This window comes from Parendozoicomonas sp. Alg238-R29, from assembly GCF_947331445.1.
In the GTDB taxonomy this organism is placed as follows: domain Bacteria; phylum Pseudomonadota; class Gammaproteobacteria; order Pseudomonadales; family Endozoicomonadaceae; genus Sansalvadorimonas.
Genome location: NZ_CAMZOG010000038.1, coordinates 1 through 41,681 on the forward strand (window position 1 = coordinate 1; position 41,681 = coordinate 41,681).

Genomic DNA, 41,681 nt, shown 5'->3' on the forward strand with positions numbered 1-41,681 from the left:
GTCAATTCACTCCAGAATCAGGGGAGTCTGGAACTGGTTTATGCTTAACCGGACAGTAGTGTAACTGACAGTGACATTTTTGTTGTTCTCTGCATTCTTGTCTGCAAACAATCCCGTCCCATTGATGCCCAATGTTTGCCCGGTGAGCAGGCCATTAAGAGTTCCCGGCGTAACATCTGCATTGAGACTGCGATCATAAATTTTATCCGCCACCGATGTGCCGGAGATCGTCAATGGTTTAGGCGTAATGCTCCAGAGACCGTCTGTACTCCAGGGTAAAACCAGATAATTTTGTGTGGCGTGGTTGAGCGTCAGCCCCGAGGCGTATTGATAAGCGTAACTGCCGACATTGGTCAGGGCGTCGGGAGCATTCAAATAACGGATGGAACCTGAAACGGTAATACCGTTACCGGACAGATCGAAAGCATTACCGTCAGCATCGATCCACAGATATCCCAAAGAGGGCGCTGAACCATAAACACTGGTGCCGCTGTTTGTACGAATATAAAGTGAGATGGGCGGTGGGCCGAACTGCGTCTCACTGGAAAACAGACTTTCCTTAAAGCCTGGTGCACTCTGCCCATCACTGAACACAAAATCATCCCCCAAAAGAGATGTCAGGGAAGTCGAGTCAGAATTGGCAAGATTGACACCGGAGCCGGGTTCTAATTCTGCTGTTGGATTGGCGAATTGAGCGGCGGTCAGTGCCCTGACCTGAGATTGAGTGCCATCCAGAGACGACGTATCACTGCTATAAGTACCTGCTGTGGTTCCACACAGCCCACCACCAATCACACAGAGTTGATCTGAGCCATTCGGGGCAAACTGGTCTTTCCAGAAGGTGTTCCCGAAGGTAACCTGAGAGTCAATAATGGAATCACTGGTGACAGGGGGGGAACCTGCAAGACTGTTATTATATACTCCCCCAAGAATACCCCCGGTTGATACTCCAGAGTCCTGACTGGTGATAGTGCCATAAGCAAAAGCCCTGGACATCTGCAAGTCGGACTTGTTGGTTGAGCTGGTATAACGAAGACCACCTATCAGCCCTCCTGCATAAGCAGGGCCACCGGTTACGGCAGACTCAACATCTCCACCGCTATAAACATTATTCAGAATCGTTGGTGCTGTGCTACTCACCCTGCCGATAAGGCCACCAATATTGGTACCCCCATAGACGTCACCAGAAGCAAAACTGTTTTCAATTGCTACTCTGCCATTTGCCTGGCCAATCAATCCACCAATTCCAGCACTATTGAAAGAACCTATCCTTGGGTTTCTGTCAGCGTTAACATCACCACTGCTAAATGACTGAGAGATTTTTGCAGAACCAGAGTGTCCCGCCAGCCCACCCACATTATGCCCGAAAGAGCGGATATCACCTGAGACATGGGCGTTATGGATCAGTATCTGCCCACCACCATTTCCATAAATGCCACCGGCATAAGCAGGTGAGTTGCTCTGATTCATCGTGCTATTAATAACAAGGGAAGACGACACCGTATCGACCAGATTAAAGTCGCCTGTTTTATGTCCAAATAGCCCTCCTGTCTGAAACCCTGTATTGGTAACTATTCCTGAAAGCAGCAAATTATGAGTGATGGTGTTTTTGGACTGGCCTGCCAACCCACCCACATTAGCCCAACTGTTACCGGTATTCCCATCAACCGTTAAATCATTCAGGTTCAGGTTTCGAATCAATGCGTCATCTACTTTGGAGAAAAGACCGGCAGTCGTACCTGATGCAGTAATGTTAAAACTGTTAATGCTGTGGCCCAGTCCATCAAATATACCAACAAAGCTAATTCCCGTAGTTTGGTTCGTGGCAGTTCCTAAAGTACCGAGTTCAGAACCCAGTGCGTAACTGGCATAGGTATTCAGGCTGGAAAAATCATGAATCACATCAAGCAAAACGCCATTAACAGCAATAGCACCATAACCGGAATCGGCAATATCAATACGGCCGGAAAAACTGCTGTCATCAGCTGCTATGGGCACCCGAAAACGACCATGGGTTTTCAGGTTAGTGACTGTTTCAGATACCGTGTCGTCTGTATTCAGGTACAGACTGTAATCTTTGGTGTACTCATCAGCAGCGACTTTTAGCGTTGCTCCCGTGCCAACATTCACAACGCTCTTAACATTCACATCATGGCTGCCCATCAGGGTCAGTGTATTGTTGGTGAGATTAAGGTCAGTATTGATATCCAGATCACCGATTTCATTTACCAGCGTTCGACCACCGGTTTTGATAATGACATCGCCCGTGGCGAGAGCCGCATTCAGCGTATCGATACCAATAGCCGACTGATCGAAAAATACTGAGACACCGTCCATCATCGCTGCGGTGCCAGCGCCGCCTGCAGTGATACTGACATCAACTATATTTCCCGCATAACTGTCCAGGAACTGCGGTAGCAACGGCATATTGTTCAGTATGGGGAAGGCGTAGTTGGCGTCGTATATCCAATCAGAAGTGCCCAAGGTATTCGCCAGTGGCTGCCCGGCAAATTCTGAAAGACTCTTTCCGGTAAGGCCTGTGGCTGTGCCCTCACCCACTGCTACAGAGTTATCAGAACTGTTATAAAACACCCGATTCAAAACAGGGGAGCCTGATGATAAGTAACCGATGAAGCCACCTGTGCGACTGGAGTTCTGGTAGATCATCTTGCCGTAACTGAAACTATCAGTAATATTTAGATTATTACCATTGCCCACTTCACCGATAAAGCTACCGGCTGACTTATTTACATCCGCCAATAGACCAATGACATGACCACTGGCGTAAGTGTTACTGATATCAACATGAGCCGAACTGTCTATAACGCCAATTAAGCCACCTAACTGCTTATTACCATAAGCATCACCGCTGGCATAACTATGGTCGATTGAAAGCTGGATGTTAGGCCCGACACTGCCAATCAGGCCGCCTATGTTAGAGCTATAGTTTAACGCCACTTCGCCCAGCTGAAGATGACGGTTAATATCAGACGTGCTGTAACTATCGAGAATGGTGTAATAATGACTGGCTGTGCCGCCTATGTAACCAATCAACCCTCCCAGGTTACTGCCTGGAAAGATAGAGGCTACGCCGGATATGGAATCAATATCACCTGACGCATGTGAGTTGATCATTATCAAATTAGAGTTATTCACATAACCCAGCAACCCACCATGATAACTGGTGCCTACTGCACCGATCTGAACATCGGTGAAGACGCTATCCAGTGTAAGTGAACCGCTTGTATAAGCGACCAACCCTCCAGACCGACTCTGCAAATTATATCCAGCTACTAACCCCGTGGTATAAACATTATGAACAATATTATTACCGTTACTTCTGCCAGCCAGTACTCCCTTATAGATGTAGCTTCGATTACCGCCATAATCAAACAGATAATGGGTCAGTCCCAGATTTCTGACCGTGGCGTCCTCCATTGATGAAAAAAGACCATGGTATTTATAATTTGCAGAGCTGGTAACTTCCAATCCATCTATGGTGTGCCCTAACCCATCCAGTACACCCATAAATTTATTAGCAAAGTCACCATCACCAATAACGGAATTAGTAAAGCTGCCCGCATTAGTGATATCGGTTCCCAGCGCATAACGAATGGACGCATCGTTATAGGCAAGGTCACTGCCGCCGTTGGGGCCTTCATCCAGATCAACCACACCGGCTGTGCCGGATAACGAGTTGATCACGGTATAACCTTCACCGTTAATCGTCAGGAATCCCGTGCCGGTGCGGGAGCCAAACTCCACTTTCCCTTTAAAACCGGAATCATTGCTGTGCATACTGACGCGTACCCGACCAATGGTTCGCAATGCATTACGCACCATGGCCGGTGTATGAGAAGTGTCAAAAGGATCGCCATCATCACCACTGTTATTATTCGCCGTCATGGTCAGCGACGAAGTACCACTGGCGGTCATGACCGCATTGATATTAATGTCGCGGTCAGCCGTCAATGTCAGGTTATTCGCAGACCAACTCACTGCGTCGTTTACATGAATATCACCGTTACCCGCAGTAGAACCACTGCTCGACAGTATGGTGATATTTCCCGACGCCAGATTGGTTGAAAGTGTGGCGCCGGTGATATCACCGCCAGAAGCAGCAATGGTGTAATCCTGCGGGTCAATCAACCATTGACCGTTATCTCCGTAAGGTGAGAGGGTACTGACTCGGGTCTGATCACCCATTTTTACCTGATAACCCGAGGTTTCGACCTGACCACCCTGACTACCAGCGCCTTTGCCTTCCGCCTTCAGTGTGCCGTTGACGGTCGTCACGGAATCAGGGTTATGGATATCCGACCAAACGACAAGGGTTCCACCGTCGCCATCTTCCGTTGCACTGGCACTGATAGTTGCGCCTTGTTCTACGGTAGTGTGCACGGATTGACGGATATCAGGATCACGCCCTTGCCAGCCACCACCGATGTAAACGTCACCACCGCCAGTTTTACCGTCTGCCGTGATATATGCAGTTCCCTCAACCAGAACACTGCCGCCAGTAACCTCTATACGTCCACCGTCATTGGTATCAGAGGAGGCATCAAGGCTGCCACTAATCACTGTCTGCCCCTGATCGCCTGAATCCATCTTGAGGGTACGCCCGGCAATACGTCCACTGTTTGACACCAGACGAACCCGGCCATTGTCGACTATTGCCTGACTGGCGATATCTGACTGAGAGCTTGAAACCACCTGTGTGAGAAAGTCAGTGGCGACATCCGCTTTCAGCAGAACCAGCCCATTTCCTCCATCAATAATGCCACTGTTGTGTATTCTGGCATTCCAGTCTGCTGCACTGACATCCACAGAGATAAGGTGATGGCCATCAAAACTCAGTCGGACCGTTTCACCAGTCGCCAGAACAAGACTCTTTTCTGTTTTGATCTGCCCCTTATTAACAATGGAGGCGGCGATAAAAGCCGCTGAATCTGCGGTGATAGACCCCAGCTGCTCAATGCCAGCGCCTGTACTTCCTTGAGTGAACTGGTAATTGCCCTGCAGAAAATCATCATTAGAGAGTTGCAAAGTGGAGGTGACTATTGAACCCACATCAATCCGGGCATCTGCCCCAAACAGGACACCATTAGGATTGATCAGGATAACCTGTCCATTGGCTTGCAGGCCGCCGAGTATTTTTGAAGGATCAGCACCAATCACACGATTAAGCAAAGAGGAGGAAGTGCTGGGTTGATTAACAATCACAGACGCCTGCTCACCAATATTGAAACTTTGCCACTCAACAATCGCCCGGTTGGAACCCTGATTGATGTCCATAGCTCCCGCACCGGAAGTGATACTCACATCCCCCCTGATGACGCTGCTTCCTTCAGGTAGCACGTCTGGCGCCAGTTCGGCACGTAATGCTACCGGGACAACCAACATAGTCGATGCCAGTGCTCGCCGAATAGCCGATACCAGTGGTTTGCTTATAAAAGGCGAAAACAGCGTTGAACGTACATCCATGTCCATTCAATCCCGTTAAAATTTCATTGATAGTTCCAACCAGGCCCGGGTATCACTGCTTCGGCCATCACTGTCGTTACCGTGACTATCTTTACCTGGATTATTGCCCAGCTGATAGGACACCATGGCACCGACCTTGATTTGACTGGTCGGCAACCAATCAACACCGACTCCCAATCCATGGAGGGTATACTCATTCTTAACACTGCTGCCTGTATTCCAACCAGCCCACGGCGTGCTGTTAAGCCTGAGCCAGCCCGCATCCAGAAAGGTGAAGCCGGAAAGCTCGGGATTCAGTGGCCGACGTAGCTCTGTTCTTATCAGCACGGCCGAGTCACCCGAAGCCTCACCCGTGGGATAAGCGCGTATACCACGCACACCACCAAGAGACATTTTTTGAGAAGAGTCGAGATTATCAAAGCTATGTTGTGCCCTGGCCGCCAGGGTCAGCTGAAACAGATCATTCACAGGGCGCTTATAGGTGAACTGACCATTGACACGAAGAAACCGGCCATTGGTTTTCGCCGTTTGTGTATCTTGCGCAAGGCTACCCCGGTTCCCGGACAAATCCACATCCCCCACTGTGGCCGAAGCGCTGTAACTGTATAAACCCCCGGTATCTCCCTCATACCAAAAGCCCTGAGTTCGGGCCGTTATTGCGGTGACAATTTTATTGGCGCTTTCGATCCCCGCAACTCTGTCTTTCAGATGGCTTTGACTCAGAATCAGACTATCTGTGGAGTTCAGCGGCTTGCTGAGCAGGTTCGGCAGGCTCAGCTGAACAGTGCCGCTCAGGGCTTCACCATCACCCGCGGTCTCCACATCAATAAGATGATAATCAAGATAGGAAAGTGAAGCGTTGAATCGTGCGCCCCGATGAGAAACCGGAAGAGAACCCGATAGTGCCAGTGTCTGACTGCCTTCCGTTTTTACTGCGGTGCCAGTGAATTGGTAGCCAAGCCCGAACGGCCCATCCAGCACCATGAATCCCAACAGCCTCTCCTGACCAACAAAGCGGGAGCCATGGTTATCTGCCAGCACAGTACTACTAACCAGATCAGTATCCTCAAGACGAATAACCACATCCGTGCCTTCTACCGTCAGGCTTGGCACCAGCTGGGCAGAAGCGCTGACGCCAGGGGTTCCACTCAGTGAGCGCATGGAATCCTGAAGTTCATGGATATTGAGCAGTCCGCTATCGGGTTGGCCGCTGGTCGCTACATCATAGGCTTTATCCAGGTTGAATCGCACACCTTCCGGTGGGGTTGTTAGATCAATCTTGCCCAGTCGGGATTCAGTGACCACGAGTTGAATCTTACCACTGACGACATCCTGTTCAGGTATCACCGTACGCGCCAGATACCCATTCTCCAGATAAAAGCGATCAATAGTCTGAGCAAGGCGTTCAATATCTGCCAAACAGACTGACGGGCCAAGGGCGATAGACTTCAACGCTTCAAGCTCATGGCGACTGAACAAAGTGACGCCGACGAGATCAACCTGGGATATTTTGAAAAAGGGAGGTCGACACTCAACCTTGGCTGGCGGGTTTGTTGATGCTGCTCCAGATTTTTGGCTTTGCACTGGCGGCGGCTTCGGCAGCTGACTGTCTCGCAGCAGCTCGCCAGCGTCCTGAGCCAGTAAGCCCGGGGCAATAAGAACAGATGTCATACAGTAAGAACAAATCAGAGCAGCGGGTGAGATACGGCCTTTCACACGGCTGGTATAGGGGAACCAGCGTTTCATATCCTTATAAGCCTTGTGGTTATTAAGCTTTCTCCTTTAGGTATATGCTCCGGAACAGGGTTCGGCAATGTAGCGACAGCAGACTATTCAGTTCATTAGCAGCTAAATGGAGAAATGAAGTGGGACGCCAAAAATATGGTGTGATGCACCATAAAAACTAAAGAGACAGCAAGGCTCTGTTCAGCTTTGAAGTTGATAGACCCAGTGACCCGCTAATTTTTCTGTCAGACGGGACTTCGTGAGTTCACACGTACTTAAAGCTTTGCGCAAGCCCAGATAACGATATAAATATTTTGTCGCCACTCCTTTAAATACATTATTGATCCACCCTTTAGTGGGTAATGTTTCAAACGGATTGATACCACATTCGTGAAATGAACTCCCCAATGACCTTGTTGTGGACTTCCTCCGAGCGGGAAAAGCGGATGGTCCTGTGGTTAAGGCGTTTAATGCGAGTGCGAAGTGTCAAGTTGGTTCTCTCAATACTCTGAGTGAGTTTTTTGCTGACAACGTGGCTGTCGCTTGGTAGTTCAGTCCCATAAGGTTTCCAGTCGTCGGTACAAACGAACGTGAACTTGTAAGGTTTAACCAGAGCAATGAGCTTTTTCAGAGTCTTTCTTGTCTGGCGGCCAAATACATGCACAATGACTTTTCGGTATTGCGGCGCCCAAGCGTAAAACAGCCAACGTTGTTTTTTTCTTCCCACATCAGTCAGGTAATTTCAATAAGATTACCTTTCGTTTCCAGCCATTGTTTACGATCTGAGGCTCGCTTCTTAGCTAGCATCATATCCAACACCTGTTGTGTAGCCAGAGCATCATCAACTGTGAGTTGAACCAAACGACGAGTGTCTGTAGACATTGTGGTTTCCCGGAGTTGGAGAGGGTTCATCTCACCCAATCCTTTAAAGCGCTGAACACCAATCTTGCCGCGTTTCTTTTCGGCTTTCAGGCGATCCAGTACACCTTCTTTTTCAGCTTCATCAAGTGCGTAGTAAACCTCTTTACCAATGTCGATACGGTATAGAGGCGGCATAGCTACATACACATGCCCCGCTTCAACCAGCTTACGGAAGTGTTGTACAAACAAGGCGCAGAGCAAGGTGGCGATGTGCAGGCCGTCGGAGTCCGCATCTGCAAGAATGCAGACTTTGCCGTAACGCAGGTCGTCCAGTTTGTCAGAGCCAGGGTCGACACCTAAAGCAACAGAAATATCGTGAATTTCCTGAGAGGCCAGCACTTCAGAAGAGTCTACTTCCCATGTATTAAGAATTTTGCCTCGCAGGGGCATAATGGCCTGGTTTTCACGGTCCCGTGCCTGTTTGGCAGAACCGCCGGCAGAGTCACCTTCCACCAAGAATATTTCTGTATATTTAATATCCTGGCTGGTGCAGTCTGCCAATTTTCCGGGAAGGGCAGGGCCTTGGGTAACCTTCTTGCGAACAATTTTTTTTGCTTTGCGCATACGGCGTTGTGCCGTAGATATGCACAGGTCTGCAAGCACTTCTGCCAGATCGGTATGCTGATTTAGCCAAAGACTGAACGCATCTTTTACCACACCGGAAACAAACGCCGCGCATTCACGGGAAGACAGGCGCTCTTTGGTTTGGCCGGAAAATTGTGGATCGGCGAGTTTGGTTGAGAGTACATAGGCGCAACGTTCCCAAATATCATCCGGCGCCAGCTTTACGCCTCGGGGCAGCAGGTTGCGGAACTCACAGAATTCCCGCATAGCTTCCAGCAGGCCGGAGCGCAAACCATTCACATGAGTACCGCCCTGAGCAGTAGGAATCAGGTTCACGTAAGATTCGGTAATGAGCTCACCGCCTTCCGGGAGCCAGATAACTGCCCAGTCTACGGCTTCCTTTTCGCCTTTCAGGCTGCCAGTGAAAGCTTCCTTCGGTAGCAGTTCATAACCATCTACAGCACCTTGCAGATAGTCTCTCAGGCCATCTTTGTAGTGCCAGACTTCTGTTTCGCCACTGGATACTTCCTGGAAAGTGACTTTAAGGCCGGGGCAGAGTACGGCTTTTGCACGGAGTACGTGCTTTAAACGAAGAATGGAGAACTTTGCTGAGTCGAAGTATTTGGCATTAGGCCAGAAACGCACTGTGGTGCCGGTGTTTCGTTTGCCGCAGGTATCAATCACTTCCAGTTCGGCGGATTTGAAGCCATCGGCAAAACCAATAGCGTACACCTGTCCGGCACGACGGATTTTGATATCCAGTTGGGTGGACAGTGCGTTAACAACAGAAACACCTACACCGTGCAGACCACCAGAGAACTGGTAATTCTTGTTAGAGAATTTACCGCCAGCGTGGAGGCGGGTCAGGATTAGCTCAACACCGGAGACTTTATGCTTGGGATGAATATCCACAGGCATACCACGGCCGTTATCTGTTACCTCAAGAGAGTTGTCCGGATGCAGCAGAACCTTCAGCTCGGTGGCGTGGCCAGCCAGAGCCTCGTCAACACTGTTGTCGATAACTTCCTGGGCAAGATGGTTGGGCCGGGTGGTGTCGGTGTACATACCCGGGCGTTTGCGCACCGGGTCGAGTCCTGACAGGACCTCAATAGCTTCGGCAGTATATTCGTTCTGCATGTTTCCCTTCTGAAGCGGGTGTGAACCGCATCGGCTCTCAGCGGATAGATGAATCGGACAAGTGTAAAACGTCTTGGGGGCTTTGTTCAAAGCTGGATGTGTGAAGGAGAGCGGGATTTTACTTGTGACCTTCTGAAAAAACAGCGCTTTTCCTTCGGTGTAGGGTAAATGAGTTCCCATGAATTGCAGGGTACGTGCCTGTCATCATGGATACATGAACCAGGCAGGTATCAGCGGGAAAAACGCTTTTCATGCCATCAGGGCATGAACACCTTCGCCTAAAAAAGAGCGAAGGTTGGGTCGTTCTAAATGATTGTGCTTTTCTTTATTGAGTCAGAGCTCCGGTTTGAGACTGTCAATCGAGTTCAGCAGAATACTGTAGCGCTATAGCTATTGACTGAATCTAAGCTATTGACTGAATCTAACGGGCAAAATCAAGCTACAACGTCCCCTAGCAAAGGACTGCAGAAACTGAGAATTACCGGAATCGTTCCCTCAAATCCTTCAAAACCATGATCTCCCCCTTCATCAATGCGCTGGGGGCAATCTTGATAGCGTTGCTCGGCTTTGCGGTAATCCAAAGTTTCGTCACCTTTCTGAGCCAGAAGAAAGATATTGTCAGGTCGGTGAAGTGTAGTCACTTCCAGATGTTTAAGTTGATCAATATGTTCTTGTGTTAGCTCATACTCGGTGTTGTTATAGTAATTCTTCTGTGGCCCGAGATAGTCCTCAAACAGCTCGTAAGGACGAACCGCCGGGTTGATCAGTACCAGTTTGACGGGATATTCTGGACGACTTTCCAGCAGACGTTCCATCAGCCAGGTTCCGTAGTAGCCGCCCAGTGAACTGCCGATAATGTAAACAGGTTTCACGCGCAAAGCCTCGGATGCCAAAGATAGAAGCATGCGGGCATTCTCACCGGGCCACTGCCCTAGCTCTGGAACAATGTAATCGCAGGGGATTCTTTTTTGCTTGAGGTAAACCCCAAGTTCAGTGCACTTGCGTGATTGGGGGGAGCTGTTGAAACCGTGGATATACAGTAGCAGTGGTTGGGCAGCCGCCATAACTATCCTTGCATATTCGGAATAATCAGGCTGCCATAGTAGCATTTGTGAATATTGCGGCACATATACGTACGGCAGTATTGTTTCAACCTACCAAACTTACTAACCCCATAAAGGGCAAATAGTCGTCTATCTATAACGAGATTCTTCTGAATCTGAAACTTGGAACCCGACGTACATGGGTTAAAGAAAAATTATTTATTGCTGGTACAAATATATGAAAAAGCAACTAGTCGCAGTGTTCAGTTGGTTAGTTACTCTTTGGACAGCCAAAGTGTTTCTGAGTTCTCTGCCGTATAAATTCACTAATCATCCTGATACTCAACATATTTTTGGAACTATTGGCCAGTGGATGGAAGGCGTTCTTGGCACGTCGGTTGGCCAGTGGTTCAGTGCCCATGGTGCCGTTGCTGTTGGCACAGTTGAGCTGCTGGCTACCCTGCTTCTTCTTTCTCCTGCATTGCTGTTTGTTGTGGGTAAGTTTGCCCAACTCCCTCAGTTTCTGAATCGTGCACTGATTCATGGGTTAGGTGGCCTGGCTGCTGCCGGTGTTATGGCGGGTGCAGTTTTCTTCCACCTTGCTACTCCACTGGGAATTGTTGTACTCCATCAAGGCAAAAGCGATGGTGGTTCTTTGTTCTATGCAGCTTGCTCAATTCTGGTTCTTGGACTGGTAATGGGTGTCGTTAATCTGCTTCAACTGCGTAAAGCCTGATTCTGGCAGGGGAAACTGTTGTTATGTTGATCCGTTCTCTGCAGGTTTTGTTATACATTTTCCACAGCTTTCGCCTGGGTGCGAAACCCTGGAAGTTCTTTCAGCTTAATGCGGAGTACTTTAACGAAGGTAAGGGGATTTTCTCCAAGCTGGATATAGATCAGTTAATCCCGCCACGCTGGAGACTGGCTCAGTATCGTGATACCGGTAGAGAAAGGCCAAAAACATTTCCAGTTTTTGTAAAGCCAGAGTGGGGACAAAACTCTGTTGGCATACGCAAAGCTGGAAGCCAGGTTCAACTTGATCAGATTCGCTCCACCCGGCCGGGCGGTAGTATGCCTTACCTGATTCAGGAAGCCGCCAGTGGTGAACGAGAGTTCGAAGTGTATCTGGTGCCAGATGCTGGTACAGAGACTTATTCCATCCTGTCTGTTATCGAAACACTGAATACCACGGGTGAGAAATTCCCTGTTAATGGTATTCACAACAGTGAAACCTGTTATCGAGATATGACCGGCTCGCTTTCCACAGAACAGTTGGAGAAAATCTGGCAACACCTGAAAAGCGTTGGCCCTTTTCGCATAGCCCGTTTTGGTATTCGAGCGAATGATCTGGAAAATCTGGTAGCCGGAGAGTTCCATATTTTTGAAATTAACCTGTTTATTCCCATGCCTCTGGTGCTACTGGCAGAAAATGTTTCGCTTAAGAGAAAGCTCAAGATTATGAACCGGATGACTATTCAGTTCGCCAGAATGACCAACACTCTGCCGGAGAAAGATAAATACTCATCTGTGTTTTTTCGAAAGATGGTTGCTCATCGGGAAAATCAAACGATGGCAAGCAGGCTGGCAGCGCAGGAGCCAGCCCTTCAGGAAGCCGTTATCCGTAAAAGAGTTGCCCATAAAGGAGTGTCATTATGAAGGCGATGAAAAAAGCTCTCTATGCATGGATCAGCAAAACCTTTATGGATGGCTGTACCAGTTATAACTCACTGGATGTTCGCAAAAGCTGTCGTTCAAAGGAGCAAGCCCGTGACGCCTTTGCTACCCATGATATTCCCCATGCTCGCGGCGATATTTTTATAAATCCTTTCCGGGCTATTCGCTTTGCTAAAGAACATGGATTCCCGCTGGTGGTGAAACCGAATGTCGGTGGTTTTTCACGGGGTAGTTTCTTCCCGATTAAAAACTACAAGGAGCTTTGGAAGGCGATTTTGCTGGCTAAAGTCTGGTGGCCGACCAGCGTTATTGAGCAGTATCTGGAAGGTCGAAACTATCGGGTTCTGGTTGCCAATGGCCGGGTGATTTCTGTCATTCGCCGCTACTCTCCGTTTGTGACAGGTAATGGCCAGAGCACGATCAGTGAACTTATTGATCGTGAAAACAATGTGCGCGAAGAGATGGGGCTATTTCCCTGCATTTACCCTTTAAATAAGTCAGATGAGGTCAAGTCTTTTCTTGGCAAGCATGGTTACACCCTGGATTCTGTGCCACCAGATGGTGTAGAGGTAAAGCTTTTCCATCGCATCGCTCTGGCGCCTGGTGGTGTCATAGAAACCATCAAAAAGAATACGGTGGCAGCCGACAATATCCAGTTGATGGAAAAGGTTCTGGATATTTTCAATGCCAATATTCTTGGTATTGATGTGATTCTGGAAAAAGGGATTGAGCACAGCTACAAAGATCAAAAATGTATTTTACTGGAGGTAAACTCCCGCCCTTATGTGAAGATGCACGACTATCCTCGCTTCGGTGAAAGGGAAGATTTGTCTGGTTATTTTGATGAACTGGATAAGCTGGATATCGCTCAGGCGGATATATTCTGATGATCAGGCTGTCGGGGTATTTCTATCAATTTACAGGAATGCACGCCTTTCTTACCGGGCTAATACCGTTTTATCTGCCAGTGATTCTCTGGCGGGAAACTGGTTCTCTGGCATTGATCTCCGGCTTTATATCTTTGTCGGGTGTTGGCTTTCTTGCCTGCTTGATGCTCTGGGAGAATATCCGCAATAGTCGTTACAGCAAAATGGTGATTGCCGGTTCCTTTATGGCCGAAGCGGTGTTGATCTCTTTGTTGGTCAGCGAAGAGCTGACCATGGGGATTGGCGTGTGGGGCGCATCTGTTCTGGCCTTAATCAATGGAGCTTATGGCTGCTTTTACTGGCTGACCCTGCGAGCCTTATTTATCAAACAACCAAAAGATGGGCGTGAACAGAAAACAGGTAATCGCTTTGGTAACTTTCAGTTAGTTGTAGGTATTTTGCTGAAGATTGGTATTCTGGTTGGAGCCTTTTTGTTGGAAGCAAAACTGGATATCTGGCTGGTACTTTTAACGCTCGCAACGGCTGGTGTTGGAATTACCAATGTTTTCAGTTCCAGAAATCATGATTCAATCGCTTTCTCTCTCAGTGGTTCAGCGGTAAGTTTTAAACAGATCGCCCGCTTTAACCCAGGGAACTTCTCCCGCTCTGTATTCTTTCTTGATGGACTGTTTCTGTTTCTGGAAAGTTATTTCTGGGTTCTTTCTCTCTATGTGCTCAGTAATCAAAGCTTTTCCCGTTTGGGTGTTATTGTTGTTGGTCTTGCTGTGATTCTCTCATTACTGTTTCTCGCGATTAAGCGTCATATAGATGCTGCTGACTCACGTCGTGTATTTATCCTTGCTGTGGGGCTGTACTCGCTGTCTTGGGTCTTAAGAGGTTTTGCCGATGAGGGTATGACTTCGACGACACTTTCAGTGTTTATTATATCAATTGCATTTATGACCAGCTTTTTCAGACTGGCATTCAATAAGTTGTTTTTTGATCGTATTGAGCCGGAGCAGGCTCAGCTGTTTATTCTCGCCAAGAGCTGGTTTACCCAGACTGGTGTAACAGTGTTCTTTGGTGTTCTTGCTCTTGTTTTCTGGGCACAGGGTAGCCATCCCGACGTTATCAAATATGTTTACTGGATCAGTGCCTTGCTGGCAATACCGTATCTTTTTTATATCCGTCAGACATTTTCTTTATTTGGTTTGCGGATTCCTTTTCTTCAATTAAACGCCTTTACAGGTAAACAACAATGAATAAAGTCATAAAAGGAAATATTGAAACCATTGATCAGCTTTCTGATTTTATAGGCGGGTTATCAGAGGCAGAGTACAACTATACTCACGGAACCGTGTTGAGTAGTTCTATTGGCCAGCACTTGCGCCACATTCTTGATCTCTACCATTCCTTGATGACTTCATCCGGTTTTGAACTGGTAGATTATGATATTCGCCGACGTGGTGCTGCTCTTGAAACCGATAAGTCAGCAGGTGTTGCTGAGTTAAAGGCGATACGACAATGGGTTATTGAATTAACCTCCCAGCAATTGGAGGGCTTCTGCACAGTTAAAACGGAAGTTATGTTGTCAGACTCTTCTTCGGTGACCGCTGAATCCACTGTTCAAAGAGAGTTATGTTTTGTGTCCAGCCATCTGACCCACCATTTGGCTCTAATGGCCATTTCTGCAAAACTGGCTGGCTGTGAAGTCAGCGACAATGTTGGTCTGGCTCCTGCTACGGCTAGCTTTGTGCGGAGCCAACAACCTAATGAGGTTGCACTGGCTGGCTAAAAGGGGTGGGGTCTGCGGTGAGTTTTTCGGGATTTATAGCCACATGTTTGATGCCATGCCTGTACCATGTGTGATGCGTGGCAGTGCTGATGAGCTTTGGATGTATAAATACTCTTCCCAAAAAGCAGCGTTCTCTACAGCGAGAGGCGGTTCTATAACCGCCTCACTGGCATCTTACATAGACTCTGTAAAGGTGCGGGTGATGACATCTCGCTGCTGCTCTGGAGTCAGAGAGTTAAAGCGCACAGCATAGCCGGAAACGCGGATGGTCAGAGATGGGTACTTCTCTGGGTGCGCAGCGGCATCTTCCAGCATCTCCCGGGACATTACGTTTACATTCAGGTGCTGGCCGCCTTCGCGCTTGGGTTTGGCCTGCAGGGACACTTCCCGGTATTCAAATTCGCCCAGTTGGTTCAGGCTGATAATCTCGTCCTGAGCAAAGAGCTGGTCTTTCACGCAAATACAGCGCGCCTTGCTTTGTTGTTCGTCCAGCAACCAGAAGGAATGCTCCAGACTAGTGTTGGCGGCGGATGTGATCTGAATACCTTTAACGCTCATGCTAAACCCCTTTTCACCAGAGTGGTGAAAGACTGCTTTCCTTCAACTTGAGTTGAAATTTACTCTTTGGTGTTGAGTGTGGCAATTGATCCAAATCAAAAATGAAGTTGTTCTGGTGAATTGTTGAACAGAAACCCATGGTTTTCTTAAAGAGTGATGTACGACGTTTAGTCGTAAAAGAAGGCCGCAAGGGCAGAGGGAAATTTTCTTTTCTCAATAACGTAGCGGGTAAGGGACGATAGGCGCATTGTTCTTAAAGCTTTATTGGCTGCTCTGAATCCGTCGCCATAAACTGGATCTGAGCACTCCTTGATGACTTTCATGCGGTAACGAGCGTCATCTGTCTTCTGTTGTTTTAACCACAAATATTCAACCAGTACACACATGCCTTCCTCCACTTGCAGTGGCAGCTTTTCACCTTTCGGATTGTTGTAGAAAAACCAGGCATGAGTCAGTTCGTGAATAACTACGGTGCGGAAATGTTCTTCGGGCAAGTTTGTCTGGATCAGTATTTCATTGAACTGCCTCGAAACTATACGTTTGCCCACGTATGTGGTGCTCCATTTTGCCAGACCAAGCAAAGGGTGCTCATCATGGTTATCGTGGCGGCTATTACCATGGAGTTCGTCACGATTCGTTAATCGTGTGGGGGTATCAGCATTGTAAAGGTTCAACCCAAGAGACTTTAAAGCAGCGCGCATCTCCATCATCAGTTTTCTGGCCTTTGATTGGGTTGTCACTCCTGTTTCCGTACACAGGTGGCAAATCATTAATCCATCGGGGAAGCGCATGCCGCCGTTAGTGACCGGGCCACAAACAATGCGCCCACAGCTGGTGCAGGTGGCGTATTTTTTATGGGAAATGCAGTACTTGTTGCCCCAGTAATCCTGAAGATACCCACCAGTAAGAGGTTTGCTGCAAACATCGCAATTTGGGATAAAAGCCTTCTGGTAACAAGGAGTATGCCAGGGCTTTCCGTCTTTCTTGATGTATTGCCCCAGAACTGGCTTTTGACACCCTGCACACAAAAAACATTTATGATGCCAGACCTTGTTAAAGGCTCGCACAAACTTCCCTGAAATCGGCTTCTGGCAATGGTGGCAGTGCACGGAGTCCATATCCTTGTTATTTCTGAATATTTTCAGCTTAGCTGCCAGTTGGATTTGATGTTGAAGACTATAATCTGAGCTGATGTGTCGGATAAGGAGCCAGTTATGGCCAGCAGTATTCACCGGCATGCCGTTATCGCCCATATCCCTGATGAGCGCATAGTGGCAAATATGGATGTCGAATGCGTTATCACACCAGAGACTCCAGAAAAGGCTCTGGATGTGAAAGTCGATATTTCTCAGAGAGGAGGTTTGCGAACGTCACGCCATTTTGTTCTGCCGGCGGGGATCAGTTACAACATGCCCCACTATCTTCGTAATATTTTGAAAGAGGCGCACCTCGAAGCGGATGACCTGACCAGCCCGCTGACAACTGCGACTGGTCGATGTTCACCCATGGTTATGGATTTTGTGGATACCATCATCCAGAAGCTGCACAGTGGTTCAGAGCCTTTGAATCTGGAAAAGTATTTAAGGTCAGACCCTAAGCCGGTCTAAATCTTTGCTCCCCCAGACTGTTCAGCAACTCCTCGGGAGTGTTGCCAATATGCAACAGCTGGCGGTTCTGGGGAGCAAGCAACCCTATTGAACAGGCATGATCGAGGAAATTGATCAGGCTATCGTAGTAGCCATTAACGTTCAGAATGCCCACAGGTTTTGAGTGGAGCCTGAGTTGGGCGTTAGTCAGTGCCTCAAACAGCTCATCGAGAGTGCCGAAACCTCCAGGCAAAGCAATGCAGGCGTCAGCTATATCCATCATTTTGTTCTTGCGGGAAGCCATATCAGCAACAATATGCTGCTCTGTCAGTGACATGTGAGCAATTTCCATATCGACAATAGTATTTGGAATAATGCCAATAACCTTGCCACCGCCTTCCAGTACACGATCGGCCAGAGTTCCCATCAGCCCGGTACTGCTTCCCCCATAAACAAGAGCTTTATTGTGGGCGACCAGTGTGTCTGCCAGTTGTAGGGTACTGTTCAGAATATCGGGGTCATTACCCGGGCGGGCACCGCAGAACACACACACTGATTGCATTGGTTTATTCCTGAAAGATATGTCCTGATATTGGCATTATTCAGGAATCGTCGTCCATAGGAATATCATAGAGTTTGAGTTGCTCTCTGAGATTCTCCCAGTGGCCTTCAGGAACTGTTTCCTGTTTAGGTATAATGGCGGGCAAATCAGGATTAAAGATAAATTCTTTTTTACTATTATCCTTTTTCTTCAGTTTGATACGAACACCCTGCTTTGCCGCAACGGTTATGGCTCTGGCAAAATACTCGCCCATTTCGTTATCCGGAAAAATTTCCTGGAAGCAGAAGTCTGTTTCCAGCTTCTCTATCTTTCTCGGAGTAACAATCGTATGTGTAAGGATTCGACGTCCAGCTGAGTTATCCTGAGGGAAGCGAATCCACGAAGTACATTCGGTAGTGTTGACTGTAAATTCAGACAGCTTCCGCTTAGGAGAAGGGGCAGATGAACCTGAAGCCTGTGGCAGTTCCGGGGCTGGCCTTTGTCTGCGGTGAGCATCCATAGATTGTCTGATTAATTCCTGCATGGATAGCCCCAGCACTGTCTGGGCATCTTTTACCTGAACCGGTCTATCAACGACAGAGGACGTGGATGGAGTTTTTGCTGGAGCAGGCCTGGGTATCGAACGTTTAGCGGGAACCTTGCTGTGCGGGAGAGGCTTTTCTTTCCCCGTGCCGTTTGGTGCTGATGATTTTTCAGTCTGCAAGGGCTCACAAGGTCGCTTGTCGGGTGAGGTAAAAGAAAATCCAATGCTTGGATTGAGAGGTCTGTGTTGAGCCGCCATAACCCTTTCCCATAGTGATCTGCTCAGCTGGGTAGGGTAATGGGAGGTTTTGGAGGAAGGTATAACTCTGCGGACAGTCGTTCTGACTGTCCGCAGGTTCATCTTAATGTTGGTGCTTGGCAGGCTCAGTTGCTGGAGCAGGTTCAGTAACACCAGCCTGACGGGACAGGTGCAGGCTTTTCAGAATATTCAAAGCCTGATTGAGCTGGTAATCACTGACATCCAGAGGTTGATCATCAGCTTTCTTGTCGCTCTTGTTAGCCTTGCTACTTTTGGCTTCAGTTGTGCTGTCCAAGTGGCCCCTGAGATCGGCTTCCCGGTAGCCGTTATTCTCTTTCACTCGGGTAACACTCGCGTTATCGACATTGATATCCGGCATAATGCCTTCTGCCTGAATAGAGCGACCGTTTGGGGTGTAATACAGTGCCGTTGTCAGTTTCAGGCCTCGTTCGCTGTCGGAGGTAAGCGGCAGAACTGTTTGCACAGAGCCTTTGCCAAAGCTCTTGGTTCCCACAATAATGCCGCGACGGTGATCCTGCAGAGCACCGGCAACAATCTCGGAGGCGGACGCTGAGCCACCATTAATCAGTACAACCAGAGGAATGTTGGTGGATGGATCTTTACCGTTGGCGCTGTAGCTCATATTTGAGTTAGGAATACGCCCCTTGGTATAAACGATCAGGCCATCTTTCAGGAACACGTCAGCAACATCTACAGCAGCCTGCAGCACGCCACCCGGGTTGTTGCGCAGATCAAGTACAAGCCCTTTCAGCTTGTTGTCTTTGTCTTCTGTGCGCAGTTTTTCCAGAGATTCATTCACTTCTTTGCCGGTATCTATCTGGAATTGGCTGATACGAACATAACCAAAGCCCGGCTCCACTATTCTCTGGCGAACGCTGTCGACTTTGATAATGTCACGAACAATAGTGATTTCCAGAGGCTGGCTGGCACCTTCGCGGATAATGGTGAGTTTGATCGGTTCGCCGGTTTTACCGCGCATCATCTCAACAGATTTTTTCAGGCCCAGCCCACGAATAGGTGTGTCGTCAAGCTTGATGACCAAGTCTCCGGCTTGAACGCCAGCGCGTTTGGCTGGGGTGTCATCAATTGGGGTGATAACCTTGATCAGGCCATCTTCACTGCCAACTTCGATGCCCAGGCCGCCGAACTCACCAGAGGTGCTTTCTTCGAGATTCTTGAAGTCGTCTGGCTGCAGGTAAGCGGAATGCGGGTCGAGATTATCGAGCATGCCTCGAATGGCATTTTCCAAAAGGGTTTTGTCATCAACAGGCTCCACATAGGAGTTCTTGATGCGCTGTACAACTTCGGTAAAAGCACGCAGCTCATCAAGAGGTAACCGACCTTTTTCCTGTTTGGTTGCAACCTTCTCAGGCTTAGCCGCTGGCTCGGCCTGAGCACTTTTTTCTTCGGCTGAAACCGGTGAAGCCAGTGGTGACAGTGCCAGAAAGGCTGTCAGGGACCAGGAAAAAATAGTGGTACGGGTGGGCATGCATTGCTCCTGCTGAGGCTGATCCCGGAAAATATTTATTAAATGAGTATATCCCGAGCTTCTAACGGGATGCTACCAGCCACGTCATTGGGTTGGATGGCTTGCCTTTATAGCGTACTTCAAAGTACAGGCCGGAATGTGGTTGTCCGCCACTGTTACCAACTCTGGCAATAGCTTCACCGGGTAAAACCCAGTCGCCCACGGTTTTCATCATATCCTGATTGTGAGCATAAAGAGTCATATAGCCATTACCGTGATCCAGAATCAGCAGCTGCCCAAAGCTTTTCATCCAGTCGGCAAATACCACGCGACCATGATGAGGTGCGTTTACAATCGCACCTTCACTGGCTTTAATGTATACGCCATTCCATGTGAGTTTTGTGTCTTGTCGGCGCTCTCCGAACTTGTAGAGAAGTTGGCCTTTTACCGGCCAAGGCATTTTCCCGCGGGACTTATTAAAGGGCCTGTCAACGGCAGTGACATCGGCCATAGAAATAATGGAGGCCAGAAGCTCCTGAAGTATCTTCTGCTCTTTCCTCAGACGGCTGAGCCGGGAGTTGTTTTGTTTCTCGTTGGTTGAAAGTTTTGCAAGAGTCTGTTGACGGTTACTCTGATTCGCCTTCAGGTTTTGTGCCCGGCTGGCAAGTGTTTGTTGATGGCGGGAAATCGATTTATTGGCCTTGAGCAGGTTTGTTTCTGCATGGGCTAATTTGCGATCTGTTTCTTTCAGGGCAGTTAGAGAGTTTGACTGAGCCTGAGCAAAGTGATCGTAATACACCATCATACGATGGGCTTTGGCTGGATCTTCCTGGTTCAGCAGAAGTTTCATCTGGGGGTTTTTTCCTGCTACATACGCAGCTTTGAGAGCTTTGGAAACCTCCAGCTGTCTACTGCTTTGTTCTTTTTTCAGCGTTTGCCGCTGAGCTTTCTGCTTTTTTGCGGCATCTTTCGCCTCCCTTAAATCCCGTTCGGTGTTCTTTAGCTCTTTCTGAACCCGGCTGATTTCCTGTTCGGTGTTTTCCAGACGGGACTCGATAGAGGAACGTTCTTTTTTGATCTTTTCCAGAAGAGTTCTAAGGGTTTTTATATCCTGGTTCACGGTCTCAAGGCGTGCAGAATTGCTGACCTTCTGATCATTGCCTTCTGCCGGAGTCGGCATAGAGAAAGGCATCAACATAATCAATGCAGTAATGGCAATCCGTGCCAGAGCTGCTCTTCTATGGGCGGTTGGAGTGATTTTCATTGAGTTCTGCATCACGTCATATGAATCCATTATGCCCAGAGTATTCCTATCCAGAAACCACGATCTGACAGAGAAGCGTGAAGCCCGTAACACATCTGGCTGCTCATACAGTTTTTCAGGGTGGTTAAAACAGTATGGACGGAATTGGAATGTGTTCAATGCCTAAGACTTGGGAAGTGACTATACGACGAAAGTTGTTTTTAGGGGAGAGCCAGCCGGGTGCAGGGAGCACCGGCTGGCAAGAGCAGACGCTATTTAGTTACTTGACCAAATTGTTTCCGGTCATTTCTTCTGGTTGAGGAAGATCCATCAGTTTCAGAAGCGTTGGCGCAATATCAGACAGAACACCTTTCTTAAGGCTAATCTGCTGTGGGCCGGCATAAATCAGGGGAACATGCTCACAGGTATGAGCAGTGTGTGGTTGACCAGTAGTGTGATCCATCATCTGCTCGGCATTACCATGGTCGGCAGTGATCAGACATTGGCCACCTTGCTTTGCCAGGGCGTCGACAATACGGCCTACGCAGGTGTCTACACATTCGGCAGCTTCAACCGCAGCATCAAATACACCGGTGTGACCAACCATGTCGCCGTTGGCATAGTTGCAGATCACCAGATCGTATTCACCGCTTTCAATGGCGTTAACAAGTTTGTCGGTCACTTCTGGTGCGCTCATTTCTGGTTGCAAATCATAAGTCGCAACCTTTGGGGAGCTCACCAGAATTCGGGTTTCTCCTGCCCAGGGCTCTTCCCGGCCACCGCTGAAGAAGAATGTTACGTGGGCATACTTCTCGGTTTCCGCAATTCGGAGCTGGGTTTTGCCCTGTTGCTCCATATATTCACCAAGAGTGTTGGTGAGCGTGGCTGGTGGGAAGGCGCAGGGCGCAGGAATGCTGTCGGCATAACGAGTCAGCATCACAAAGCCTGCCAGGTTTGGCCGCTGTTTGCGGATGAAACCGTTGAAGTCATCATCTGCAAACACTCTGGACAGCTGACGGGCACGGTCGGCACGGAAGTTCATAAAAATCACCGCGTCGCCATCATTCATGATTGCAGGTTTCGCACCAGCAGGAACGATGGTGGTAGCTTTTACAAACTCATCGTTTTCGTCACGCTCGTAGGCCGCCTGCAAACCAGCAACAGCGGTTTCTGCGGTGAATTCAGACTTCCCTGCGGTCATCAGGTTCCAGGCTTCCTCTACACGCTCCCAGCGCTGGTCACGATCCATGGCGTAATAACGGCCAATCAAGCTGGCAACACGGCCAATCCCCAATTTGATTAGCAGAGCATCAGTTTGTTCCAGAGAATCTTGAGCACTGCGAGGAGGTGTGTCGCGACCATCCAGGAATGCGTGAACATAAACTTCCTTGGCACCGCGGGCTGCTGCCATTTCTACCATTGCATGAATATGTTTTTCATGGGAGTGAACACCACCGGGAGACATCAATCCCATCAGGTGTACGGCTTTGCCTTTGGAAATGGCAGCATCAACAGCTTTTACCAGCTCCGGGTTTGTTTGGAAGTCGCCATCTTTAATGGCTTTGCTGATGCGGGTGAGATCTTGATAAACAATGCGGCCGGCACCAAGGTTCATATGACCGACTTCACTGTTGCCCATCTGGCCATCCGGTAGGCCAACATCACTGCCGGAGCCGGAAATCAGAGTGTGGGGGTTGTTTGCCCAGAGTCCGTCCATGACTGGTGTTTTGGCCGCCAGAATAGCGTTGGCATCGGATTCTTCCCGGTAGCCCCAGCCATCGAGAATTAACAGGGCGGTCGTAGTGCGCGTAGTCATACTGTTCCGGATATCGTGTCGGGGATAATGGTGGGCAATTTTAGCGACTTGCTGTAAGTAACTCCATGATAAAGGGAAATACCACAGAGAAGCGGGCCTCTACAGGAGTTTGGAAACTCATAAAAACAGTATGTTTTCAGCCTGTAGTCTGTGCCAGCTCAACAGAGCACAGAGTATTCTCTGGTGTATGGTGAAATTGTCTTATCAGTCTGTATACTTGCCGACTTATTGTAATTTTTGGTTGCCTGATTTTCCCAATGGAACAATTCATAGAATTTGTAATCAATCACCCGGCTCTAACTGGCGCCTTTGCCGTTATTCTGGGGCTGCTGATATTCACTGAGCTGCGCAAAGGTGGCCAGAGCATCACTACCCAGGTACTGACCAAGATGGTTAACCAGGATAATGCCGTTGTGGTTGATATCCGGGACAAGAAAGAATTTGCCCGTGGCGCAATCACCGATTCCATCAATATCCCCCATGCCAGCATCAAAAATCGTGTTGAAGAACTGGAGAAGTACAAAACTGTTCCGGTTGTTCTGGTGGATGCCATGGGTCAGCACAGTGGTATGGCAGGAAAGCAGCTGAAAGAAGCCGGTTTCGAAAACGTTGTTCGCCTGAGTGGCGGCATCGGTTCCTGGCAGGGTGACAATCTGCCTCTGGTAAAGAGCTAAATAAAACGGAATAACCAAATAATGCAGGAAGTCGTTGTTTACAGCTCATCGTGGTGCCCCTTCTGCCAGCGTGCTCTTGCTCTACTGGCTAAAAAGAGCGCTCCCGTTGAAGTGATTTCAGTGGATGGAAAGCCCGATGTTCGTCAGTTAATGGCGGAAAAAGCCGGGAAAACCTCTGTTCCACAAATCTGGATCGGCGACACCCATGTGGGTGGATGCGATGACCTTTACGCCCTGGAAGCCCGGGGTGAACTGGATCAGTTGCTCGCAGGTCAATCCTGAGTCCAAGAACAGTCTCGCACTGATAAGCAGTCTTGAACTCTATAAATAATCTTGAACTTTATAAGCAGTCTTGAACTTTATAAGCAGTCTTGAACTTTATAAGCAGTCTTGAACTTTATAAGCAGTCTTGAACTTTATAAGCAGTCTTGAACTTTATAAGCAGTCTTGAACTTTATAAGCAGTCTTGAACTTTATAAGCAGTCTTGAACTTTATAAATAGCGAAAGGAAAACATGATGTCTGAAGCTCAGTCCAACCAGGAACAGCCACAATTTGCTCTGCAGCGTATCTACGTTAAAGATATCTCTTTCGAATCCCCCAAGGCTCCAGCAATCTTCAAAGGACAGTGGCAGCCAGAAGTTAAGCTGGATCTGAATACTTCCAACACCAAGCTGGAAGAAGAAGGCATGTTTGAAGTGGTTTTGTCTCTGACTGCCACTGTTATGCACGGCGAAGAGACTGCTTTTGTTGCTGAAGTTCATCAGGGCGGCATCTTCCTGGCCAAGAACCTGCCAGAAGGTGACCTGCACCGCACACTGGGCGCATTCTGCCCTAACCTGCTGTTTCCTTATGCTCGCGAAGCTATCGACAGCCTGGTTACCCGTGGCAGCTTCCCTGCACTGATGCTGGCTCCGGTTAACTTTGACGCCCTGTACGCTCAGGCGCTGCAGCAGGCTCAGGCTGAACAGACCAAGCAGTAATACTTCTGTAGTCTCTCAGTTCGATTTGAAAAAACCGCCTTCTGGCGGTTTTTTCGTTTTCGCCTACCCTGACAGGCCGGTCAGGAATGGTGACCTCTGGTTGGGAACCTGATAGCCCTAATTCCATCCAATACACGTAATTCCACATTCCGTTACTTGTACCGGGTCACGTAAGTGATTGTAAAACAAAGAAATGACAGGGAGCGTGGTGAGTGGCTGACGTTGAAGTCAGTTGAATTTGGATGCTTGGGAGCTGAGATAATGCAAGCCAGAGTTTATTTAAACCGTTCAATTCGTTGGCTGGGTGTATGCCTGGTATCAGCTCTTTTTACTGTGACCTCTCTTGTTTTGGCTGATCCGGTCGCCAAAAAAACCTTTGTTTTTGCCCAGGGTGACGGCAAGTCTGATGTGACTGAGGATGTTGATGTTTCCATAAAATTCGACAAGTTAATTGCCGTTAAAGATATTCAGGGTAAAGAGCTTGTTTTAAGTGGCGATAAGGTTGACGGCATCATGACCGATTCGAAAACTTACTGTGTTGGTAAGAACTATAATGGCAATGTCCGCCTGAAAATTACCGGCGATGATCACGAGCATAAAGAGTTCCAGCTGGTACATCAGACTGATCGGCAAAGCAAGATACCGCTGACTGTGAAAGTAATAGATGAAAAGAAGCAGAGTGGTACTCCGATGGTATTTAAACACGGAGATGAAAAAGATATCACTGCGCTGGTTCCTGACGACAACAAGAAAACCTGTGATGAAACGACTACAACCCTTATTGTTGAGGCCGATTCTGCAAAAATTGCGAAAAAGAGTGGTACGTATAAAACAAAGCTACATCTGAGATTTGTTGCGCTCTAATACTGCAGGATCACATCTACACTTTTTGTAAGAGTGTTTAATTCAAAGCAATGGAATGCTTAATTCTCTGTTACCTTTTCTGGGGTTCATCGTTCTTTTCTCTGGCAAGGCCTTGGCTAGCGGCCTGGTTTTCAGTGGTGATCGCTCGGTAGAGCTGATTTCTATCGAAGAGGGCGGTGGCGGTCAGTATTGCATTTGGCAGGAAAGTGCCGGAAGTCGAGCTGTTGACTGGCATTTAAAGCTACTTGTTCCCCCTGGAGGAATGCAGCTCGGCAGTTCTAACCATCCTTCTATTTCTATTCCTTTTGACGTGCGTGTTCAATCAGCACCCGGTTCACCCTTTCGAAGGATACGCAGCAATGAGACTCTGATTCAGGGGAGCAGGCTTTCAAGCTATTGCGAACCGGGTTCCTCTTCCTTTCAGTTGCATATTCAACCTTTGGGAGAGCCAAACCTTATTCCCGGCGGAAATTACCATCAGCGCCTGCCGGTAAGACTTATTGCTTCCGGTGGTGTCATTCAGGATTTGGAGCTCGATCTTCGCCTGACTGTGCCTGAGCGGGTTGGGGCAAGGGTTCTGGATTCTATTCAGTTGCCCAGGTTTGATGGGACATCAGCATCATCCGGTGAGGCTCGTGTCTGTCTATTCCGTAATGGTGGCGGTAATTATTCTGTGCGTCTGCGGGGAGATGGAGCTAATGGTGAATTTGTACTTCAGGGCAGAAAAGAGCTGAACTTTGCTGCTAACTGGCGGGGAGCGGGCATGCCTGCCGAGATTATGGAGCCTGGAAAAATCAGCCGTATTTATCCAGGGTCTTCTCATCCCGATTGTTTGGGAGGGTTTAATGGCCAGGTGGAAGTGAGTTTGCCAGCTCATGAGGCGCAAAGGGCTACCAGTGGCCGTTATCAGGGGCGCTTGAGAATCATTATTCAAGCCCGATAAACCTTAGATACCTTTCTAATATCCGGTTAGATGCCATGACAGGGAATGTCCGGCCTTCTGTCTGCTTGCAGTGGTTGTGTATGCTGCTTCTGCTTTGTAGTGGAAGTGGAATATCTGCTGATGAAAATATGGATGAGATTCCCGCCGGTTTCGAAAATCTGGATGCCCCCAAAGAGACTGAAATTGAAATCTGGTTTGCTGGTAAAAAGCGGGGTACAACCTTTGCTCGCTTTTCCTCTCAATGGATAATTTTCCGCCAGCCCCAAAGTGTTGCCAACATGATTCCAGAAGTTCGGAATAAGGCTTTTGTCGCCAAGTCGTTAAACGGGCAGCTGGCAGGTCATGGTGAGTTAGTTTGTCGGGGAAAAAACAGAAATAACTGTGGAATCCTGCATCCGAAAATTGCTGGGGTGATTCTCGATCATCGTCGTTTCCGGGCCACTGTGTTTATTAATCCTGAACACCTGAAGATTCGGACACTGACCCAGCAGCGTTATCTGAATGAATCCAGCAGTGATATTTCTGCAGTTCAGGGGCTGAGCCTTAACTTGTCCGGGGCTCGCTCAAGAGATTCCACAGACCATTACTCTTGGTATGGCCGTTCATTGATGGCTTTGAAAGAAAATCATCTGCTTACGGACTGGAGTTATGACAAGAAAGAACACTTCAGTGTTTCCTCGCTTTATATTGAGCGAGATTGGCAGGGGCAGGAGCTTATAGGTGGGCTGTTTGGTGCTAACAGTTTTGGCTTGGGTTTTTCTGCTGATCCGCAGTTGCTTGGGGTGAGGCTGGCGCACTCAACTGATTCTTTAAGCAGTCAGAGCGCAGTCAATAACACACCTCTTATTGTTTACCTTCCTGTGCGCGGCAGGGTGGAAATTTACCGGGCTGGAAAGTTATTAAAAGCTGAACTTTTAGAAGCCGGTCGTCAGCAACTGGATACCCGCAGCCTTCCACAGGGGGCATACAATCTGACTATTCGTGTTTATGACGGCACTCAGCTTCTTAACGAACAGCAGGTATTGTATGTGAAAAGTAATAGTCTGCCTGGTGATGATGACCCTCAATATTTCTTTGAAATCGGTCGTCCTGTGGAAAATGTTACGGAAACCTGGTGGCCTCAAACTGGTGCTGGCTGGGTGGCTCGTGGTGGCTATTCACAGCTGTTGACCGAAACTTCTTCGTTTACATTGGCTGCGACAGTCGAAAATAGTGATGCTCTGGCAGAAGCTGGAATTCTCAACCTGAGTGAATTCTTTGAATTTTCTGGTGGTGTGATGATGGCCAGAGAGAGTCGTAAAGGTTTTTACGGCAATGCTGTCTTTAACAGGGAGAGCTGGCAGCTGCAGGCGCGTTATCGCGAGCTTTCTGAAAAGAAGCAGAGAGCAGAGTCTCACTCAAACAATGCGCTGCTTGGTGAAGGATTTCGCACCGGACAGCTGGATTTGTCCAAAAGTTTTGGTTTCGCCAGTGTGGAAGTAGGAAGAGACTGGCAGAGAAGCCAGTCCCAGAAGAGAACGCAGATTACTGACCACATTCGTTTTGAGTGGCCGTTGCTGAAAGATTCCTCCTTCGATATGCGATTGACCCTTGATGCATCCAGCGCACAGTTGGCTGACGGTAGAAATTCTCAGGTATTGGCGAGCCTTACGCTCACCCACCGGGAAGGGGTTCGTACAGCAACTGTGAAACAGAATCGGCAGGAAAATAAAACGCAGGGCAATCGAAATGTCTCCCTGACGACCCGAGCATCTGCACGGTGGCAAAAGCTGGAAGCTGCCGGGCAAACTATTACTGCTGGAGGTTATCTGGAAAAACAAAGGCAGCAGGACATGTTGGGCGGCGATGCGTATTTTGCCGGCAAGTGGTTGGGAGGACAGGTGGCACTGAATCGCTCCCTTCCTGAGCAGGGACATGCCGTAACCAACTATACCGGCAGTTTCAGTACCAGCGCTTTGGCCCGGCCTGACAATGTTTCTATTGGTGGTGGCCGCTTGAGCGACAGTGCTGTGCTGGTGGCATTTGACGGTGATGGGGAGGGATACTTTGATATTCTGGTGAACGGTAAAGCCGTGACTTACGGTCGGGCCGGAGAGGTGGTACCTATTGTACTTACGCCTTTCCGTAAGTATGGGCTTTCCATTAAAGCTAGAGGAAATAATTTCTCGGATTATGACGACACTGAGCAAAGCGTGACACTTTACCCCGGCAATGTGGCCCGCGTTTCCTTCTCTGTTGTTCAGGTTTTTCCAGTGCTGGGGCGTTTGTATGATACAGATGAAAATATTCTGGATAGCGCTATTGTGGAAAATGTTCAGGAGCCGGTTCTTACAGATAGTCATGGTATTTTCCAGGCCAGGGTTCGACCTACAAAAGAAATCCTGAAAGTTCAGAAGGCCGACGGAACACACTGTGAAGCTGTTTTACCAGAAAAGAATCAAAGACGTATACGGCGGGGCGTGACTTTGCTGGGACGTTTAATCTGTAATCCTACTGACTCTTCTGTGGAGTAGGCGCGTATTTAGGCAGAGTATCTTTACCGTTAAAGATTTTTTTTATCGTGCTTTCATCCTGAGTATTCATAACAAATTCAACCTCCCCTTCCCACGGCAGTTGTAGTTGCCAGCTGGCTCCTGCGTATATACGCTCCCCTTCCAGTTTTTGGCACTCCGAAGTTTTAGCCGGATTACACTGGCGACCACTTTCCAGATACACATTACTGTTGCCATCGTTGAAGAGAGTGAGAGTTTTTCCTTCACGCTTACCAAGAATGCTGAAGACAGGCTTAACAGGCCGAACGATAACCAGCAGTTCATAAGATACAAGAACCTTCACCATATCCTGATCGCCTTTGAGGCGCCCAGTGGCAGGCTCTACAATCACCCGGTAGATGCGTTCCTTCTTTTGCTCTTCGTCAAGGTTGAGCAGGCGAACAGGGTTGCTCTGATTACCTTCAAGAGCCATACGGGATGGTGTGGCGATAAGAAGAGCGTTGTCTGGGTCAATCAGTGGTCGTCTGGATTCATCCACTCGCCCGGGATTGATAACTTCGTAAACCGATATTCCTACATAAGCCTTGTCGGACGAACCATTCAGCACATTGATATCGGTGTAGTACTCACCATCAGGTTCAAATTCGATGATGGCGCGATCTACAGAAATATCTGCCAGTGCATGGAAGGTCATTATTGCCAGCAGGCTTGTGAACAGGCGTCCGTAACCCATGTTTTTGATTCTTACGTTATAAAAAAGACTTAAAAGGAAGCATAGATCATCTCCTCACAGATGCTTTTAGGGTGGCAGAAAAGTGCTACCTGGTGACGCAGTTTGTCACTTGGTGACTTTCCGGATTGTCAACGACGTATCAAATTTCTTCACTTTGTTTTGTGAAACAGTTGTCGTTTGTGGAGGGACGGTTTGTTACTATTGACTGGCATGACTTTTGCGAAGTGTCTTTTGAGTCAATCGTGAGTAGTAAGACAAAAAAATTTGTGATACGACAACTGGCTGTGGCTCTGTTGTTTCTGGGGTGGGCTCAACTTGGCTATACCGCTCCTGAGTGTGAAACGGTCAACTTTTTGGGGTTTCGTGGCGAATACTGCCACGAGATCAAAGAGCTAGAAGACATTGTGATTAGGCCATCGGAATCTGATCTGCAGGACAATGCAGGGGGAAGCCTGATCGTTAATGAGAGCTACTGCCATACCTCCACACGCAATGGCTCAGCCTGGGATTTTCATGTGAATTTTCAGTCTGGAAGCGGTGCGGTTGACCTTGGCAATGGCAATTACCGCCTGAGTTCCTCTACAGGTAGTTCCTTGCCAGTCAATGTTCAGTGGCGGGGAAGCTCAAACTCAGGCTTCGAAGCGTTTGATGCAGGAACAACAAGCAGCTCAATACCTGGAGCCGTTAGCTGTGCAAATTCAGGAGCACAAATAAGAGTAGCGGTTGCAAGAAGTGCTTTAAGAAACGCAAAGCCGGGCACATACAACGCAACCCTGAGAATGCAGCCGGAGGTAGATACATATTTCTCCAGCAGAACGTTTACACCAGTGAATTTCGCGATCATGTTGCCGGAACTAACAAAAATAAGCCGACTGGATGATATGAGCGTAACCCAAAGAAATGCAGATGATGATGGCTATGCGCAGGATGAAAGATTCTGTGTCTTTGTCTGGGGTGGTGGTGATTACAATATTTCAGCCAGTGGTGGAGTGGGAACCAATGATCCATTCCTGCTGAGAAATGGAAGTCAGAGCCTGGCTTACGATGTACAGCTCTCAACAAGAGCGAATGGGAACAGATTACAACCCGTTTCTCCCGGGCAGGCACTGACTGCCAGCGGAGGCAGTTCACTTCTGAGCTGTGGCAATAGCGACAATGCCCGGGCAAGAGTAGAAATATCAGATTCGGTAACAGCGGGTAAACCAGCTGGAACCTATAGCGGAACACTCTATCTAACGGTGGAGCCAGCCTGAAGGCGCTCACTCCAGGGTGTGATTACTAAAACAAGAAGCAATAAAGGTTGGACTATGAAAACAATGATACGCAAAGCGTTGGCAGTGGCTGTATTGGCTGGGGTTTCTGGTGGAGTTATGGCTGGAACCTTGGGGGAAACCTCAAATGATGATTTTGTGATCACATATACACAGGATGCTTTGAACCGGATTTGGGGACTAAAGGACGTTACGATAGAGGATCTGGATACAGCTACAGCTCCAACTGGTGATCCTGTTGCTTGCATGTATTCGAATGCCGATACCGATGTTACTGTGGCTGCTGAAAACGCAGGAAGTAATGCGTTTCTGCTTAGAATTAACTCAGATGACACAGCAGGTATTCCATACGAGGTAACTCTGAAAGATGCCAGTGATGACAGTTCTCTAGGTACAGTGAAAGCAGGCAGTACTTCAATAAATATCGACAATGATTTTTTTGATACACAACCCTCTCCATTAGCGGCAAATGATGCCTGCACCACTGGAGGGAATATCAAAGTATCTGTGACTGCTAACTCCTCAGCAGGCGATCCGTATCCAGAAGGTACATATAAAGACACTATAACTCTGACTGTAAGCGCCAACTAAAGTCGCGGTTTGGACTTTTGATTTTGTTTCGGCGGTTCAGTGTTTTTGTTGGAATTATTTTTCTGACTTTCGCTGGCGCATTGCCAGCGAAACCTGTTTTTATCGCTAACAGCAAAATCCCATCCGGCTTCGAATCCTTGAATCGTCCCCAGCGTTCGCTGGTGGATATCTACTATGGCGGCCGATACATCACGTCTCAGGTCGCCACCTTTACTTTTGAGACAATCAAGCTGCCTGCTCCAAAGGATGTGGTGGGGCGAATTCGTGATGTCACTGATCCCGAGTTAATAACACGTCTATTGTCAGGAGAAATTCTTGGCAACTCTCAGGAAGTCTGCGCTCCACGGCAAACCCGTGGTTGTGGTCGTTTATCTCCCGAAGTTGTGGGCGTGATATTTGATGAAAACCGCTTTCGGTTGGATGTTTTTATTAATCGCAATTACCTGACTACACGTCAGGCAGATGTTGAACGGTTTCTTCCACCTTCCGATGGTGGCTTTGCTTTTTTGCAGAATTTTTCTGCTACTGCCTCAGGGAATACTTCAAGCAGCAGAGGCAATAATAACTCCGATTATACGGTTAACGGTGTAAGTCTTCTGTCGTGGAAAGAGAACAGTCTTTATGGCAGCTGGGATTACACTAAAAATCAAAAATTAACTGTTGACCGACTTTATGGGCAGCGGGAGTTTGAAGGTGTTGCCTGGCAGGGCGGCATGCTTTCCAGTCGTGGCTTTGGTTTGAGCTTTACTTCCGATCAAACTCTTTTAGGTGGCCGAATTGCAACCTCCGATAATACTCGATTAGACACAGGTTTTACTGGCGGCGTTCCTCTGGATGTTTTTTTGCCAACCCGTGGTCGTGTTGAACTGCGCAAGGATGGCAAGCTTCTCACCTCTCAGTTTTTTGAAGCGGGTAATCAGGAACTGAATACTTCTTCTTTGCCCGATGGTGCTTATGACCTTGAGGTCCGCATTGTTGATGATTTGGGTAATCAAGTCAGTAAAGAAACCCGTTTCTTTGCCAAGCAAAATCGCTTACCCGCTTCTGGCGAGTGGGACTGGTTTGTTGAGTCAGGAAACATCTTAAATCGTACCGCTAATAAAACTTTACCAGAAACCACTGGTCAGTGGCTCAGTCGTGCTGGTGTTGGCAGAAGGCTAGGAGATACCTGGTCCGGCACACTGGCTCTGGCTGCAGATAATGATGAAGCCTTGTTAGAAACAGGCCTGTTTCATGTTGGCAGTTTCTACGATCTCTCTCCTTACGCCATGGTGGATGATGATGGTAATCATGGTTTTGGTGTGGATGCACGAACCCGTGCCTGGGATATATCCCTGAATGGTAACTATCGCAGGTTGTGGAGTAACGCTCCGGCCAGCACTTCAGATAACAATGATAATAATCTGCTTGGGGAAAGCTTTGAGCAGATCAGCAGTTCGGTAAGTTTGCCGTTTTACACTGGTAGTGTGAGTTACCGTTACAGCTACAACAAACGCCAAAATGATGCGACCGAATCCCACGGTATTAACTGGCGTGGTCAGTTGTGGCGTACCAATGACTATGATCTGGATTTTGATCTTGGATTGAGTAAATCCGGTGATAATGAAGTTATTCTGGCGACTCTAAATTTTCGACTGCGCCAGGATCGTTGGGATTTCCGTGCATCCCCTTCTGCGGAATGGAGCAAAACTGGTAACAACAAAGATCGTGACGAAAGGCTGCAACTCACGACAAGCTGGAACGATGACGATCTTTATGATGCTGATGTCAGGTTTGATGCCGGTATTTCGAAAGGTTCAGATCAGGATCGCTTCAATACCAACCTTCGTTATGCCAACCATTTGGGAGCCGCTAATCTGGCTTTGGCTCATACCCGTGCTGGTGACAGCCGGGCAACTAGCTATAGCTTGAATATGGGTACAAGCCTGATGGTCAATAGCGACTATGTTTCCGTTGGTGGTGAGGATCGTGCCCAAAGTGCTGTAGTCGTTTATATCGAAGGCCGGGATGGGGATCGGTTTGATGTAATAGTTGATGGTCGTCGTGAAACTTATGCGGTTGTCGGGCAACCAACCCTGATTCCTTTAACACCATACGAACAATATCGAATTTCCCTCAAGCCTGCTGGCACAGCCATGTATCGGTTTGATGAAAAGATTCAGGAAGTCACACTTTATCCAGGCAATGTTGTGCGTATGGAAGTAGAGGCTCTACCTTTGCGGTTGGCCTTTGGACGGATTCTGTTTACTGGCTTTGGTGAAACCGGAGGTCGCATCACAGGAGGTATGGCTCCGGTCACGTTAGACGAATATGGGTTGTTCCAGCTGGAGATTCAGGCCAATACACCAGAGTTGCGCGTTGAACTGGATAATGGCTGGGCTTGCCGGATCCAGCTCCCGAAAGACAGTGGTGAAGATATTCTGAGATTGGGAACTGTGAAACTCTCCGAAACGGATTGCCAGCCATGGCTGGACGGTGAACTGGCGATCAGCCAAACGGAATAACAATAATAAATGTGTGTGGTGTTTTGTTGAGAGTTCTTTTTTTCTTTTGCATTGTCTTACTTCAAACTTTTCCTGTTCTGGCGGACGACGACTGCCTTCTGGATAATATTGCCGATTGTGTACAGAATGGCTCCTGGGAGATGAAGCTTAAGCGCCTGTACGATATTGATATGGGGCAATGGAGTGGGCAAGCCATACTTGATGGTTCAACCCAGCCAGCAACAGACGGGCGTCGCTTTTGTATTCTTGCCTACAGGCCTCAAGGAGGAGGACGAATTGTTCGAGATTACAATATTGATGTGACCGGGCCTTTCGAAGATTCGTCTTATGTTCTGCGGCAGGGAAGTAAAAGTCTTCCAGTCACTCTGACGTTAAAAGGGCAGAAATCCGCCAACTCTTATATTGATGATTCTTTGGCAAATGGCACTGTTTCTGTTGATGGGATTAATTCGGAATCTCAATGTAAGAACTATGAATTCTCCATTATTGCAGAGGTGAGCAGTACCGAAATTCTTAATCGTACAGCGGTTGGGCGGTATCAAAGCACGTTCGCGTTAGTTGCATATTCCACAGAAGGCTTCAGCCAGACAGTGACCGAAGACTTTGTCGTCACCCTTGATGTTATCCCCGTGTATCAGGTGAACCAGTTGCAGGATGTGGTACTGGATGAAAACAAAATCACACCAGAGAACCGGGTTTATGAAGATTTGGATTTCTGCGTGTTTGCCATGGGCGCAATACAATACAAGATGTCGTTACGTTCACAGGTACGGCCTTCTTCATCTTTCGAGTTACAGAGTGGTGGAGACTCTATTCCCTATCGGGCCAGAGTAGAGCTGGATGACGGTACCTGGAATGACTTTACTCAAGCCGGTTCAACATCAGTGGGAACATTAACAGGCAGTGGGGTATTGAATTGTGGTGGCAGCCCGAACTCAAGGATAAGAATTGATTTTCCAAAGCCACAGTTAGATGGACTTACGGCTGGAACCTACACAGATACCATGGAAGTGACTGTAGAGCCTGAATGAATCAATAAATAGTTTCACCCTTTTTTCTGTCTCTCTTTTTCTCTGTCATGGAACTGACTTCATTTTGAAAACAAATCGAGATACCTTCTTTGTGTAGTCCCCTTCAGTGATAACACGAGAAAACAATGACAATAACAAGACGACGCTTCTTCCAGGGCGCGGCCTTGGGGATTGCTGCACTTCCCCTGTTAAAGAGCTATGCCAGTGCTCATCAGCCTTTCCGCCATGGCATTGCCAGTGGTGACCCACTGGCCGATAGAGTCATACTCTGGACCCGTGTCACCCCCGATCAGGATCCACTATTTGCCAGCGCTATTGTGCCCTATGAATGGCAAGTTGCACTTGATCCAGGAATGGCATCTATTGTTCACACAGGCTCAGGCGTAACAGGTCCTGAAGTGGACTACACCGTGAAGGTTGATGCCGATAATCTGGTACCAGGAACCACATATTATTACCGTTTCTTGTCTAATGGCGTTGAGTCTCCCATTGGGCGGACGAAAACTCTGCCAGTTGGGCATTTAAACCGCATGCGTCTGGCTTTTTGTTCCTGTTCCAATTACCCAGCGGGATATTTCAACGTCTATAAAGAAATTGCCCGTCGCCCCGAGCTTGATGTTGTTCTTCATCTTGGGGATTACATTTATGAATATGGGCCTGGCGGTTTTGGGACTGGAAAAGACCTTGGCCGTGACCCACTTCCAGCTAAGGAGATTACTGCACTTCAGGATTACCGGTTACGTTATGCCCAGTACCGCACCGACCCTGACTTGCAGGAAGTTCATCGCCAACATCCATTTATCTGCATCTGGGATGATCATGAATCGGCCAACGACGCCTGGAAAGGTGGAGCGGATAACCACGATGATGGCGAAGGTCGTTGGGAAGATCGTCGCACAGCAGCAATTCAGACCTATTTTGACTGGATGCCCATTCGTGAGACCGGCATTGTTGACCAGTTTGGTAGCCAGTCAATATACAGAAACTTCCGTTTCGGAAACTTGATGGATCTGTTTATGCTGGATACCCGGCTGTTTGGTCGGGACAAACAGGCCAGACCATTGGATGCCCGCACCGCAAAGGACACTTCTCGCACACTGCTTGGCGAACAACAGGAACAGTGGCTCCATAATGGCTTGAGCCAATCTCAGCGGGATGGTGTTCGTTGGCGGGTTTTAGGGCAACAGGTGATGATGTCGCAGCTGACAATCAACCCTGATCTGCCTATCAATATGGATCAATGGGACGGTTATCAAGGTAGCCGTGATCGACTGTTTGACCATATTACCGGACAGGGTATTGATAACCTGATGGTACTCACCGGAGATATTCACACTTCCTGGGCTTTTGATCTGGCAGAAGATCCTCATCGGATCAGCCGCTACAGCCGGTTTAGCGGGCGGGGAGCGATTGGGGGTGAGTTTGTAACTCCGGGAGTAACATCTGGCCTGGGCGATAAATCTGGTTTAACAGAGGCTGCTGGTCTTGCGGTAGATGGCATTCTCCGGAATTTGAAGTGGGCCAATATCTCCGAGCGCGGTTATGTATTATTAGATATCAGCCACTCTCGTTCCAAGGCTCACTGGTACCATGTTGATACAGTAAAGAGTCCTCACTACTCTGCGTACCTGGCTCGTATGTACAAACAGAAGGCGGGAGATAATCATATCCACCGAGCCTGGAGAGAGAGCTCTGCCAGTGACTATGATCCGCCAGCACCTGCAATGTACAGTGCTTTGGGTAGCTTGCGCAGTCGCTTTATGGTTTAAGTCTTTTGGTGTGTGATGGGTTGAGTAAAATCACTCAGCCCATCATCCATTATCCATCATTGTTAAAGTGGAAACTGCTGAGTCTGCTCGTTCTGTCCATCAAACAGTCCGTATTCAACAAATCCTTTCTTATTTTGAAACTCTCCCGGCAGCTGGAGAGTCCAGCTCTGACCAGCATAAACCCGACTGCCTTCTTCTAGTTCTGAGCATTTCTCTTGTTTGGTTTCCCGGGATGCTTTTTGAGAAACACCTTTCGGGCAGAAGAGGCCATTACGCAGCACCACATTAATATTGCCAGAGTTCGAGAAAGTCATTTCTGAACCTTTGCTCTTTGCAGAAACTTCAAAGTAAGGATTCTCTGGGCGAATAAAAGCCAGCACCTGATAGGCAACAAGAATCTTTACCGCCGTTTGGGTAGCTTCCAGCTCACCAACAACCGGGCGGAAGGTAATACGGTAAACCTCTTCCACTTTTGGTGCAGGATTCAGGCTAACCAGTCTTACTGTTTTACGGCCTCCGGGAGCAACAATGCTTTTCCCCGGTGTGGCGAGAAGCTGCATTTTATCCGGGTCAGTAATTCTTACTCGTTCCTCGTTCTCGGTACCGGGGTTTTCAACTTTGAAAATCTCGGTTTCCAGATAGAGGTTCTCTTTGTCCGGGTTGGTGACCAGAATATCCTGACGCGGCAGTTTGTCTGCATCGAAGTAAACAATCATACGATCAAGCTGCACACCGGAAAATGCTGACGAGGCAAAAAGTAATGAGAAAGCGGATAGTGCTGCGGTAATTATTTTCATTATTTACTGCATGTTTGGTCATCTACATAAACAGGTTATAACCGGATTTTCGGAACGACTCAATGAAGATTTTACTCAGGAGCTATAAGGATTGTGGCTGGCTGCTTTGAGGGTTGGCTATTTGGGGTAATCGCAACTGTCTGTTCACTACAGTCAGATGATGTCAGGTAGGTCACGGAGTTTTTGTTAGGTACCGAGGTGTATCCGGAGAAGGTAACAGTATGTGGAGAGGGGCGTTCACTACCTCGCAGCGGTAGCACTGACGTTGAGTAATAATCAACGCCACGACCAGTAATACAAAATGGTTCTGGTGTGTTGCTGAGAGTATCTGGAGGAGCTTGAACTTCCAGTTTTGATGGAATAACCAATCGAATAGAGAAGGATGCCGAGGAGGTTGTGCCAAGCGAACCTTGACTGGCTGCGAAGGAAATATTCCAGCTGACAAGAAGTAAACACAAAATAAGAGTTCGCACGGGCCAACCTGAAAGTGCCGATCACCAGAGTAACTATCGACACTTTCCAGCTGGAATTAAGGAAGTTTACAGACCTCTGGCAAACCCCTGTTGACGCCAGGCTTCATAACTGACAATGGCTACAGCATTCGATAGATTCAGGCTGCGACTGGTTTCCAGCATGGGAATACGCAGTCGGTGTTCCGACGGAAAACTGTTGCGTAAATCGTCAGGTAAACCGCTGGTTTCTGAGCCAAACAGCAAAATATCTCCTTGCTGATACTCAATCTGATCATGAGGGCGACTGCCTTTGGTGGTACAGGCTAAAACCCGGCTGTTGGGTACGGCTTCAATAAAGGCTTCATAATTCTTGTGAACAGTCACTCGTGCCAGATCATGATAATCCAGCCCTGCCCGGCGCAGTTTCTTCTCTTCCAGATCAAAACCCAGAGGTTCTATCAAATGAAGCTGGCAGCCGTTGTTGGCGACCAGCCGAATCAGGTTGCCGGTGTTGGCGGCAATGCGGGGCTCGTACAGGGCGATATGAAACATGCTGAGCAGTTTAATCTCGATTCACAGAACTGCGCATTATAAGCGTATTGCGCTATTTAAACAGGATATCACTGCTACGAAGAGGCTGGTGACAGCAATTGCAAAGCAACTCTGGGGTTAGCGGGTTGTTACTGCATTTGTGGGTGAGTTCTATGGCACTGGGTGTATCAGGTGCTTCAAGCCAGCGTTTGCCCCACTGGTGCAGGGAAAGCAGCAAAGAGTAAAGGTCATAGGCTTTGGGTGTTAGCTTGTAGGAGTATCGTGGAGGGCTCTCCTGGTAGTGCACACGAGTGAGAATGTCGTTTTGAACCAGTTTTTTTAGCCGGTCAGCCAGAATGTTTGTGGCGACATTCAACTCTTTATGAAAAGTGTCGAACCGGTCGGCTCCCATAAATGCGCCGGCCAGAATCAGTGATGTCCAGCGGTCACTCACAGCATCAATCACATGAAACAGGGTTTTATCTGTGGTGCCGTTGTTTTTGATATTGCGGCTTCTTCGTTGCTGTGTGGGAAGATCACTCTCAATAGAGGGCTGCTGGTCATTGGTTGTGTAATGAACATCATGAACGCAGATTTCTTCGTGACAGAACCGGCAGGAGTAAATGGGCTGGATGGCTCTATTGCAGTTTTTGTGGATAAGCGTGCGGGGAAGAGGAGCCGCTTCTTCTTTCGCCCACTTTAATTCCCAGAGCCAGGCGGCAATAGCCAGAGGGTAAAGTGACAAACCTTTATCGGTCAGGCGGTATTCAAACCGGCGAGACTGGCTGATAGGGTTCCGATAAAGAACCCCTTGCTCCACAAGATTTTGCAGGCGCTTGGTTAGAGTTCCCCGGGAAGCACCTGTACTCGCTAATAACTCTTCAAAGCGATGGCGACCAAGGAACATATCCCGTAATACCAGATAGCTCCACTGATCTCCCACAATATTAAGAGACTTTGCCGTTGCACTGGCTGTAATCAAAGACAAAGGTGATTTCATAGCGGCTCTGTTTCCTGTGAGCGCCATTTCTACCATCATTTACATTCGTCAGCCAGTGCCCGTTTAACAATCTTCCCTACAGGGTTTCTTGGTAGCGCGGTAAGGAAACGGGTTTGTTCAGGCAGTTTATATTTTGCGATATGGCAGCCTTCCAGATATTGGATGACTTCCTGTTCAGATATTCCCTTATCAGGAGCACAAACAATATGTGCAGCTATCCGCTCACCCATAATCGGGCAGGGGTATCCGGTAATAGCGGATTCGTTAATATCCGGATGAGCATTGAGTAAAGCTTCAAGTTCCGCAGGCGCGATATTCATCCCGCCTCTGATAATCAATTCCTTGCATCGGCCGGTGAAACGATAGAAATCAGTTTGCTGGTTATCTATTTCAAACAGATCGCCGGTTCTGAAAAAGCCATCCGGTGTGAATAACGCTGTAGCGTCGTCCATTTCAAAATAACCGTCGAATACGCCAGGCCCTTTGATTTGCAGCTCACCGGCCACACCCGGTTCTGTCACTTCTTCATCTGTTTCAGGGTTTACTAATCGAGATCCCAGAATATTGTTTTTTCTAGGGAATAAACGTGCCCGGCAGTGTGCATCTTGAGTGTGAAGCGGGCCGCAAAGCAGAGATGTGCCTTCGTTGGAACCGAAGTGATTAATAATCTCGATTTCAAAATGTTCTTTGAACCCAGCAACCATCCAGTCATCCAGCGGTGCTGATCCAGAACCTATTGCCCTGAGTCCGGAAAAGTCTACAGCATTAAACAGCTGCTCATTCTTGAGAATAGTATTAAGCAGTGCAGGGGGCGCGAGTGTGTAGCTGATGTCCTCAGTGACAATCTGCTTCAGGTAAACCGGTAAGTCCAGAGGGTGATGAAGTACCAGCTTTCCTCTGCATAACAGCCAGCTCATAAAGAGTCCGCCAATGGCCGCCATATTAATTAACGGAAATGGATTGAGCAGGTTTTCCTGAGGCAGAATGTCAGAACTCTCGTAAGTCATTCTGCCAATGGCTTTCCACTGATTGTGGGAGCGAGGGATGCCTTTAGGGTTGGCTTCTGTGCCAGACGTCCAGCAGATGGTGAAAACTTCATCGGCAGATTGATCAAATGTGCTGAGATATGTGCTCAGGATTTCTGTATCACTTTGTTTTTCACACAGCTCATCGAGGGAGATCACATCAGCATCTTTGCCATACCAACACATCACAAGTGGTTGCTGTGTTAGTTGCTGTGTTAGTTGCTGTGTTAATTGTGACCCTACATTTTTTACAGCGGCTTGCAGGTGGCTAAGCATGCCTTTCTCTGAAAAAACAGCAGAGCCTATGATGGCTTTGGGCTGTAATGCTGCAATTATGGATTCCAGCTCATGTTCCCGATACTGCATAGCCACTGGGCTGATGATGGCGCCAATACGGGAGCAGGCCAGATAGAGAGATACCAGTTCTACAGTATTGGGCATTTGAACCAGAATAATATCTTCCTGCTGGATACCTTGTTGCAGCAGTACAGCTGCAAGGTTATCCACAGACTCCGAAAGAGCGGCATAAGTAAGACGTTGAGGTGATGTTCCTACCAGTGCCGGTTTATTGAGGGGATCAGCAAGTGCAATTGCATTTGGATATGACTTTGCGTTGTCATAGAAGAAGTCATGAATTGTTTTCTGATCCCAAAAGCCTTGCGCGTGATACTTCTCGATACTCTCCTGAGGGGAAGTAATCATGGTGATACCTTTTATTATTTTTGGCTCTTTCGCAGGTTGGCTGATCATTTCTGAGCCTCCTGTCGAATTTTCAGAT

Annotated in this window: 34 protein-coding genes; 17 read left to right on the forward strand and 17 right to left on the reverse strand. The window is 48.1% G+C overall.

The genetic code is table 11. From position 1 onward, the window contains the following. Positions 1-6: 6 nt before the first annotated feature. The 4 genes from QMA35_RS11125 to QMA35_RS11140 all read right to left on the reverse strand — a co-directional run bounded on the left by QMA35_RS11125 (position 7) and on the right by QMA35_RS11140 (position 10,895). On the reverse strand, positions 7-5,484 hold the full coding sequence (locus QMA35_RS11125) for a filamentous hemagglutinin N-terminal domain-containing protein (RefSeq protein WP_281647223.1): 5,478 nt from the start codon (positions 5,482-5,484) through the stop codon (positions 7-9). A 15-nt stretch (positions 5,485-5,499) separates the two neighbouring features. Continuing rightward, positions 5,500-7,230: a ShlB/FhaC/HecB family hemolysin secretion/activation protein gene (locus tag QMA35_RS11130; RefSeq protein WP_281647224.1), complete on the reverse strand. Its 1,731-nt coding sequence runs from the start codon at positions 7,228-7,230 to the stop codon at positions 5,500-5,502. 711 nt (positions 7,231-7,941) lie between these two features. Beyond that, entirely contained in the window at positions 7,942-9,831 is a 1,890-nt protein-coding gene (parE, locus tag QMA35_RS11135; protein ID WP_281647225.1) for a DNA topoisomerase IV subunit B, read from the reverse strand. A gap of 434 nt (positions 9,832-10,265) precedes the next feature. Continuing rightward, positions 10,266-10,895, reverse strand: coding sequence for a YqiA/YcfP family alpha/beta fold hydrolase (locus tag QMA35_RS11140; protein ID WP_281647226.1), 630 nt, complete (start codon positions 10,893-10,895; stop codon positions 10,266-10,268). 217 nt (positions 10,896-11,112) lie between these two features. Between QMA35_RS11140 and QMA35_RS11145 the strand changes: the two genes are divergently transcribed. The 5 genes from QMA35_RS11145 to QMA35_RS11165 are packed head-to-tail and all read left to right on the forward strand — an operon-like array spanning position 11,113 to position 15,209. Beyond that, complete coding sequence (locus tag QMA35_RS11145; RefSeq protein ID WP_281647227.1) at positions 11,113-11,610, forward strand: hypothetical protein; 498 nt, start codon at positions 11,113-11,115, stop codon at positions 11,608-11,610. Positions 11,611-11,633: 23 nt separating this feature from the next. Next, the gene (locus QMA35_RS11150) at positions 11,634-12,530 is read left to right on the forward strand and encodes a hypothetical protein (RefSeq protein WP_281647228.1); all 897 of its coding nucleotides are present in this window, start codon (positions 11,634-11,636) and stop codon (positions 12,528-12,530) included. Beyond that, positions 12,527-13,435 (forward strand): cyanophycin synthetase, encoded by a 909-nt coding sequence (locus QMA35_RS11155; protein WP_281647229.1) that lies wholly within the window; start codon positions 12,527-12,529, stop codon positions 13,433-13,435. The genes QMA35_RS11150 and QMA35_RS11155 overlap by 4 nt, the downstream gene beginning before the upstream one ends. Next, on the forward strand, positions 13,435-14,676 hold the full coding sequence (locus QMA35_RS11160; RefSeq protein WP_281647230.1) for a hypothetical protein: 1,242 nt from the start codon (positions 13,435-13,437) through the stop codon (positions 14,674-14,676). The genes QMA35_RS11155 and QMA35_RS11160 overlap by 1 nt, the downstream gene beginning before the upstream one ends. Beyond that, complete coding sequence (locus QMA35_RS11165) at positions 14,673-15,209, forward strand: DinB family protein (protein ID WP_281647231.1); 537 nt, start codon at positions 14,673-14,675, stop codon at positions 15,207-15,209. The genes QMA35_RS11160 and QMA35_RS11165 overlap by 4 nt, the downstream gene beginning before the upstream one ends. A gap of 174 nt (positions 15,210-15,383) precedes the next feature. Here the strand turns inward: QMA35_RS11165 and grcA are convergent, their stop codons facing one another. Then, positions 15,384-15,767, reverse strand: coding sequence for an autonomous glycyl radical cofactor GrcA (grcA, locus tag QMA35_RS11170; protein WP_281647232.1), 384 nt, complete (start codon positions 15,765-15,767; stop codon positions 15,384-15,386). 167 nt (positions 15,768-15,934) lie between these two features. Next, the gene (locus tag QMA35_RS11175) at positions 15,935-16,885 is read right to left on the reverse strand and encodes a protein DA1 (RefSeq protein ID WP_281647233.1); all 951 of its coding nucleotides are present in this window, start codon (positions 16,883-16,885) and stop codon (positions 15,935-15,937) included. Positions 16,886-16,981: 96 nt separating this feature from the next. Between QMA35_RS11175 and QMA35_RS11180 the strand changes: the two genes are divergently transcribed. Beyond that, positions 16,982-17,374, forward strand: a complete 393-nt coding sequence (locus tag QMA35_RS11180; protein WP_281647234.1) for a hypothetical protein — start codon at positions 16,982-16,984, stop codon at positions 17,372-17,374. Here QMA35_RS11180 and QMA35_RS11185 read toward each other — a convergent pair. From QMA35_RS11185 to gpmM, 5 genes are all read right to left on the reverse strand, one after another. After that, positions 17,361-17,915, reverse strand: coding sequence for a TIGR00730 family Rossman fold protein (locus QMA35_RS11185; RefSeq protein WP_281647235.1), 555 nt, complete (start codon positions 17,913-17,915; stop codon positions 17,361-17,363). The genes QMA35_RS11180 and QMA35_RS11185 overlap by 14 nt on opposite strands. A 40-nt stretch (positions 17,916-17,955) precedes the next feature. Further along, positions 17,956-18,438, reverse strand: coding sequence for a hypothetical protein (locus tag QMA35_RS11190; protein WP_281647236.1), 483 nt, complete (start codon positions 18,436-18,438; stop codon positions 17,956-17,958). A gap of 361 nt (positions 18,439-18,799) precedes the next feature. Continuing rightward, positions 18,800-20,206 (reverse strand): S41 family peptidase, encoded by a 1,407-nt coding sequence (locus tag QMA35_RS11195; RefSeq protein WP_281647237.1) that lies wholly within the window; start codon positions 20,204-20,206, stop codon positions 18,800-18,802. Between the two features lie 61 nt (positions 20,207-20,267). After that, on the reverse strand, positions 20,268-21,449 hold the full coding sequence (locus QMA35_RS11200; protein ID WP_281647238.1) for a peptidoglycan DD-metalloendopeptidase family protein: 1,182 nt from the start codon (positions 21,447-21,449) through the stop codon (positions 20,268-20,270). Between the two features lie 259 nt (positions 21,450-21,708). Continuing rightward, on the reverse strand, positions 21,709-23,244 hold the full coding sequence (gene gpmM / locus QMA35_RS11205; RefSeq protein WP_281647239.1) for a 2,3-bisphosphoglycerate-independent phosphoglycerate mutase: 1,536 nt from the start codon (positions 23,242-23,244) through the stop codon (positions 21,709-21,711). A gap of 257 nt (positions 23,245-23,501) precedes the next feature. Between gpmM and QMA35_RS11210 the strand changes: the two genes are divergently transcribed. From QMA35_RS11210 to QMA35_RS11235, 6 genes are all read left to right on the forward strand, one after another. Then, complete coding sequence (locus QMA35_RS11210; RefSeq protein WP_281647240.1) at positions 23,502-23,918, forward strand: rhodanese-like domain-containing protein; 417 nt, start codon at positions 23,502-23,504, stop codon at positions 23,916-23,918. A 21-nt stretch (positions 23,919-23,939) separates the two neighbouring features. Further along, positions 23,940-24,200, forward strand: coding sequence for a glutaredoxin 3 (grxC, locus tag QMA35_RS11215; protein WP_281647241.1), 261 nt, complete (start codon positions 23,940-23,942; stop codon positions 24,198-24,200). Between the two features lie 235 nt (positions 24,201-24,435). Then, positions 24,436-24,900 (forward strand): protein-export chaperone SecB, encoded by a 465-nt coding sequence (secB, locus tag QMA35_RS11220; RefSeq protein WP_281647242.1) that lies wholly within the window; start codon positions 24,436-24,438, stop codon positions 24,898-24,900. Positions 24,901-25,161: 261 nt separating this feature from the next. Further along, positions 25,162-25,764: a hypothetical protein gene (locus QMA35_RS11225; RefSeq protein ID WP_281647243.1), complete on the forward strand. Its 603-nt coding sequence runs from the start codon at positions 25,162-25,164 to the stop codon at positions 25,762-25,764. A gap of 55 nt (positions 25,765-25,819) precedes the next feature. Further along, entirely contained in the window at positions 25,820-26,707 is an 888-nt protein-coding gene (locus QMA35_RS11230; protein WP_281647244.1) for a hypothetical protein, read from the forward strand. A 35-nt stretch (positions 26,708-26,742) separates the two neighbouring features. Then, positions 26,743-29,220: a TcfC E-set like domain-containing protein gene (locus tag QMA35_RS11235; protein ID WP_281647245.1), complete on the forward strand. Its 2,478-nt coding sequence runs from the start codon at positions 26,743-26,745 to the stop codon at positions 29,218-29,220. On the opposite strand, the gene QMA35_RS11240 is transcribed toward QMA35_RS11235, so the two are convergent. Next, the gene (locus tag QMA35_RS11240) at positions 29,198-29,932 is read right to left on the reverse strand and encodes a hypothetical protein (RefSeq protein ID WP_281647246.1); all 735 of its coding nucleotides are present in this window, start codon (positions 29,930-29,932) and stop codon (positions 29,198-29,200) included. The genes QMA35_RS11235 and QMA35_RS11240 overlap by 23 nt on opposite strands. A gap of 242 nt (positions 29,933-30,174) precedes the next feature. Here QMA35_RS11240 and QMA35_RS11245 point away from each other — a divergent pair, with 242 nt between their 5' ends. From QMA35_RS11245 to QMA35_RS11265, 5 genes are all read left to right on the forward strand, one after another. Next, complete coding sequence (locus tag QMA35_RS11245) at positions 30,175-31,185, forward strand: hypothetical protein (RefSeq protein WP_281647247.1); 1,011 nt, start codon at positions 30,175-30,177, stop codon at positions 31,183-31,185. Between the two features lie 54 nt (positions 31,186-31,239). After that, positions 31,240-31,794: a hypothetical protein gene (locus QMA35_RS11250; RefSeq protein WP_281647248.1), complete on the forward strand. Its 555-nt coding sequence runs from the start codon at positions 31,240-31,242 to the stop codon at positions 31,792-31,794. Between the two features lie 17 nt (positions 31,795-31,811). Beyond that, entirely contained in the window at positions 31,812-34,298 is a 2,487-nt protein-coding gene (locus QMA35_RS11255) for a TcfC E-set like domain-containing protein (protein ID WP_281647249.1), read from the forward strand. Between the two features lie 26 nt (positions 34,299-34,324). After that, positions 34,325-35,329 (forward strand): hypothetical protein, encoded by a 1,005-nt coding sequence (locus tag QMA35_RS11260; protein WP_281647250.1) that lies wholly within the window; start codon positions 34,325-34,327, stop codon positions 35,327-35,329. Positions 35,330-35,454: 125 nt separating this feature from the next. After that, positions 35,455-37,098, forward strand: coding sequence for an alkaline phosphatase D family protein (locus QMA35_RS11265; protein ID WP_281647251.1), 1,644 nt, complete (start codon positions 35,455-35,457; stop codon positions 37,096-37,098). A 62-nt stretch (positions 37,099-37,160) separates the two neighbouring features. On the opposite strand, the gene QMA35_RS11270 is transcribed toward QMA35_RS11265, so the two are convergent. The 5 genes from QMA35_RS11270 to QMA35_RS11290 all read right to left on the reverse strand — a co-directional run. After that, positions 37,161-37,895: a fimbria/pilus periplasmic chaperone gene (locus QMA35_RS11270; RefSeq protein ID WP_281647252.1), complete on the reverse strand. Its 735-nt coding sequence runs from the start codon at positions 37,893-37,895 to the stop codon at positions 37,161-37,163. Positions 37,896-37,966: 71 nt separating this feature from the next. Beyond that, positions 37,967-38,368, reverse strand: coding sequence for a hypothetical protein (locus QMA35_RS11275; RefSeq protein WP_281647253.1), 402 nt, complete (start codon positions 38,366-38,368; stop codon positions 37,967-37,969). A gap of 66 nt (positions 38,369-38,434) precedes the next feature. After that, the gene (locus QMA35_RS11280; RefSeq protein WP_281647254.1) at positions 38,435-38,899 is read right to left on the reverse strand and encodes a tRNA (cytidine(34)-2'-O)-methyltransferase; all 465 of its coding nucleotides are present in this window, start codon (positions 38,897-38,899) and stop codon (positions 38,435-38,437) included. A gap of 52 nt (positions 38,900-38,951) precedes the next feature. After that, positions 38,952-39,878 (reverse strand): helix-turn-helix domain-containing protein, encoded by a 927-nt coding sequence (locus tag QMA35_RS11285; protein WP_281647255.1) that lies wholly within the window; start codon positions 39,876-39,878, stop codon positions 38,952-38,954. A 35-nt stretch (positions 39,879-39,913) separates the two neighbouring features. Continuing rightward, positions 39,914-41,681 (reverse strand): class I adenylate-forming enzyme family protein (locus QMA35_RS11290; protein ID WP_281647256.1); only part of this gene is annotated, 1,768 nt, incomplete at its 5' end.

Coding starts and splice junctions, on each gene's coding strand:
- QMA35_RS11190 (WP_281647236.1), bottom strand. CDS start 18,438: ATGCAGGAATTAATCAGACAATCTATGGATGCTCACCGCAGACAAAGG.
- QMA35_RS11200 (WP_281647238.1), bottom strand. CDS start 21,449: ATGAAAATCACTCCAACCGCCCATAGAAGAGCAGCTCTGGCACGGATT.
- QMA35_RS11125 (WP_281647223.1), bottom strand. CDS start 5,484: ATGGATGTACGTTCAACGCTGTTTTCGCCTTTTATAAGCAAACCACTG.
- QMA35_RS11195 (WP_281647237.1), bottom strand. CDS start 20,206: ATGCCCACCCGTACCACTATTTTTTCCTGGTCCCTGACAGCCTTTCTG.
- parE (WP_281647225.1), bottom strand. CDS start 9,831: ATGCAGAACGAATATACTGCCGAAGCTATTGAGGTCCTGTCAGGACTC.
- gpmM (WP_281647239.1), bottom strand. CDS start 23,244: ATGACTACGCGCACTACGACCGCCCTGTTAATTCTCGATGGCTGGGGC.
- QMA35_RS11240 (WP_281647246.1), bottom strand. CDS start 29,932: ATGGGTTACGGACGCCTGTTCACAAGCCTGCTGGCAATAATGACCTTC.
- QMA35_RS11285 (WP_281647255.1), bottom strand. CDS start 39,878: ATGAAATCACCTTTGTCTTTGATTACAGCCAGTGCAACGGCAAAGTCT.
- QMA35_RS11145 (WP_281647227.1), top strand. CDS start 11,113: ATGAAAAAGCAACTAGTCGCAGTGTTCAGTTGGTTAGTTACTCTTTGG.
- QMA35_RS11165 (WP_281647231.1), top strand. CDS start 14,673: ATGAATAAAGTCATAAAAGGAAATATTGAAACCATTGATCAGCTTTCT.
- QMA35_RS11270 (WP_281647252.1), bottom strand. CDS start 37,895: ATGAAAATAATTACCGCAGCACTATCCGCTTTCTCATTACTTTTTGCC.
- QMA35_RS11250 (WP_281647248.1), top strand. CDS start 31,240: ATGAAAACAATGATACGCAAAGCGTTGGCAGTGGCTGTATTGGCTGGG.
- QMA35_RS11235 (WP_281647245.1), top strand. CDS start 26,743: ATGACAGGGAATGTCCGGCCTTCTGTCTGCTTGCAGTGGTTGTGTATG.
- QMA35_RS11185 (WP_281647235.1), bottom strand. CDS start 17,915: ATGCAATCAGTGTGTGTGTTCTGCGGTGCCCGCCCGGGTAATGACCCC.
- QMA35_RS11225 (WP_281647243.1), top strand. CDS start 25,162: ATGCAAGCCAGAGTTTATTTAAACCGTTCAATTCGTTGGCTGGGTGTA.
- QMA35_RS11155 (WP_281647229.1), top strand. CDS start 12,527: ATGAAGGCGATGAAAAAAGCTCTCTATGCATGGATCAGCAAAACCTTT.
- QMA35_RS11265 (WP_281647251.1), top strand. CDS start 35,455: ATGACAATAACAAGACGACGCTTCTTCCAGGGCGCGGCCTTGGGGATT.
- QMA35_RS11140 (WP_281647226.1), bottom strand. CDS start 10,895: ATGGCGGCTGCCCAACCACTGCTACTGTATATCCACGGTTTCAACAGC.
- QMA35_RS11210 (WP_281647240.1), top strand. CDS start 23,502: ATGGAACAATTCATAGAATTTGTAATCAATCACCCGGCTCTAACTGGC.
- grcA (WP_281647232.1), bottom strand. CDS start 15,767: ATGAGCGTTAAAGGTATTCAGATCACATCCGCCGCCAACACTAGTCTG.
- QMA35_RS11280 (WP_281647254.1), bottom strand. CDS start 38,899: ATGTTTCATATCGCCCTGTACGAGCCCCGCATTGCCGCCAACACCGGC.
- QMA35_RS11230 (WP_281647244.1), top strand. CDS start 25,820: ATGCTTAATTCTCTGTTACCTTTTCTGGGGTTCATCGTTCTTTTCTCT.
- QMA35_RS11180 (WP_281647234.1), top strand. CDS start 16,982: ATGGCCAGCAGTATTCACCGGCATGCCGTTATCGCCCATATCCCTGAT.
- grxC (WP_281647241.1), top strand. CDS start 23,940: ATGCAGGAAGTCGTTGTTTACAGCTCATCGTGGTGCCCCTTCTGCCAG.
- QMA35_RS11150 (WP_281647228.1), top strand. CDS start 11,634: ATGTTGATCCGTTCTCTGCAGGTTTTGTTATACATTTTCCACAGCTTT.
- QMA35_RS11130 (WP_281647224.1), bottom strand. CDS start 7,230: ATGAAACGCTGGTTCCCCTATACCAGCCGTGTGAAAGGCCGTATCTCA.
- QMA35_RS11175 (WP_281647233.1), bottom strand. CDS start 16,885: ATGGACTCCGTGCACTGCCACCATTGCCAGAAGCCGATTTCAGGGAAG.
- secB (WP_281647242.1), top strand. CDS start 24,436: ATGTCTGAAGCTCAGTCCAACCAGGAACAGCCACAATTTGCTCTGCAG.
- QMA35_RS11160 (WP_281647230.1), top strand. CDS start 13,435: ATGATCAGGCTGTCGGGGTATTTCTATCAATTTACAGGAATGCACGCC.